The following is a 55,797-nucleotide window of genomic DNA, read 5'->3' on the forward strand; positions in this document are numbered from 1 at the left end:
GATCACCCGCGGCTGGAGTTTTTCGGCCGCGTAGGCGCGGGCGCCGTCGCGGAGCATCCGCTCTTCCTCGGTCAGCTGGTCTTCCATGCGGAAGGCGTCTTCCCAGTCGAAGCGCGACAGGTCGGGGGCGTCTTTCGGTTTCAGAGCCATTTGGGTCCTCACTTCAGAGTCGCGCAGAACCGCGCGATGCGGGTGGCGGCCTCGGTCAGCGAGGCCCGGGAATAGGCGTAGGAGAGCCGCACATAGCCGGGCGTGCCGAAGGCACGGCCGGGGACGAGGGCGACGCCCTCTTCCTCCAGAAGTGCGGTGCAAAAATCGGCGTCGCTCTCGATGCGGCGGCCCCCGGCCGTGACCTTTCCGAAGGCGCGGGCGCAGCCGGGGAAGAGGTAGAAGGCGCCGTCGGCCGAAGGGCAGTCGAGCACGCCGGTCGCATTCAGTGCGGCGGCCAGCATGTCACGGCGCTCGCGGAAATCGTCGCTGCGTTCGGCCAGAAGCTGCTGGTCGCCGTCCAGCGCGGCGACGGCCGCCGCTTGGGCGACCGAGGACGCGCCCGAGGTGATCTGGCTCTGGACGGCCAGCATTGCCGCGGTCAGCCGTTTCGGTCCGATCCCCCAGCCGATGCGCCAGCCGGTCATCGCGTAGCTCTTCGACACGCCGTTCACGATCAGTGTGCGGTCGGCGAGGTCGGAGGCGATGGCGCGGAAAGAGTGGAACGGGACGTAGGAGATGTGCTGGTAGATTTCGTCGACCATGATGCCGACATGGGGCGCGTCGCGCAGCACTTCGGCCAGGGCTTCGAGATCGGCCGCCGAATAGACCGCGCCCGAGGGGTTCGAGGGCGAGTTGAGGAGGAGCCAGCGGGTGTTCGGCCCGATCGCGTCGCGCAATTGCTCGGGCGTGATTCGGAACCCGGTCTCGGCACTGGTCGGCATGACCACCGGTTTGCCGTCGCAGACGGTGACGATGTCGGGGTAGCTCGTCCAATAGGGCGCGACGATCAGCACCTCATCACCGGGGTCGAGCGTCGCGGCGAAGGCGTTGTAGAGAACCTGTTTCGCGCCGGTGCAGACTATGATTTCCGCCGTTTCCGGCGTGTAGCCGTTCTCGCGCTGGCAGGCCGCGGCGATGGCGCGGCGCAACTCGAGCGTGCCGGCGGTAAGGGTGTAGGTGGTCTCGCCCGCCAGCGCGGCCTGGTGCGCGGCGTGGATCACATGCGGCGGCGTCGAGAAGTCCGGCTCGCCGGTGCCGAGCGTGATGACGTCGCGCCCCTCGCGCTTCAGCGCGTCGGCGAGCTCGGAAATCTTCAGGATCTCGGAGAGTTCGACCGCGTCGATGCGGGCGGAGCGGCGGAACGGATCGGACATGGCGGCCTCATGCGCGGTTTTATGCCTTATGGGCCATTGTATGCCGCATGGATACCGATATTGTGGCCTTGATATATGCATGGAGCGAATACAATGGCGATGCCCCGTCGACTCCTCCCGTCGATTTCCCTGCTCACCGCCTTCGAATCGGTCGTCCGGACCGGCTCGACGCTCGCCGCCGCCCGCGACCTCGACCTGACCCAGGGTGCGGTGAGCCGGCTGATCCAGAACCTCGAGGCGCAGTTGGGCGTGACGCTCTTTCTGCGCGAGCGGCGGCGGCTCATTCCGACCGACCATGCGCTGGCCTATGCCCGCGATGTGGTGAAGGCGCTGGACCTCATCTCGCGCGGTTCGATGCGGGTCAGGTCCGATACCGGGGGCGGTACGCTCTCGCTCGCGATCCTGCCGACCTTCGGCACGCGGTGGCTGGCGCCGCGCCTGCCGCGCTTTCTTGGCGATCATCCAGGGATCACGATCAACCTCGGAACGCGGCTGAAGCCCTTCGATTTCGAGGAGGAGGGATTCGATGCCGCGATCCATTTCGGGGCCGAAGACTGGGCCGGCACCGGCGCGGTGAAGCTCTTCGACGAGCGGCTCGTGGCCTGTTCCGCGCCGCGCTTTATTGCCGATCACCCGGTCGAGGCGCCATCGGACCTGATCGGTCTGCCGCTTTTGCAGCTCGAGACCCGGCCGAATGCCTGGGCCGCCTGGTTCGCCCATCACGGGCTCGAGCGGCGGATCGGGCAGGGCATGCTCTTCGACCAGTTCGCGCCGATGATCCAGGCGGTGATCCACGGGCTCGGCGTGGCACTTCTGCCGGAGTTCCTCGCCAAGACCGAACTGGCGGACGGGAGGCTCGTCGAGGTCTTTGGCGGGCCGGTCCGGGGCGAGGGCAGCTATTACCTCGTCTGGCCCTCGGTCGGCGCCTGGTATCCGCCCCTGCAGGCCTTCCGCGACTGGCTGGTGGCGGAGGCCGCCGACCCCGACGGCGAGGCGATGCTGCCCCGTTGACCTTTCCGCGCGCCGGGACCACCTTTGCCGCATGAACACGCGCGCCAACATCCATGACCGCCTTGCCGCCTCGCTGAAGGAGGCGCGGAAGTCGAAGGGGCTCAGCCTCGATGCCGTGGCCAAGCTCTCGGGGGTGTCGCGCTCGATGGTGAGCCAGATCGAGCGGGGAGAGAGCAGCCCGACGGTGGCGACGCTGTGGAACCTGACGCAGGCGTTGCAGGTCGATTTCGCGGGGCTTCTCGAGGGCCGGACCGCGCCCGGGATCGAGGTGATCCGGGCCGAAGCGGCGCCGGTGATCGCGGGCCGCGGGCAGGGGGTGCGGATCCGGATCCTCTCGCCTGCCGAGGCGGCCGGCGAGCACGAGGTTTACGATCTGCGATTCGATGCCGGGGGGCGGCTCGTCAGCGATCCGCACGGGCCGGGCTGCCGCGAGCATCTGACGGTTCTGGAAGGTGCGGTGACCGTGGTGTCTGGTGATGATGTGCAGGGATTGGGCGTCGGTGACACGGCGCGCTACTTCGCCGACCGGCCGCACCGGATCGAGGCCGATGCCGGGCCGGCGCGGGCGATCCTGATCGTGCAGAACAGCTGACCTCGCGGGGGGGGGCGCCTGTCCCCCGCACCCCCCGGGGATAGTTGGGGCAAGATGAAAGGAGTTCCGGGATAGCGGATTTTATTCCGTCATATTGACAAAGGCGTTTTGGCGGATATTGTTCCGCCATATGGGAGGAGATTCTGTCATGTCGGACAAGGCGACCTTTCTCGACCATCTGGGCGAGACCCTGCGCGGGATCGAGGCCGAGGGGCTTTACAAGCGCGAGCGGCTGATCACCTCGGCTCAAGGGGCCCATGTGAAGGTCGCGGGGCGCGACGTGCTCAATCTCTGCGCCAACAACTACCTCGGGCTGGCCGATCATCCGGCGCTGATCGCGGCGGCGAAGGCGGCGATGGAGGATCACGGTTACGGCATGGCCTCGGTCCGGTTCATCTGCGGCACGCAGGACCTGCACCGGGAGCTCGAGGCGCGGATCGCGCGGTTCCTCGGCAAGGACGATTCCATACTCTTCGCCGCCTGTTTCGACGCCAATGGCGGTTTGTTCGAGCCGCTGCTGGGGCCGGAGGATGCGATCATCTCGGATGCGCTGAACCATGCCTCGATCATCGACGGCATCAGGCTCTGCAAGGCGAAACGCTACCGTTACGCCAATTCCGACATGGCCGATCTCGAGGCGCAGCTCAAGGCGGCGCGGGCGGATGGCGCGCGCTTCGTGATGATCGCGACCGATGGCGTCTTCTCGATGGATGGCTATCTCGCGAAGCTGCCGGAGATCGTGGCCCTGGCGGAGAAATACGGCGCGCTCACCATGGTCGACGATTGCCACGCGACCGGGTTCATGGGACCGCAGGGGCGCGGCACGCCGGCCCATGCCGGGGTCGAGGTCGATATCCTGACCGGCACGCTCGGCAAGGCGCTGGGCGGCGCGCTCGGCGGCTATATCGCCGGGCCGCAGGCGGCCATCGACCTCTTGCGTCAGCGGGCGCGGCCCTATCTCTTCTCGAACGCGCTGCCGCCGGCCGTGGTCGCGGCGGGCATCGCCGCGCTCGATCTCGTCGAGGCGGCGGACGATCTCAGAGCGTCCTTGTTCGACAATGCCCGCTACTGGCGCGCGGGGCTGGAGGAGGCGGGCTTCACCCTCCTGCCGGGTGAGCACCCGATCGTGCCGGTGATGCTCGGCGACGCGGCCCTCTCTCAGAAGATGGCGGCGGCGCTCTACGAGCGCGGCGTCTATGTCGCGGGCTTCTTCTTCCCGGTCGTGCCGAAGGGGCAGGCGCGAATCCGGACCCAGATGAACGCGCGGCTGACGCGCGCTGACCTCGATTTCGCGCTCGACGCCTTCAGGGCGGCGGGCAAGGCGGTGGGAGCGATCTGATGCGCAATGACATGAAGGCACTGGCGAAGGCGAAGCCCGAGGTCGGGCTCTGGATGGAGCACCGCCCGGTGCCGGAGATCGGCGCGGACGACGTGCTGATCCGGATCCGCAAGACCGGGATCTGCGGCACCGATATCCATATCTGGAACTGGGACGAATGGGCGGCGAAGACGGTGCCCGTGGGTCTTGTCACGGGGCATGAATTCGCCGGCGAGATCGTCGAGATCGGCAAGAACGTCGAGGGGCTGACCATCGGCCAACGCTGTTCGGGCGAGGGCCATCTGATCGGCAAGCAGTCGCGGCAGAGTCGTGCCGGCAAGTTCCACCTCGACCCCGCGACGCGGGGGATCGGCGTGAACGAGCAAGGGGCATTTGCCGAGTACCTGAGGCTTCCCGCCTTCAACGTGGTGCCGCTGCCCGACGAGATCGACGACGAGATCGGGGCGATCCTCGATCCATTGGGCAACGCCGTCCATACTGCGCTGTCGTTCGATCTCGTCGGCGAGGACGTGCTGATCACCGGCGCGGGCCCGATCGGCATCATGGCCGCCGCCGTTGCCCGCCATGTCGGCGCGCGGCATGTGGTGATCACCGATATCAATCAGGACCGGCTCGACCTTGCCGCGCAGGTCACCGACGTGATCCCGGTGAACGTCGCGAAACAGGATCTGAAGGACGTCGAGGGCGCCCTGAAGATGAAGGAGGGCTTCGACGTCGGCATGGAGATGTCAGGCAGCCAGGCCGCGCTCGACCAGATGGTCGAGAACATGGTGATGGGTGGGCGGATCGCGATGCTCGGCATCCCGCCGGGCAAGAGCCCGGTGGACTGGTCCCGCATCGTCTTCAAGGCGATCACCATCAAGGGCGTCTATGGCCGCGAGATCTTCGAGACCTGGTACAAGATGATCGCGATGCTGGAGAACGGCCTCGATATCCGCCGCGTCATCACCCACCGCTTCAAGGTCGATGATTTCCGCGACGGGTTCGAGATCATGCGCTCGGGCAAAAGCGGCAAGGTCGTGCTCGACTGGACCTGAGCGCAGGCGCCCGGCCCCGCGGGGCCGGGCCGGTGCGATCAGACCGTGTGCAGGTAGAGGTCGTAATCGACTTCCGAGATCGTGCGGGCAACGCGGGCATACTCCGCGGCCTTCACCTCGACGAAGGTGCGGTGCATGTCCTCGCCGAGCGCCTGCTTAAGGAACTCCGAGTTCCGCGCCGCCTCGATCGCCGCGCGCCATTCGCGCGGGATCTCCGGCCCTTCCGGATCCTCGGCATAGGCATTGCCGGTGGTCTCCGGGCCGGGGTCGAGCTTCTTGTCGAAGCCGTGGAGAATGCCCGCGAGCACGGTCGCGGCGACGAGATAGGGATTGGCGTCGACGCCCGAGGGCCGATGCTCGATCCGCCGCGCCTTCACGTCGCCGGCGGGCACGCGAAGTGCCACAGAGCGGTTGTTCACCCCCCAGGCGGTCGAGATCGGCGCGTAGCTCTGGTTGGCGAAGCGGCGCCAGGAATTGAGATGCGGCGCGAAGACCAGCATCGATTCCGCCATCGTCGCCCGGAGCCCGCCGAGCGCGTGAAGGAGCATGGTCTCCCACTTGCCAGGCTTCTTCTCGGCAAAGACGTTCTCGCCCTTCTCGTTCATCAGGGAGACGTGGAAATGCATGCCCGAGCCGGCGTAGTCGGCGATGGGCTTGGCCATGAAACAGGCGACGACCCCGTGCGCGCGCGCCTGCGCTCGAACGATCCGCTTCAGCCGCATCAGGTCGTCGGCCGCCTGCATCACGTCCTCGCGGTAGTGCAGCGTCAGTTCGTACTGGCCCGGTGCATATTCCGAGATCATCGTCTCCGCCGTGATCCCGGCCTTGGCCGCGCCAGCGTAGATGTCAGAGAAGAGGGGCAGCATCCCGTGCAGGTGATCGACCGAATAGACCTCGGTCTTGTGGCTGTCGCGCCCGTCGAGCACGTCGGCGGCGGGGCGGACCCTGCCGTCGGGGCCGCGCTCCTTGGCGAGCAGGAAGAATTCCAGCTCGAAGGCCCCCGCGGGTTTCAGACCGCGCTTGGCGAATTCATCGACTTGGCGCTGGAGCGCGTGGCGGGGATCCGAGGTCATCGGCCGCCCGTCGAGCTCGTAGAGCGACATCAGCACCTCGGCGCGCGGCGGGGTGGTGTTGTGCAGTACCTTCAGCGTGCCGGGAATCGGCCAGGCGCGGAGGTCGCCGTCGCCCTTGTCCCAGATCAGGCCGGTCTCGTGCACGTCCTCGCCGCAGATGTCGAGGCCGAGGATCGAGATCGGCATGTGCCGGCCGGACTTGTAGAGCGAGGGCAGCTCGTGGCGGCGGATGATCTTGCCGCGGCCGATGCCGTTCGAATCGTGGAGCACGATGTCCACGGCCTCGATTTCGGGATGTTCGGCGAGGAAGTCCTCGGCCTCGGCGAGGGTCGCGCCCGAGGGGCAGGGATTGGTCATGGTGTCCTCAGGCAAAGAGTTCGGAAAGGATGGCGTCGAAGGCGGCGATGAGCCGGTCGATCTGGCGCTTTTTCGTCGCGGGGCTGACCAGCATCATGTTGTGGAAGGGCGCGATCAGGCAGCCGCGATTGAGAAGCGCGGTGTGCAAGGTCGCCTCGACCTCAGGCATATGGGCGGCGCCCGCCTCGGTCCCGTTTTTCAAGGGGCCGGGGGCGCAGATGAACTCGACCCGCGCGCCGACGCGGACGACATGCCAGGGGGCGCCATGCGCCTCGATAACCCGTTTCAGGCCGGAATAGAGCCTTTCCGCGCCCTTCTCCATGTGGTCGTAAGTGGCCTTGGTCATCACCTCGGCGAGGGTCGCGCGAAGGCAGGCGAACTGCATCGGGTTCGCAGACAGCGTCGTGCCCATGCCGGAATGACCCGAGGCGCGGCCGGCATTGTAGCGGATATAGGCCTTGGCCAGTTTCGGCCGCAGCCCCCAGACCGCGGTGGGCATGCCACCGGCCACGCATTTTCCGACGACGAAAATGTCGGGGTCGAGGCCGTGGACGCCGGTGTAACCGCCGAGGCCCGAGGAAATCGTGTGGGTCTCGTCGATGATCAGCAGCGCGCCGTACTTGGTGGCGAGCTTGCGCAAGCCGTCATGGAAGCCCGGTTCGGGCAGGACCATGCAGGAATTGGTCATCACCGGTTCGGTCAGGATCGCCGCGATCTCGCCGGTCTTGAGGGCCGCCTCGACGCTGTCGAGATCGTTGAACTCCGCGCAGGCGGCGACCTTGGTGAGGTCGGCGACCTGGCCGGTGAGGCCGGGCCGCGTGACGGTCTTGCCGTTCGCGAGTTCCACCATCGCGTCATCGACGGTGCCGTGATAGCAGCCGTGGAACACGAGGACCTTGGGCTTGCCGGTGACCGCCCGGGCCACGCGAATGGCGAAGCGGTTTGCATCCGTCGCGGTCGTCGCGATCTGCCAATGGAATTCGCCGAAACGCTCGGTCAGGAGCCGCCCCGCCTCCAAAGCGGCCTCGGTCGGCAGCATGTAGGTCAGCCCGTTTCGCGCCTGCTTGCGAATCGCCTTCGCGACCGGTTCCGGCGAATGGCCGAACATCGAGCCGGTGTCGCCAAGGCAGAAATCGTCGACCTCGTTGCCGTCAATATCGGTGAGCCGCGCACCCCGCGCGGTCTCCACCAGCATCGGGAAGGGCATCGGCCAGTCCTTCATCCAGTGCATAGGCACCGCGTCGAGATAGGCGTCGGCACCTCCCGCAAGCGCCGCTCGCGTCTTCGGCTGCGCCTTGGCGAAGCGTTCGGCCTCGCGTTTCGCGATGGTCTTGAGGCGGGTCCGGGCGATTCCGGCGATCAGATCGGGATGCTGGTTCATGGCGCCACTCCTTGCGTCGCGCCCTTATCCTCCAAATTTGATCAAATTGGAAGATGGCAAATTATGGTACCGATAGCCTGATGCTATGCCCATGACCAGTGTTTGATCAAACCGATGCGGAAAGGACTGCCCAGCCGGCGACCTCGGCCACCTGCTGCATCGCGCCCATGACATCGCCGGTCTGGCCGCCGATCTGCCGCAGGGCGAGGCCGGCAAGGAGCGTCGCGGCCAGCGCCATCGCGCCCCCCGCCACGACCGCGGTTCCGAAGCCCAGGGGCAGGAGGCAGAGAAAGCCGATCCCCGCCGCGATGAGCGCCGGCTTCGGATCGGCTCCGGCGGCAGAGTGACCAAGCCCGTCGCCGCGCGCTGCCGGCATCATGACCAGCGCGGCCGGCAGCACCGCCCGGCTCGCCGCCGCGATGCCGACGAGCGCGGCGGTGGCCGATCCGGCCTCGGCCAGGGTCGAGATGCCGATCGCGCGGAAGGCCAGGGCAAGGACCAGCGCCACGACCCCGTAGGAGCCGATCCGGCTGTCGCGCATGATCTCGAGCTTGCGCGCCCGGTCGCGGCCGCCGCCGAAGCCGTCGGCGAGGTCGGCAAGCCCGTCCTCATGCATCGCCCCGGTGGCCAGCGCCCCGGCGGCGAGCGCCAGAAGTGCCGCCATCAGGGGCGGCAGGCCAAGCCACAGCGCGGACCCGCAGACGAGCGCCATGATCGCGCCGACCGCGACACCGACGAGCGGCCAGGCCCAGGACGACGCCGCCATCGCGGGCGCCTCGCCCTCGATGCGCCCGGCCGGCAGGCGGCTCAGGAGCATGAAGGCCAGCCGGATCTCGCCCGCGCGCGAAGGCCTCATGCCTCCGACACCCCCGCCTCGCCGAAGGTGGCCATGCCGTTGTGGCAGGCCAGCGCCGCCCGCACGATTCCGAGCGCCAGCGCCGCGCCCGAGCCCTCGCCGAGCCGCATGTCGAATTCGAGGACCGGGCGCTTGTGGATCGCGGCCAGGAGTTTGCGGTGACCGGGCTCGGCCGAGACATGGCCGACGAGGCAATGGTCGAGAAGCCGCTTGTCGGCGGCATAGAGAACCGCCGCCGCGGCGGTGCAGATGAAGCCGTCGAGGATCACCGGGATCCGCGCCGCCCGCGCCGCCAGCACCGCGCCGCAGATCGCCGCCTGTTCGCGCCCGCCAAGGGCGGCAAGGATCGCCGGCGCGTTGCCGATCACGCCCTCGTGGCGCTTCAGCCCGCGCTCGATCGCGTCGATCTTGCGCGTGATTCCGGCCTTGTCAGAGCCTGTTCCGGGCCCCGTCCACTCCGCCACGTCGCCGCCGAAACAGGCCGCCGCCAGCGCCGCCGCGACGGTCGAGTTGCCGATCCCCATTTCGCCGAGGACAAGAATGTCCGCACCTTCGTCCACCGCCGAGGCGCCCTGCCAGAGCGCGTCGAGGCAGTCGGTCTCCGACATCGCCGGGCCTTCGGTGAAGTCCCCCGTCGGCCGGTCGAGGTCGAGCGCCACGACCGACAGCTCGGCGCCGTTCACCGCACAGAGCTGGTTGATCGCCGCGCCGCCGGTCTCGAAATTCGCCACCATCTGCGCGGTGACTTCCTGCGGATAGGGGTTCACTCCTTGCGCGCAGATGCCGTGGTTGCCGGCGAAGACGAGCGCCTGCGCCCGCCAGATCTCCGGCCGCGCCGTGCCGCGCCAGGTCGCCATGAACTCGGCCAGCGCCTCGAGCCGGCCAAGCGATCCCGGCGGCTTCGTGAGAGAGTTCTGCCGCGCGCGGGCCGCTTCGGCGGCGGCGGCGTCGGCATCGGGCAGCCGGTCGGCAAGCAGCGGGATCTGGTCGAGGGAGGAGATGCGCGGAAGGCTCATGTCATTTCACTTTCAGGGGCAGGCCGCAGACGGCGAGATGGACTTCGTCCACCGCCGCCGCGACCCGTTGGTTAAGCAGCCCGGCCGCGTCGCGGAACTCGCGGGCGAGCGCGTTGTCGGGGACGATGCCGCCGCCGACTTCGTTGGTGACGAAGATCACCGGGTCGCGCTGGGCGGGCAGGGCGGCGATCATCGCGCGCGCCTCCTCCTGCCAGTCGCGGCCCGAGAACATCAGGTTCGAGAGCCAGAGCGTCAGGCAGTCGACGAGCCGGGGCCCCTGGCCGTCGGTTGCCTGAAGTGCTTCCGTCAGGTCGAGCGGTTCGGCATGGGTGGTCCACTCCGCGCCGCGTCGCGCCTGATGGGTGGCGATGCGCTTTTCCATCTCGGCGTCATGCGCCTCGGCGGTGGCGATATAGACCGCGCGCGGGCCAAGGCCGAGCGTCATCGTCTCGGCAATGCCGCTTTTGCCGGATCTCGCGCCGCCGGTGATGAGTATCGTCTTGCCCATGGCTCGCTGACAAAGCAGAAACGGGCCGCGTGTGAAAGGGAGAATGCGACGGTGAAGGGCGGGGCTGCGACAGAGCTGATTCTGATCCGCCATGCGCCGGCCTTGAGCCAGGGCAAGCTCTGCGGCCGCACCGACGTGCCGGCCGATTGCGGCGATGTGGAACGGATCGAGGCAACGCGCGCCGCGCTGGGTACGCCCGACCGCATCGTGGTCAGCCCGGCGCTGCGGTGCCGCCAGACCGCCGCGGCGCTCTGGCCCGATCTCGCGGAGCCGGAACTGGATGCCGCCCTCTGGGAACAGGATTTCGGCGACTGGGAAGGCCGGCCCTATGCCGAACTGCCCGATCTCGGGCCACTGCCGCCTGCGGAACTCGCCGATCACCGCCCGCCGCGCGGCGAAAGCTTCGCCGATCTCTGCGCGCGCGTGGCACCGGCGCTTCGCCGCGCGGCCAGCGGCGGGCGGGTCGCCGTGGTGGCCCATGCCGGCACCGCGCGGGCGGCGCTGGCGCTGGCGCTCGGCAATCCGGCGCAAGGGCTCGCCTTCGAGATCGCGCCCCTGTCGGTCACCCGGCTGCGGCTTCTGGAGGGCGGCGGCTGGTCGGTGATCGGCGTGAACTGGGTGCCAGGATGAGCGCGGCCGCCGTTCGGGTCGCCGGGCATTTCGGAGAATTCCTGCAAGGCCGGATCGGGCCCGGCGGACCGGTCGCGCTGGTTACGCTGCCCTGTCCGGTGCTCGCGGTGACCGCGCGCCATGTGCCGGGGCCGGGCCTCGCGGTGCATGGGGCGGGGCAGATGCTGCTCGGCCCGGCGCGGGCGCGGCGGCTCCTGACCGCGCTGCGCTGTCGGCTCAACGGCCGGGTGATGCTGCGCGCGACGATGCCGGCCGGCGGTGGCGCCGGAGCTTCGACCGCGGCACTGGTGGCGCTCGCCCGCCTTGCGGGGGCCAGATCGGGACCGCACGATCTCGCGCGCGCCTGTGTCGCGACCGAGGGTGCGAGCGATCCCCTCATGTTCGACGTGCCCGAGCGGCTTCTCTGGGCCTCGCGCCGGGCGGTGGTGCTCGACCGGTTGCCGCCGCTGCCCGCGCTCGACGTGGTCGGCGGCTTCTACGGTCCGCACCGGCGGACCGAGGCGCGCGACATGGACTTTCCCGACATCGCCGACCTGATCGCGCCGTGGCGCGCGGCGGCGGAAGCCGGCGACGGCGCGGCGGTGGCGGCGCTCGCCGCGGAATCGGCGCGGCGCACGCTCGCGATGCGCGGGCCGGAGGGCGATCCGACCGAGGCGCTGGCCCGCGCGACCGGCGCCGCGGGCTTTGCGATTGCCCATACCGGATCGGCGCGGGCGCTGCTATTCCGGCGCGGCGACATGCCCGAGGATATCGCCGCGACGCTCAGGCGCGCGGGCCTACGCGGTAACGTCCGGTTCGAGGTGGGAGGCAAGGGATGAGCGGCGCGGCAATCGTGCTTGTGGCGCTGGTGCTCGATTTGGCGCTGGGCTGGCCGAAATGGCTCTATGCGGCGATCGGGCATCCGGTGACCTGGATCGGCACGCTGATTGCGCGGCTCGACGCATGGCTGAACCTCGAAGCGTCAGACGAGCACGGGCGCCGCATAGCCGGGATCGTTGCGGCGCTCGTGGTTATCATGGTCGCAGCGAATCTCGCCTGGATCCTGACCTGGTTCCTGCCCTCCGGCTGGTTCGGGGTCCTCCTCGGCGGTATCCTCGCCTGGCCCTTCGTCGCGCTCCGCTCGATGCACGAGCACGTCGCTGCGGTGGCCGCACCGCTGGAGGCCGGCAATCTCGACGGCGCGCGCCATGCCGTGTCGATGATCGTCGGGCGTGACCCTTCGCGGCTCGACGAGGCCGGCGTCGCGCGCGCCGCGATCGAGAGCCTGGCCGAGAACACCTCCGACGGCATCGTCGCGCCGGTCTTCTGGGGCGTGATCTTCGGCCTGCCCGGCCTCGCGGCCTACAAGGCGATCAACACGCTCGATTCGATGATCGGCCATCGGACCCCGCGCCACGAGGCCTTCGGCTGGGCCTCGGCGCGGATCGACGACGTGGTGAACCTGATCCCGGCGCGGCTCACCGGGCTTCTATTCGCCGCGGTCTCGACGCGGCCGAAAGAGGCGCTCGCGACGATGCGGCGCGATGCGGGCCATCACCGCTCGCCCAATGCCGGCTGGCCGGAAGCGGCGATGGCCGGCGCGCTCGGCATCCGCCTCTCCGGCCCGCGGGTCTATGCCGACCGGGTCGCGGACGAACCCTGGGTCAATGCGGGCGGAGCCGATCCAGGTGCCACGGACATCGGCCGGGCGCTCGGCCTCTACCGCTTCGCGATGCTTGCCCTCGCAGCCGTCGTCGCGCTATGCGCGCTGATCTGAGGCGGAGGGCGCATGCGCGATCACGGCGGCAATATCGACTGGGCAATCGCGCATTACGGCGGTGACGCGGCGGACTGGATCGATCTCTCGACCGGCATCAACCGGGTGCCCTATCCCTTGCCCGCGATCTCGCCTGAGGCCTGGACGACGCTGCCGACCCGTGCGGCGACGGCGTCGCTCGTCGAGGCCGCCCGCGCCGCCTATCGCTGTCCCGCCGCGATCCTGCCGGTCGCCGGCGCGCAGGCGGCGATCCAGATGATCCCGCGAACCGCGGCGCCCGGCCGGGCGCGCATCCTCGCGCCGACCTACAACGAGCACGCCGCCGCCCTGCGCGCCGCGGGCTGGCAGGTCGCCGAGGTCGGCGATCTCGCCGCGCTTGAGGGCGCCGACCTTGCGATCGTTGTGAACCCAAACAACCCCGATGGTCGCCGCCATAGCGCCGAAGAGTTGCTGCGGCTGGCCGGCGGCGTCACACGCCTCGTCGTGGACGAGAGCTTCGCCGATCCCGACCCCGGCCTGTCGCTCGCAGCGGCGGCCGGTCGGCCCGGACTGTTCATCTTGCGGTCTTTCGGAAAGTTCTACGGCCTCGCGGGGCTCAGGCTCGGCTTCGTGCTCGGCGCGGAGGAGGAAATCGCCGCCCTCGCCGAGACGGCCGGCCCCTGGCCGGTCTCCGGCGCCGCGATCGAGGTCGGCCGCGCCGCGCTTATGGACCGCGACTGGGCGGTCGCGACCAGCGCGCGGCTCGCGGCCGAGACGGAGCGGCTCGACGCGATGGCCGAGGCTGCGGGTTGGCGCAGCATCGGCGGCAGCGCGCTGTTCCGGCTTTACGACTGCGGCGACGCGGCGGCGGCGCAGGAGCGCCTGGCGCGGGCGCGGATCTGGTCGCGGATCTTTCCCTATGCGTCGGGCTGGATCCGGCTCGGCCTGCCGGGGAATGCGGCGGAATGGGCGCGGCTCGCCGCCGCGCCGGCCTGAGAGCGGGGGGCGGAATGGAATTCGATCGCGAGGAACGGCGGGCACTGGAGCGGATCCTGCGCTGGCGACGCGACGTGCGGCATTTCCGGACAGATCCGGTTTCCGAAGCGGTGCTGGAGCGGCTCAGGGAGGCGATGGGCTGGGCGCCCTCGGTCGGCAACGCCCGGCCGTGGCGGGTGTTGCGGGTGCGCGACGCCGGCTTGCGCGCCGGCGTGCGGGCCGAGTTCGAACGCTGCAACGCCGAAGCCGCGGCGGCCTATGACAGCGCGGCCCGCGCGGAATACGTCAAGCTCAAGCTCGCGGGTCTCGACGCCGCGCCGGAGCATCTCGCGGTCTTCACCGTGACCGATCCGGCCGCGGGGCGCGGTCTTGGCCGCCGCACGATGCCCGAGACGCTGCACCAGTCGACCGCGATGGCGATCCTGACGCTGTGGCTCGCGGCGCGGGCGGAGAATCTCGGCCTCGGTATGGTGTCGATCGTCGATCCAGCGGTGATCGAACGGCTCTTCGACGTGCCGGATGATTGGCATTTCAGTGCCTATCTCTGCTTGGGCTGGCCGGAATTCGACGATGACACGCCGCTCCTGCACCGGGTCGGCTGGCAGGAAAACCAGCCGACGGAGTGGGAGGAGAGGTAGGCGGGGGCGCTGCCCCCGTCGCCGCTTCCGCGGCGACTCCCCCGGGATACTTTCGAAAAGAAGAAGGGCTCAGCGCGCGAGGGAGAGCAGGCCCTCCACGTCGAGATGCGCCTCCATGTGGTCGGCCAGCGCGTCGAGCGTGGTCTCGATACTGGTGCCGTAGGTGGCGGTCGAGGGGGCGCCGAGCCGGGCGAGGAAGGCGGCGCGGAAGGCGTCCGTTGTGAACATGCCGTGCAGGTAGCTGCCGGTGACACGGCCATCGGCGGAACAGGCGCCTTCGGGCGCGCCCTCGACATGAGCGAAGGGACGAGTGCGATCGGGACCATCGGTCCGGCCGATATGGATCTCGTAGCCCTCCATCAAGGTGCCGGTGGCCGCATGGACGGCGGCGGTACGGGTGAGCCGCTTGTCGGGGGTCATCACCGTTGTGACGTCGAGAAGGCCGAGGCCGGGGGTCTCGCCCGGTTCGCCCTCGATCCCGTCGGGATCGGCGATGCATTGTCCAAGCATCTGGTAGCCGCCGCAGATGCCGAGCACATGACCGCCGCGCCGGACATGGGCGGCAAGGTCGATGTCCCAGCCCTGCTGGCGCAGAAAGGCCAGATCGCCGCGGGTCGACTTGGAGCCGGGGAGTATGACGAGGCTCGCGTCGCCGGGGATGGCGTCACCGGAGCGCACCATCGTGAGGCTGACGGCGGGTTCCAGCTTCAGCGGGTCGAGATCGTCGAAATTGGCGATGCGCGACAGCGCGAGGCAGGCGATCTTCAGCGGCCCGCCCGCCGTGGCGCCGCCGAGGTCGAGCGCATCCTCGGCGGGCAGCTTCGCGGCGCCCAGAAAATAGGGCATCACGCCGAAGCCGCGCCAGCCGGTGCGCGCCTCGATCAGCCGGTAGCCGTCGTCGAAGAGCGCGGGGTCGCCACGGAACTTGTTGATGAGGAACCCCGCGACCATGGCGGCGTCCTCGGGGTCGAGCACCGCCTGGGTGCCGACGATCTGGGCGATCACGCCGCCGCGGTCGATGTCGCCGGCAAGCACCACCGGCACGTCGGCCGCACGCGCGAACCCCATGTTCGCGATGTCGCCTCTGCGCAGATTGATCTCTGCCGGGCTGCCCGCACCCTCGACGATGACGAGGTCATGGGCGGCTTTCAGACGCGTGAAGCTCTCGAGAACCGAAGCCAGAAGTTGCGGTTTCAGGGCGGAATAGTCTCTTGCCCGTACCGTCGTCAGTCTCTTTCCCTGCACAATGACCTGCGCCCCGGTATCGGTTTCGGGCTTGAGAAGGACCGGATTCATGTCGGTATGCGGCGCGAGCCCCGAGGCCAGCGCCTGAAGTGCCTGCGCCCGCCCGATCTCGCCTCCGTCCACGGTGACGGCGGCGTTGTTCGACATGTTCTGCGGCTTGAACGGCGCCACCGACAGCCCCCGCCGTTTGGCTGCGCGGCAGAGCCCGGCCACGAGGAGCGACTTGCCGACATTGGAGCCGCAGCCCTGGATCATCAGCGCCTTCACAGTGTACCCGCCTTCTTCATTGTCCAAATACGCCGGGGGTCCGGGGGCAGCGCCCCCGGCCACCGCCCCCGGCAAGGTCCCGGCGCAGATCCGAAGGCGCGCACCTGCATGGCTTGCGAAGACGCGGCGGCATCACTCAGCCCCGAAATGGCAGGAACGCCTCGACAGCCGCCGTGGCGATGACGATCACGTTGCCGCTGTCGGGGTTGATGACATCGAGCCCGCCTTCGACCGTTGTGACTGAAATCCGGCCGCGAGGCAGGCCAGCGGCGAGCGCGGCGCAATCCACAGCCTCCGGCTTCTGCACTCCCACCGTCACCACGACCCGCATCTCGGCGTGGTCGAGATCGAGCGCGTCGAACATCGGGATCGACGAATGGCGGATCGCGTCCTCGATCGCGCGCCGGGCGGCCTTCTGGTAGTCCCGCCCGTACTGGTCGTTGCCCATACCCATTTCGATGATGAAGCGCTGATCGCTCATGGGCCAACCTCCAGCGAGACCGAAACCGCCGCATTGGCGATCACCGTCGGGTTGCCGCCATCGGCGCGCGGCACGTCAAGGCCGCCCTTAACAAGCGTCACTTTCGGCTGGCCGTAGGGGAAGACCGCAAGGACAGCGGCGGAATCGACCCTGTCGGGCGCCTGCACGCCGATCTCCACATCGATCAGCATGTCGCCCTTCGGTCGCCCGAACAACTCCGCGAGGTTTATCGAATTGTGCCAGAGCGCATCCTTCACCGCGCGGATCGCTGCCTCGGTATAGTCCTGCCGGCGCAGGCTGGTGCCCATGCCGAACTCGGTCAGGAGACGCCGCACCGCCATCAGAACTCGACCCCCTTCTGACCCTTGATCCCCGACCGGAACGGATGCTTGATCAGCGTCATCTCGGTCACCAGATCGGCGATCTCGATCAGCTCCTCCTTGGCGTTGCGGCCTGTCAGCACGACATGGGTCATCGCCGGCTTCTCGTCCTTCAGGAAGGCCACGACCTCGGCAATGTCGAGATAGTCGTAGCGAAGCGCGATGTTGATCTCGTCGAGGAGCACCATCCTGATGCGCTCGTCGCGGATCAGCTCCTTGGCCTTCTCCCAGCCCTTCCGTGCCGCCGCGATGTCGCGCTCCTTGTCCTGCGTTTCCCAGGTGAAGCCCTCGCCCATCGCGTGAAACTGGCAGAGATCGCCGAAATGCGCCTCGATCAGTGTGCGCTCGCCGGTTGACCAGGCGCCCTTGATGAACTGCACGACGGCCGAGGGCATCCCATGCGCGATGCAGCGCAGGATCATGCCGAAGCCGGAGGAGGACTTGCCCTTGCCCGCGCCGGTATGAACGATGATCAGGCCCTTCTCGCCTTCCTTCGTCGCCATGATCTTGTCGCGGGCGGCCTTCTTCTTGGCCATCTTCTGGGCGTGGCGCTCGGCGTCACTCGGGGGCGTGGGCGTGGTCATGGCGGTCCCTCTTGTCGTCGGGTCGGTGTTCAATAGGCGATTGCGGGGCGGATGGCGAGGGGCGGCTCATGCGCGCGGCCCGCTGAAGACCGGGCGTTGCGGCGCGCCACGCAAGGTCGGGGCGAGGGCAATCAGAAAGAGCGTCCAGCCGGCGATCCAGAGGAGCGCCGCGAGCTGGCTCAGTTCAGGAACCGCGCTCTGGGCGATCCGCAACCAGGCCGAGAGCCAGACGAGGGCGAAGCCTGCGATGTTCGGCCAGCCGGCGACGAGCCGGTCGGGCGCGCGCCGCGCCACCGAACGGGCGGCCACCGCGTAGATCAGGCAGGACACCGCGCCCGCCGTAAGCGCGTGCAGCGCATCCGGTTCGGCAAGGAGCGACACACCCAGCCGCGCGAGGCCGGTGAGGCAAAGCCCGACCGGCAGCCAGAGAAAGCCGAGATGCAGCATCAGGAGCAGCGCATCATGCCGCACCGCCGCCCGCTGCCAGAGCGCGAGCCGGAGCGCCTCGGCCCCGGCCCCGGCGAGGAGGGCCACGCCAGCAAGCGTTTCGGCCCCGGCAAGCGTGGCGAGAAGTGCCGCGAGGATCGCGGCGGCGCCGATGTGGGCCACTCGCTCGGCTGCGGGCACCGGCGGGGCATGTTCCGCTGCGACGCGGTTCTCGGTGAAGGCGCGGACCATGCGGCCGCCGATGACCGAGAGGATCAGCGCGAAGACGAGGATCGCGGCGCGGGGATCGGCCCCGGCACCGAGCACGGCGAGATCGGCAAGGCCGAGGAGTGCCGCAAAACCCGCCTGCAGACCGCCCTTGACTGAGCGCCCGGCGACGGCCTCGCGCCCGAGCAGCAGCGCGAGCCAGGCGAAGAACCCCGCGCTCGTGGCCGCGACGAGCGGCAGTGGCAGCGCAGGCAGCCCGGCGAGCGCGAGCCGGGCGGCGATCCAGATGAGCGTCAGGACCAGGATCCGCGCGCCGGAGGCGGGCGGGCGGTGGCTCCAGCTCGGCGCGGCGGTGAGCGTGTAGCCCGCGAAGGCGGCGCCTGCGAAGCCGAAGAGCATCTCGTGCGCATGCCAGAGCGTGGCCGAGCCGAGCGCATCCGCAGCCGGCCCGCCCGATTCGCCGAAGACCCGCCAGCCGATCACCACGACCGCCCAGAGCCCGGCGGCAAGGAACATCGGCCGGTGCGCGGTGGCGAGAATGCCGCCCGCGGCACCCGCCGGGTCGTTCCTGTGCGTCGGGGCTTCGTAACCGTTCATGCCGGGCCGTGCTTGCTTGACAAGATGCGCGTCAATGCCTCAGGAGAGGCGCGCTGGTTCCTGCCTAAGGCAGGCGAAGAGGGAATGCGACAGGCTTTGCGACCACAAGTGGTCCGGCGCCGAAGCGCAGCCGCCCCCGCGACCGTGACCGGAGAGGCCCCCCGAGGCCCACTGGCGAGATGCCGGGAAGGGGGAGGGGCCGTCGGGGCGAAAGCCCCGGCATCCGCAAGCCGGGAGACCTGCCAGCGAGGACGTTGTGACGGCGGACGGGGGGTTCCGCGACCGGCTCGGGGCAGGATCGCCCCCCGCAGGCCGCCCCTTTCCGTAAGGGAGAAGGATGAGCCGCGCGTGACCGTGACGCTTCATGTCTGCACAACCTGCCGGATGGGCCAGCCCATCCCGGAGGACGAGGTGCGCCCGGGCACCCGTCTCCTTGAGGCGCTTCAGGCCGCCGGTGCGCCCGAGGGCGTCCAAATCGTGCCGGTCGAGTGCCTGTCCGCCTGCGACCACGGCTGCAACATCGCTTTGAGCGGCCCCGGCCGCTGGTCCTACGTCTATCGCGGGCTCAACCCGGATGAGCATGTCGAAGACATCCTCGCCGGTGCGGCCGCCTATGCCGCGACCGGGGACGGGATCGTCCCCTGGCGCGAGCGCCCCCAGATCTTCCGCAAGCAATCGCTTGCCCGCATCCCCCCGATGGAGAGCTGAATGTCTGACCTGAACAAGATCCCCGTCACCGTCATCACCGGCTTCCTCGGTGCGGGCAAGACGACGCTGATCCGGCATCTCATGCAGAACCCGCAAGGCAAGCGCCTCGCGGTTCTGGTCAACGAGTTCGGCACCGTCGGCGTCGACGGCGACATCCTCAAGTCCTGCGCCGACGACAACTGCCCGGCCGAGAACATCGTCGAGCTGGCCAATGGCTGCATCTGCTGCACCGTCGCCGACGACTTCATCCCGACGATCGAGGCGCTGATGGCGCTGCCGCAGCGCCCCGACCATATCCTGATCGAGACCTCGGGCCTTGCCCTGCCGAAGCCGCTCCTGAAGGCCTTCGACTGGCCCGCGATCCGTTCGCGCATCACCGTCGACGGTGTCATCGCGCTCGCCGATGCCGAGGCGGTCGCCGCCGGCCGCTTCGCCCCCGATGTCGACGCGGTCCAGGCCCAGCGCGAGGCCGATGACTCGATCGACCACGAGACGCCGCTGTCGGAGGTATTCGAGGACCAGATCTCCTGCGCCGACATCGTGCTCCTGTCGAAGGCCGATCTCGCCGGTGAGGCTGGTCTTGCCAGCGCCCGCGCGGTGATCGAGGCCGAAGCGCCGCGCAAGCTGCCGATCCTCGCAATGGAGGAAGGCCGCATCGACCCCGCCGTCATCCTCGGGCTGAATGCCGCCGCCGAGGACGACCTCGACGCCCGGCCTTCGCATCATGACGGCCATGACGACCACGAGCACGACGATTTCGACACGGTTGTGATCGACCTGCCGGAAGTCGCCGACCCCGAGGCGCTGAGGGCGGCGATCACCCGGCTGGCCGAGGAGCAGAACATCCTCCGCGTGAAGGGCTATGTCGCGGTCGCGGGCAAGCCGATGCGAATGCTGGTGCAGGCCGTCGGCACGCGGATCCGGGCGCAATACGACAAGCCCTGGGGCGATGCGCCCCGCGCCTCGAAGCTCGTGGTGATCGGCGAGCACCATGACGTCGACCTCGACGCGATTCGCAGCGTCCTCGTCCCGGTCGCCGTGGAGGCCTGATCCCCCATGCATGTCGTCTTCCGCGAAAGCCACGGGTTGGAAGAGACCGACACGCCCCGCGATCTCGGCCAGGACCCGGCCGAGCTCGTGGTGCTGTCCTTCTCCGATAGCGACCTCGGCGCTTTCGCGGCGGGCTGGCATCGCGCTGACGGCGGGCTGCCGACGCTGCGGCTGGCGAACCTCGTGGCCCTGCGCCATCCGCTGTCCGTCGACACCTATGCCGAGCAGACGCTTGGCGAGGCGAAAGGCATCCTCATCCGCCTGATCGGCGGCGAGAGCTACTGGCCCTATGGTCTCGCGCAGGTGCAGGATCTCGCCCGGCGCAGGGGCATCGCGCTGGCGATCCTGCCCGCCGACGGGCGCGAAGATGCGCGGCTCGACGAGCTCTCGACCCTGCCGAAATCGACCCTGCGCCGGCTGCAATCGCTTTGCGACGCGGGCGGTGCGGTAGCCGCGCAGGCCGCGCTGCAACAGATGGCGCTGGCCGCCGGCCTCTATGCCGGGCCGGTGATCGGTGACAAGACCGTGCCGACCTTCGGCTGGTACCGTCCGGCCAAGGGCGTGGTGACGGCGCCCGACGCCTCCGACCGCCCGTTCGCCGTCGTCACCTTCTACCGCTCCTACCTCACCTCGGCCGATACCGACCCGGTCGACGCGCTGATCGCGGCGCTGGAAGAGCGTGGCTTCGCCGCCATCGGCGCCTATGCCGCCTCGCTGAAGGATCCGGCCGCCGCCGCCTGGCTCCGCGCCGAGCTGACCCGGCTGAAGCCCGCCGCCATCGTCAATGCCACCGCCTTCTCGGCGAAAGGTGCCGACGGTTCCGCCTCGCCCCTCGACGCCACCGGCTGCCCGGTCTTCCAGGTGGCGCTTTCGACCGCGCGAAAGAAGGACTGGGCCGAGGCCGAACGCGGTCTCTCGCCCGCCGATCTCGCCATGCATGTGGTGCTGCCCGAGGTCGACGGCCGCATCTTCGCGGGTGTCGCGAGCTTCAAGAGCCCCGGCCGCCGCGACCCCGACCTGCAGTATTCCCGCTTCGCCCACCGCGCCGACCCGGACCGGATCGCCGCTGTCGCCGACCGCATCGCGGGCTGGCACCGCCTCGCGAAGACCCCGGCGGCGGAGCGCAACACCGCCCTCATCCTTTCCACCTATCCCGGCAAGGCGCACCAGCTCGCCCATGCCGTCGGCCTCGACGCGCTGGCCTCGGCCGACGGCATCCTTGCGGCGCTCGCCACCGAGGGCCACGCTGTCGAGAGCGGCGCGGGGCTCGGATCGGCGCTGATCACCGAGACGCTGGAATGGCCGGTTTCGGCCTATCTAGACACTGTTTCAAGCCTTCCAGTCTCCTTGCACGACGCGCTCTTCGCCGCCTGGGGCGCACCCGAGACCGATCCCTCCGTCACGGATGGCCAGTTCCGCTTCCACGCCCTTCGCCGAGGCAAGGCCATCGTTGCCCTGCAACCTGAACGCGGCGAGGTGGCGACGCGCGCGGACGATTACCACGACCTCTCCCGCACCCCGCGCCACGCCTATGTCGCCTTCTACCTCTGGCTCCGGGCGCAGGGGCTTCACGCGCTGATCCATATCGGCGCGCATGGCACGCTCGAATGGCTGCCGGGCAAGTCGGTCGCCCTTTCCGCCGACTGCTGGCCCGAGGCGCTGACCGGTCCCCTGCCGGTCATCTATCCCTTCATCGTCAACGACCCCGGCGAGGCCGCCCAGGCCAAGCGCCGGATCGGCGCCGTGACCATCGGCCACCTGCCGCCGCCTCTGGTGGAAAGCGCGGTGCCCGAGGACCTGACCCGGCTCGAACGCCTCCTTGATGAATACTCGACCGCCGACGGGCTCGACCCCGCCCGCCGCGACCGGCTGATCCAGTCGATCCGCGACGAGGCCAAGGGGCGCGGGGTGGAGGACGATCTCGGCATCCCCGAGGACGCCTCGCCCGCCGAGGCGATCACGCGCATCGACCGCTTCGTCTGCGACATCAAGGAAAGCCAGTACGGCGACGGCTTGCACATCTTCGGCGCCGGCCAGTGCGGGCCTGAGGAACGCGCAGGGCTCCTCGCCGCGCTGAACGGCCAAAGGGTCGAGGCCGGCCCCTCCGGCTCGCCCTTCCGTGGCCGGTCGGACGTTCTGCCGACGGGCCGCAACCTCTTCACCACCGACCCCCGCGCCGTGCCCTCGCGCGCCGCTCATGCGCAGGGCGTGAAGCTCGCCGAGGAACTCCTCCGCCGCCACCTTCAGGACCACGGCGACTGGCCGAAATCTCTGGTCGTCGACCTCTGGGGCTCGGCGACGATGCGCACGGCGGGCGAGGAATTCGCGATGGCGCTGCATCTCGCGGGCCTCACCCCGAAATGGGACGAGGGATCGGAGCGGGTCGCGGGCTTCGAGGTGATCCCGCTCGCGCTTTTGCGTCGCCCCCGGATCGACGTGACCTTGCGCGTTTCCGGCCTGTTCAGAGACGTTTTTCCGGGCCTCGCCCAGCTTTTCGAAACCGCCGCCAAGACCCTTGCCGAGCGCGAGGAAGCGCCCGAGGACAACCCCTATCTGCGCGCCAGCCCCCGTGTCTTCGGGCCGAAGCCGGGCCTCTACGGCCTCGCGATGGGCGAGGCGATCGAGGACTACGGCCCCGAGGGCCAGCATGCCGCCGGCGAGGCCTGGCTGTCGGGCTCCGAATGGGCCATCGACGCCTCGGGCGCGGCCCATCCCGCCCGCGCAGCGCTTGAAGAGCAGGTGAAGGGCGCCGACGGTTTCGTCCATATCCAGGACCTCGCCGAGACCGACCTGCTGCTCGCCTCCGACTACGCCGCGCATGAGGGCGGGTTTGCCGCCGCCGTCGCACGGCTCGGCGGCGTGGCACCCGCGCTCTACCATCTCGACGCGACCCGCCCCGACGCGCCACGCGCAAGAACGCTCTCCGAGGAGATCGGCCGCGTCGTCCGCGCCCGTGCCTCGAACCCCAACTGGGCCGATGGCATGATGCGCCACGGCTTCCGGGGTGCCGCCGAGATCGCCGCGACGCTCGACCACATGGCGGCCTTCGCCCATCTCGCCCGCGCGGTTCCGGCGCATCTCTTCGATCTCTACCATGAGGCGACGCTCGGCCGGGACGACGTCGTGGCCTTCCTCGAACGCGAGAACCCCGCCGCCCTGCAGGCGATGCGCGACCGCTTCGCCGCGCTCCGCGATGCCGGGCTCTGGATCACCCGGCGCAACTCCATCGCGATGGAGACGGGGCAATGAACGAGCCGATCGTCAAGGGCTGGTGCCCCGGCGCGCTTCGTCCGATGATGTCGGGCGACGGCCTCGTCGTCCGCGTCCGTCCGCGCGGCGGACGGCTGACGCCTACGCAGGCGAAGGGCATCGCCGAACTGGCGGCGCGCCACGGCAACGGGCTCATCGACCTTTCCGCCCGCGCCAATGTCCAGCTTCGCGGCGTCACCGAGGCGGCGCATGGGCCGCTGATTGAGGGTCTTTCCGCCCTTGGCCTCATCGACGAGACGACCGAGGCCGAGAGCCGCCGCAACATCACCGTGACACCCTACTGGCAGGACGGCGACGGGGTGCAGGAGGTGGTGCGGTCGCTCACCGAGGCGCTGGGCCATCCGGGCGCGCCGCAGACGCCGGGCAAGTTCGGCTATGCCGTCGATTGCGGCGCCGAGCCGGTCCTCTCCGAGACCTCCGCCGATATCCGGATCGAGCGCGGCCCCGGCGGCGTCCTTCTGGTCCGCCCCGATGGCATGGGCTCCGGCGCCGAGGCGACGGAAGAGAGCGCGGCGCGGCTGGCGCTCAGGCTCGCCGAATGGTTTCTCGAGAGCGGCGGCGCGCCCGAGGGCCGCGGCCGGATGGCGGCGCATCTCGCGCGCGGCGCGCGCCTGCCCGAGCTGTTCACCGAGATCCCGGCGCTGCCGCGCGCGAGCGCCCCTGCCCCCGCGCCGGGGCCTCTGCCGCTGGGGTTCCTCGTCGGGTTCGAATTCGGCCAGATGGCGGCCGAAACCTTGTCTATTCTTGCCGAAAACGGCGCTTTGCGGATCACGCCCTGGCGCATGATCCTGATCGAGGGCGCCACGCAGGCGCCCGCCATTCCCGGCCTCATCACCGATCCCGCCGACCCGATGCTGCGGGTGACCGCCTGCACCGGCGCCCCCGGCTGCCCGCAGGCGCTGATCGAGACGCGGCCACTGGCGCGCGCGCTCTGCGCGTCCCTTGCCCCCGCAGACCGGCTCCATGTCTCCGGCTGCGCCAAGGGCTGCGCCCATCCCGCACCCTCGGCCCTGACGCTCGTCGGCCGCGCCGGTGGCGCCATCGACCTGATCCGGAACGGCACCGCCGCCGACACGCCTTCGCGGACCGGGCTCTCGCCCGCGACGCTCACCGCCACCCCCGCCCTTCTCACCGAGACCGAAGATGCCCCATAGCTACCAGACCGACGGCGCCGCGATTTACCTCGAGAGCTTCGCCACCATCCGCGCCGAGGCCGACCTCGCGCGCTTCACCCCCGAGGAGGAGGTCGTCGTCGTCCGCATGATCCATGCCGCCGGGATGGTGGGGCTTGAGGAACACGTCCGCTTCTCCCCCGGCATGGCGATCGCCGCCCGAGCAGCGCTCGAAGCCGGCGCGCCGATCCTCTGCGACGCGCGCATGGTCAGCGAGGGGATCACGAGGCCCCGCCTGCCCGCCAACAACGAGGTCATCTGCACGCTGCAAGACCCGCGCGTGCCCGAATTGGCGAAGAAGATGGGCAACACCCGCTCCGCCGCCGCGCTGGAGCTGTGGCGGCCGCATCTGGAAGGGGCCGTCGTCGCCATCGGCAACGCGCCGACCGCGCTCTTTCATCTCCTGAACATGCTCGAGGACCCGGCCTGCCCGCGCCCCGCGGCGATCATCGGCTGCCCGGTGGGCTTCGTGGGTGCGGCCGAATCGAAGGACGCGCTGATGGAGGACCTGCCGGTGCCCTCGGTCATCGTGAAGGGCCGCCTCGGCGGTTCCGCGATTACCGTCGCCGCTGTCAACGCGCTCGCGAGCCGGAAGGAATGAACATGGGCAAGGTTGTCTGCGTCGGCCTCGGCCCCGGCGATCCCGATCTGATGAGCGTCAAGTCCGACCGGCTGGTGCGCTCCTCGACCCACATCGCCTATTTCCGCAAGGCGGGCTACGAGGGCCAGGCGCGGCGCATCGTCGAGGGGATGCTGCGCCCTGACGCCATCGAGTACCCGATGGAATACCCCGTGACGACCGAGATCCATTTCTCCGATCCCGAGTACAACCGGGTGATGGCGGAATTCTACGAGGCCTGGGCAGAGACACTGGCCAAACTGGCTGAAACAGAGACTGTTCTGGTTCTCTGCGAGGGCGATCCGTTCTTCTACGGCAGCTTCATGCATCTCTACACGCGGCTTCGGACCCGCCGCGCGGTCGAGGTCATTCCCGGCATCACCGGCATGTCCGGCTGCTGGACCGCGACGGGCGAGCCGATCACGTGGGGCGATGACGTGCTGACCGTGGTCACCGCGACGATGGGCGAGGAGGAACTGACCCGCCGCATCCGCGACACCGACGCGCTCGTGGTGATGAAGATCGGACGCAACCTCGAGAAGCTGAAGCGCTGCCTGACCGCCGCCGGTCGGCTCGACACCGCCTGGCTGGTGGAACGCGGCACGATGACGGACCAGAAGGTGCACCGGCTTTGCGAAGCGCCCGCCAAGGTGCCCTATTTCTCGATCGCCGTCGTGCACGGGCAAGGGCGGCGGCCATGAGCGGCTGGATCGCGGTAGCCGGCCTCGGGCCGGGCGACGAGCGGCTGGTGACCGATGAGGTGCGCGCCGCTCTGGCCGAGGCGACCGATGTCGTCGGCTACATTCCCTACGTCGCTCGGGTCGCGCCGCGCGACGGGCTGACCCTGCACCCCTCCGACAACCGGGTGGAGCTCGACCGCGCGGGCCACGCGCTCGACATGGCGGGCGAGGGCAAGCGCGTCGTCATCGTCTCCTCCGGCGATCCCGGCGTCTTCGCCATGGCCTCGGCCTTGTTCGAGGCGCTGGAGGAACGGCCGGACGCGCAGGCCTACGACATCCGCATCCTGCCCGGCATCACCGCGATGCTGGCCGCCGCCTCGCGGCTCGGCGCGCCGCTGGGCCACGATTTCTGCGCGATCAACCTGTCGGACAACCTCAAGCCCTGGGAACTGGTGGAGCATCGCCTGCGCCTCGCCGCGCAGGCCGGTTTCGCGATGGCCTTCTATAACCCGCGTTCCAAGAGCCGCCCGCACCAGTTCGCCCGCGCACTGGAGATCCTGCGAGAGGAGGCGGGGCCGGAGACGCTGATCTCCTTCGCCCGCGCGGTGACGACGCCTGAGGAGGCACTGAACACCGTGACGCTCGGCGAAGCGACGCCCGAGATGGCCGACATGCGCACCGTCGTCATCGTCGGCAACCGCGACACCCGCCGCGTCGGCCGCTTCGTCTACACCCCGAGGTCGGCGCGGTGAGCGAGGAAGGCCATCACCTCATCCAGGTCCCGCGCGATGCGGCGCGGCGGCAGGCTTGGCCGGTCAATCAGGATCACCGGGATCCCGAGCCGGCGCGCGGCGTCGAGCTTCGCCCGCGCGCCCGAGCCGCCAGCGTTCTTGGCGACGATATGGGTGATGCGGTGGTCCCTCAGAAGCGCGCGGTCGCCCGCCTCGGTGAAGGGGCCGCGCGCGATCACGGCTTCCGCGTCGGGCAGCGGCAGCGCGCCCTCGGGCGGATCGACGAGGCGCAGCAGGTAATGGTGCTGCGGCTTCGCCGCGAAACCCGCAAGGGTCTGCTTGCCGATGGCGAGGAAGATGCGGGCCGGGGTCACGGGCAGGGCGGCGACGGCGGCCTGAAGGTCCGGAACATGGGTCCAGTCATCGCCATCGCCCGCTTGCCAAGGCGCACGTTCGTAGGCGCAGAGCGGCGTGCCCGTCTCCGCGCAGGCCGCGATCGCGTTGCGGCTCATCTCGGCGGCGAAGGGATGCGTCGCGTCGACGACATGGGTTATGCTCTCGGCCCGCAGGTAGCGGGCGAGCCCCTCGGCGCCGCCGAAGCCGCCGATCCGGGTCGGCAGCGGCTGCGCCACCGGCGCTTCGGTGCGTCCGGCATAGGAGAAGACCGCCGTCACGCCCGTCGCCGCGAAGTGGCGGGCGAGGCCGGAGGCCTCCGTGGTGCCGCCGAGAAGAAGGACGCGCGTCATGGCTGATCCCTGGCTGACGATCATCGGTCTTGGCGAGGATGGCCTGTCGGGTCTGACCGAGGCAAGCCGCGCCGCTCTGGGTGGCGCCGATATCATCTTCGGCGGGCCGCGTCATCTGGCTTTGGTGGAGGCTGGGGCGCGCGGGCGGGAATGGCCGGTGCCGTTCAAAATAGACCCTGTTCTGGCGGAAAAGGGCCGGAACGTGGTGGTCCTCGCGTCCGGCGATCCGTTCTGGCACGGCGCCGGCGGATCGCTTTCCGCGCATCTTCAGCCCGGCGACTGGGTCTCGCATCCCGCACCCTCGACCTTCGCGCTCGCCGCCTCGCGGCTTGGCTGGCGGCTGGAGGAAACGGTCTGCCTCGGCCTTCATGCCGCGCCGTTCGAGCGGCTGGTTCCGGTTCTGGCGCGCGGGGTGCGGGTGATCTGCCTCGTCCGCGACGGGTCGGCGGTGTCCTCCCTGGCGGAATGGCTCACGGCAAAGGGGTTCGGCCCGTCGCGCCTGACGGTGCTCGAATCGCTCGGCGGGCCGTCCGAACGCATCCGCGCCGCCACGGCGGAGAGGTTCGACATCGCGGACGCGGCCTATCCGGTCGCGGTCGCCATCGCGGCTGAGGGTGCCTCGGGCCTGCCGCACGCCTCGGGCCTGCCGGATGAGCTTTTCGCCTCAGACGGGGTGATGACCAAGCGGCCGGTCCGGGCACTGACGCTCTCGGCGCTGGCGCCGCGCCCCGGCGATGTGCTCTGGGATCTCGGCGCGGGCTCGGGCTCGATCTCGGTCGAATGGTGCCTCGCGGCGCCAGGGGCCACTGCGCAGGCGGTCGAGAGCCGGGCCGACCGGGCGGCGAACATCAGGACCAATTCCGGGGCCTTCGGTCTCGGCCACCGGCTGACGGTGACCGAGACGGACTGGCCCGAGGCGCTGGAAGGGCTGCCGAGGCCGGATGCGGTCTTCATCGGCGGCGGCGCGAATTCGGCTGGAATAGACATGGTTTGGGCGGCGATTCCGCCGGGAGCGCGGCTCGTCGTCAACGCGGTGACGATCGAATCGGAGGCGCTCCTGGCGGAATGCCATGCCGCGAAGGGCGGCAGCCTGATGCGGGTCGAGATCGCGGTGGCGGAGCCCCTCGGGCGGATGCGCGGCTGGATGCCGGCGCGTCCGGTGACGCAGTGGAGCGTGGTCAGATGAGGGTCGCGGGGATCGGATTCCGGCGCACCGCGACGCTCGCCTCGCTGAGGGATGCAGTCGAGCGCGCCGGGGGCGGGGCGGAGCTTCTTGCGACTGCCGCGTCAAAGGCCGAGGCGCCGGCGGCGCGGGAACTGGCGGCGGAACTTGGGCTCAGGCTCTGCGGGTTCGACCGGGCGGTGCTCGAGGTCGAGGAGACGCTGACCCATTCGGCGCGGGTCGCCGAGAGGTTCGGCGCAGGATCGGTGGCTGAGGCGGCGGCTCTGGCCGCGGCCGGGCCGGGAGCGCGGCTTCTCGGGCCGCGGGTTGTATCGGGCGACGGGCTGGCCACGGCCGCCATCGCGATTGGGAGAGACGAATGACTGTGCATTTCATCGGCGCCGGACCGGGCGCCCCCGACCTTCTGACGCTGCGCGGCCGCGACCTGATCGCCGCCTCGCCGGTCTGTCTTTATGCCGGCTCGCTGGTGCCCGAGGCGGTGCTTGGCCACTGCCCGGAAGGCGCGAGGATCGTCAACACCGCCCCCCTGTCGCTCGACGAGATCATCGCCGAGATCCAGGCGGCGCACGAGGCGGGGCAGGACGTGGCGCGGCTCCATTCCGGCGATCTCTCGGTCTGGTCGGCGATGGGCGAGCAGCTTCGGCGGCTGCGCGAGCTGGGCATTCCCTATGACGTGACGCCGGGCGTGCCCTCCTTCGCCGCAGGCGCCGCGGCTCTGGGGGCGGAACTGACCCTGCCGGGCGTGGTGCAGTCGGTGGTGCTGACCCGGACCTCGGGCCGGGCGACCTCCATGCCGCCGGGCGAGACGCTGGAGAACTTCGCCCGGACCGGTGCGGTCCTGGCGATCCATCTCTCGGTCCATGTGCTCGAGAAGGTGGTGGCGGAACTCACGCCGCATTACGGCGCCGACTGCCCGGTCGCGGTGATCTGGCGCGCGAGCTGGCCCGACCAGCGCATCGTGCGGGCGACGCTCGAGACGCTGGAGACGGCGGTGGGGGCGGAGATGGAGCGCACGGCACTGATCTTCGTCGGCCGTTCGATCGGGGCGGAGGAGTTTGACGAGAGCCGGCTCTATGCCGGCGATTACGACCGCCGCTACCGGCCCGTCGGGACCCATCCGCGCTTCCCGGAGACCGAGGCGTGACCGGAGCCGACCGGGTATCGGCCCGCCCGGGGCGGGCCGACCGAAGCGGGGGGCCGTCTGCCCCCCGCACCCCCCGAGGGTATTTCGGCAATGAAGAAGGGGCGCGCGGTGGTTCCTGACGGGCTGATCATCTCGGCGCCGGCCTCGGGCACGGGCAAGACCACGCTGATGCTGGGGCTTCTGGGCGCGTTCCGGGCGTCCGGGCTTCAGGTGCAGCCCTTCAAGTCGGGGCCGGACTACATCGACCCGGCATTTCACCGCGCGGCGTCGGGGCGGTTTTCCGTCAATCTCGACACCTGGGCGATGGCGGAGGACCGGATTGGCGGGCTCATCGGGGCGGCGAACGGGGCCGATCTCGTGCTGGCCGAGGGCTCGATGGGGCTCTTTGACGGCGTGGCCGTGGCTGGCGAGGCCGGGACCGGGGCCTCGGCGGATCTCTCGGCGCTGACCGGGTGGCCGGTCGTGCTGGTGCTGGACGTGTCCGGCCAGGCGCAGTCGGCGGCGGCGGTGGCGCTCGGCTTCGCGCGGATGCGGCCGGATGTGACGGTGGCGGGCGTGGTCCTGAACCGGGTCGCCTCGCCCCGGCACGAGGCGTTGGTGCGCGCCGGGATGGCGGCGGCGGGGATCCGGGTCTTCGGCGCCCTGCCGCGGCGGGCGACGATCGAGGTGCCGGAGCGACACCTCGGGCTCGTTCAGGCCGAGGAGACGCCGGAGCTTGACCGGATCATCGCCGATGCGGCGGAGTTCGTGGCCGCGCATCTCGATCTCGACGGCTTGCGCGCGGCGGCGCGGGCGACCCGGCTTTCGCCGGGCGCGCCGGTTGCGGTGGCGGCGCCGGGGCAGCGTATCGCTCTCGCGCAGGACCAGGCGTTCTCCTTCGTCTATCCGCACCTTCTCGATGGCTGGCGCGCGGCGGGGGCGGAGATCCTGCCGTTCTCGCCGCTCGCCGACGAGGCCCCGGAGCCGAGCGCCGATTGCTGCTGGCTGCCGGGTGGATACCCGGAACTCCACGGGGCGCGGCTCGCGGCAGCGGGGCATTTCCGGCAGGGATTGAGACGGTTTGCCGACACCCGCCCCGTGCACGGCGAATGCGGTGGCTACATGGCGATGGGGGCGGCGATCATCGACCGCGACGGCGTGGGTCACGAGATGGCGGGGCTTCTCGGCCTCGTGACCTCGTTCGAGAAGCGCAGGATGCATCTCGGCTACCGGCTCGCCACACTTTCGGCGCCGGTGCCGGGGCACGGGACGGGGGCGCGGCTCAGGGGCCACGAATTTCACTACTCGACGATCCTTGAGCAGCCGGATATGGCGCTCGCGAGCGTCGTCGACGCCAATGGCGATCCGGTGCCCGAGACCGGGTCGCGCCGGGGCCAGGCCACCGGCACGTTCTTCCACCTGATCGCGGAGGCGACATGAAGGGTTTCGTCAGTTTCGTTTCCTCCGGCCCCGGTGATCCGGAGCTGTTGACGCTGAAGGCGGTGGACCGGCTCCAGAAGGCCGATGCGGTGCTCTTCGACGATCTCTCTTCGGGTCCGATTCTCGCCAAGGCGCGCGAGGGCGCTGACATGGTCGGGGTCGGCAAGCGGGCGGGGCGAGCCTCGCCGAAGCAGGACCATGTGAGCCGGCTTCTGGTCGATTACGCGAAATCCGGCGCGAAGGTGGTGCGGCTGAAGTCGGGCGATTCGGGGCTCTTCGGGCGGCTCGAGGAGGAGATCACCGCCTGCCGCGAGGCAGGGATCGACTACGAGATCATTCCGGGCGTGACCTCGGCGATGGCGGCGGCGGCGGCGGCGGGCATCCCGCTCACCCGGCGTCTAACCGCGCGGCGGGTCCAGTTCGTCACCGGCCATGACGTCACCGGCGCGCTGCCCGAGGACCTGAACATCGCGGCACTCGCCGATCCGACGGCGACGACGGTTGTCTTCATGGGCAAGCGCACCTTCGCCGAGCTGGCGCGGCGTCTGCAGGGGGCGGGCATGTCGGCCGAGACGCCGGCGCTTCTGGCCGAAAGCGTCTCTACGCCGGCGGAAAAGATCGTTCGCGGCACGCTGGGGTCGATGGAACGCCTGATCGAGGCCGAGGCCTCCGACGGGCCGGCGCTGATCCTGCTCGGCCCCCTGGCCGAGGGGAAATGAGCGCCGTCACCATCACCGTCTGCCGGTCCTGTCCGGCGGGGCAGGCCGGGCTTGCGGCGCGACTCGCCGAGGCGGTCGGCGATGCAGCGGCCGTGCGCGAGATCGACTGCATGTCGGGCTGCACCCGGCCCTCGACGGTGGCCTTCCGGGCTGAGGGCAAGACCGCCTATCTCTTCGGCGAGATCACCGAGGCCGAGATCCCGAATCTCGTGACCTTTCTTGCGCTCTATGCCGCCGCGCCCGACGGCACCCTTGCCGATGCGCGCCCGCTCGGCACGCTGAGGGAAAAGGCGATCGCCCGGATTCCGGGCTGACAGGTCGCAATCGGCGCGGCGATTGGCGCTAATCCGCCTTGACCGGATGGTCCGCTTGCTGGCAGATGGAAGGGCATGGTGTCCATCAGGCGCAAAGCGTCCGGACCGAAACGGGAATGGGGAAGGGTGGACCAAAGGCGGCACCCGAAGCCCCAACCGCCCCCGCGACTGTGAGCGGCGAGCGGCTTTCCAACGGCCACTGGGGTTCGCCCCCGGGAAGGCGGAAGGCCGCAGCGACCCGCAAGTCAGGAGACCGGCCATGTGGGAAGGCAACAAAAGCCGTCGGGTGTGACGGCAAGGAGAACGACATGAACGCTACGACCCATTCCGCCGCCAAGACCTCCACCGGGCTCCTGTCCATCGTCTTCGTTGCGCTGATCGGTGCGACGATGCTGTTTGTCGCGGGCCACGCCCAGTCGGCGACGCTGCACGATGCCGCGCACGACATGCGCCACGCGACCGGCTTCCCCTGCCACTGAGCAGGACCTGACGGTCTGAACCAATGATCCAACGTTTGCTGGCCGGCGGGCTGATCGCCGGCTTTGCAGCGGGGCTGTTCGCGGCTCTGCTGCATTTCGCGTTCATCCAGGAGCTGATCCTCCTGGGTGAGGAATACGAAACCGGGGCGCTGGTGCATTTCGGCGGTACGGGGGAGGCGGCTGAGGCTGCCGGCCACGACCATGCCGAGGGGGAACCCGCGCATGATGACGGCGCCGCCGCGGAAGAGGGCGAGACTTCCGCCGTCACCCGCAATGCGCTCACCGTGCTCTTCACCGGGCTCATCTACGCGAGCTACGGGCTGATCCTCGTCGCGGGCTTCGCGCTGGCCGAGCATTTCGGCCGCAGGGTCGAGGCGCGGGACGGCATCTTCTGGGGCCTCGCGGGCTTTGCCGCGCTGATGCTGGCCCCGGCGATGGGGCTGGCGCCGGAATTGCCGGGATCGGTCGCTGCCGAGCTTGGCGCGCGTCAGGCCTGGTGGCTCGGCACGGTCGTCGCGACGGCGGGCGGGCTCGCGCTGCTCGCCTTCGGCCGCGGTTTCGTGCCGGCGCTGATAGGCGGGGCGCTTCTGGCCGGGCCGCATCTGATCGGCGCGCCGCATCCGGAGGGCTTTTTCGGTGTCGCACCGCCGGAAGTGGCGGGCGAGTACTCGGCCCGCGTCCTCGGCGTCGGCTTCTTCGCCTGGGCGGCGCTTGGCTGGCTCGCGGCGCGGCTCTGGACCCGGGACGCCTGACGGGCTTGACAGAAAGCACCGGCCCCGCGCGAGGTGTTGCGCGGGGCCTTTTGTTATCCAGCGCGGAAGGGCGCACATGATCGAGCTTCTTCTCATCGGCATCGGCACCGGCAATCCGGATCACCTGACGCGGCAGGCCGAGAAGGCGCTGCGCTCGGCCGACCTCGTGCTGATCCCGAGGAAGGGCGCGAACAAGGCCGATCTCGCGGAACTCAGGCAGGCGATCTGCGATGAGTTGCTGCAAGGCAGCGCGGCGCGGGTGGTTGCGTTCGACCTGCCGAAGCGCGACGCGGAAAACCCCGACTACCGCGCCGGGGTCGACGACTGGCACGACGCCATCGCCAGGGTCTGGACAGACACTATTCAGGCCGAAATCGGCGATACGGGCCGGGTGGCGCTGCTGGTCTGGGGCGATCCCTCGCTTTACGACAGCACGCTCCGGATCGCCGGACGGGTGGACCGGGCGGTGCCGCTCAAGGTCACGGTCATTCCCGGCATCACCTCGCTGCAGGCGCTGACCGCGTCCCACGCGATCCCGATCAACGAGATCGGCGCGCCGTTCCTCGTCACCACCGGCCGGAAATTGCGCGAGGAGGGCTGGCCCGCTGGCGCCGACACGCTGGCGATCATGCTCGACGGCGAGTGCTCGTTCCAAGCGGTCGACCCGGAAGGCGTCACGATCTGGTGGGGCGCCTATGTCGGCATGGCCGAGGAGATCATCCTCTCCGGTCCGCTCGCCGAACTGGCGCCGCGGATCGTCGAAACCCGCGCCGAGGCGCGGGCGCGGCATGGCTGGATCATGGACATCTACATCCTGCGAAGGGCCTGAACTGGGGGTCGCGAACTTTCGGCGAAAATTCGGGTTTCCGTCAGCCCTGCCGGATCGTGTCGCCCGGTTCGAGCACCGGCGTCAGTTCGACATGCTCGCCGCCGATCAGCCCGGCGTCGCTGTGGCCCGAGATGATCTGGGCCGCGCGCCGCCCGATCTCGCGCCGGCAGGCATCCATCGTGGCGAGCTTGCGCGGCAGCCCGTCGAGGAGATCGACCCCGTTGAACCCGGCCAGCCCGAGCTTGCCCGGCACGTCGATCCCCTTGTCGAGGCAGTAGAGCAGCCCGCCCGCCCCGATCATGTCGTTCGAATAGTAGAGGAAATCGAGATCCGGGCTGCGCTTCAGGATCGCCTCGGTCATCTCGCGCCCCTTGAGGAGCGCCGAGCCGCCCGAGTAGAACTCGCTGTCCGCAAGCTCGATCCCGGCCTCGGCCAGCCCCGCCTCGAACCCTTCGAGCCGTTTCCGCGCCCGGTGGTCATGCGGCATCTTGGTACCGAGAAAGCCGATCCGGCGGTAGCCCGCGCCAATGATCGCGCGCGCCATTTCGAGCCCGGCGCGCTTGTGCGAGATGCCGACGACCGAGTCGACCGGCGTGCCGTCGACATCCATGATCTCGACGATCGGGATGCCGGCGTTCTGCAGCATCGCCCGCGCCGCGTCGCTGTGTTCGAGCCCGGCGATGATCACCCCGGTCGGCCGCCAGGACAGCATCTCGTAGAGCACCGCCTCCTCGCGCTCGGCCGAGTAGTTGGTGACGCCGAAGACCGGCTGCAGGCCGCTTTCCTCCAGTTCCTCGGATATCCCGCTCAAGACCTCCGGAAAGACGAGGTTCGACAACGAGGGGATGATCACCGCGACGAGGTTCACACGTTGCGAGGCAAGCGCGCCGGCAATCTTGTTGGGCACGTAGCCGAGCCTCTTGGCCGCCTCGAGCACCCTTTCGCGCGTGGAGTCCGAGACATCGCCGCGATTGCGCAGCACCCGGCTGACGGTCATTTCGGAGACACCCGAGGCTTCGGAAACGTCGCGCAAGGTCAGGGTCCGGCGCGGCTCGGCGGGTCCGTTGCTGCTCACGGGGCGGTCTCCAGCTTGGTTGGCGTCACTTCTGATTAGCGCCAAATTTCGGGCTTGTCCAAGCAATCGGTTGCAAAAAATTAGCGCTAACGGCGACCGCGCCGCCGGTGGCGGGTGCCACGATCCGCGCGGCGGGGCGCCGACTTTTCTTGAAGCCCGCCGACACTCGGACTAAAGACAAGGGGGCGGATCACTTGACCGGCGTTGACGGGGTGAACCGACCGCGGTGCAGCGCGCTGTATCGGTGCGGCCTCGTAGCTCAGGGGATAGAGCGACCGCCTCCTAAGCGGTAGGTCATAGGTTCGAATCCTATCGGGGCCGCCAAACATGTGCCAGCCAATGGCGAAGAGGTATGCCGGTGGTCGAAAGCCGGTCCCGCAGTCCCGGACAGGTTCGCGGATGGCAGTGCCAGATTCTGCCGGAACGCGAGAGATTGGAGCCGCGACGGCAGTCTGCCGCTGGAGTTCAAGACCGGTTTCGGAACGCGTTCCGTCATTTTCGCGGCGCGGCAGGCGCCGGTCGTCCCCGCATCAAGCAAGGTTCTGGTTGCGTGGCGGATCCCTGCCGACGAGGCGGAGCTGGTTCGCCGGGTCCGGTTTGCAAGCCTTGGTCGGATTGACAACGAAACTTGATAGTGTAGTGCCATGCCCGACGAAGTGAGCGAAAATGGCATCACGAGGGCGCGATGGGTTTGGCGATTGGAGGGTTTCACCGAAGCGGAACGTCTTCCGTCACACAACACCTGGCCCAGTCGGGGCTTAACCCCGGGACCAATCTGATCGGCGCGAACGAGTACAACCGCTATGGCCATTTCGAGGATTGGCCTCCGGTAACGTTTCACGACGAGGTGCTGGCGGCGGCCGGACTGGACTGGGCCTCGGTCACCTACAACGACATTCCTCTCGTGGAAAGGGACCGCGAATTCATAAGAGGCTACTGCGCCGAGCGGGAGGCGAATGCCCCGGTATGGGGGTTCAAGGATCCGCGTGTCTGCCAGTTCCTGGGCCACTGGATGGACGTCGTCCCATCGCTCAAGGCGTTGATCGTCTATCGTTCGCCTGCGGAATGCAGCTGGTCGCTCTACCGCCGCTCGGTCCGTGAGGTCGTTCAGGGAACCGACAGAAATCAGACGAGCGCGCGGTTTCTGACGGAGCCGGACCACGCACTGGCGCTCTGGGTCACTCACAACGAGAAGCTGCTCGAAGTGGCCCGGCGGTTTCCGGAGCGTACGATCGTTGTCGGTCATGCCAGTTTCGCCGCGGGACGAAATCTCGCATCCGAAGTGCGGGATCGCCTCGGACTCGATCTTGAGCCGGCCGATGTGGCGGATACATTCGATGCCAAGGCTGTAACGCGCGCCGTCGCGCCCCTGCCGGTGATGAGCCGGGAACTCACCTCCGCCGCAGGCGACATCTGGGACGAGTTCGAAAGCCTGGACACCGCGGGCAAGGGGAACTTCGGGCATGCCGCCGCGCAGTTCAGCGACGATCCGACCGGATTGATCCTGACAAATGCCCTGTTGACGCTTCAGATCGGGGAAACCCGCAAACTGGTCGATCGTGAATTCAATCACAATAAAGAAAAAGCCGCGATCAAGGTTGCACGGAAGCTGAAACGCTGGCCGTTCTCGCTCTTTTTTTCACGGAGCGACAAGTACCGCTCTCTCATCGACGAGATTCTCAAGTGATTTATGTCTTTACCACCTGCGCTCTGAACTATTATCCGAACGCCGTCCTTCTGGCGCGTTCTCTGGAAAAGTTCCTGCCGGAGGCGCGGCGTGTCGTGTGCATCGTCGATCGCGATCTGGGCGACACAGATCCGCAGGCGGACGGCTTCCACGAAATCTACCCGCTCTCGGCCATAGCCGATCATGTTCCCAATCTGGACCAGTGGCTCTTTCAGCATACCGTCATGGAGCTGGCGACCGCGGCAAAGGGATTCGTGCTGGCCGACCTTCTTGATCGGCCGGACTGCGATGCGGTCCTGTTCTTCGATCCCGATTGCGAGATCCACTCCACCTGCCAGACGATCCTGGACGCCGTTTCGCGGCACTCGATCGTTCTCACGCCGCATGCGAACATTCCGCACGTCAAGGATCCGTGGGTCTTCTTCGAACTCAACACGCATCGCGTGGGCGTGTTCAACGGCGGCTTTCTTGGCGTCCGGGCCGATCAGGAAGGCAAGGCCTTTGGGAAATGGTGGCGCCATCGCCTCACCGACTACTGCCTGATCGATGACAAGAGGCGGCTGTTCACGGACCAGAAATGGCTCGACCTCGTGCCGTGCTATTTCGACAACGTTAAGGTGTTGCGCCAGCCGACCATGAACCTGGCGCGCTGGAACACATTCCAGCGCAAGGTCGAGCAGACGGCGGACGGCACCGTCCTCATCGACGATGCGCCCGCCGATTTCATCCACTTCTCCGGCTTCCTGAAGAAGGGCGGATATGTGCGCGGGCTCTACGATGCCACTTCCGAGAAGTGGTGCGATGATGTCGGTACGCTCGATGCCCTGTCGGAAGCCTACGCGGAGCGCCTGGCTCCGTTTCAGGCGCGGGAGGACTGCTCGCGCGACTGGGGTTACGGCACATATCGCGACGGCGTCACCATCCCGGACGACCATCGCCGCATGTACCACCAGGACCGGCGCCTGAGAAAGGCTTTCCCCAACCCGTTCGATGGGGGCGAGAAACTGCGCAAGGAGCTGAATCGTGTGGAAAGGGCGCCCGGTCCTCAGACGCCGGAACCACGCCATGCACGCAGGCGCTCGCTTCTGTCAAAGCTGTGGAAGCGCATCCGGTCTTGAGAAAGGTCTCCGAGACAGTACTCGGACCAGCTAATAATCACTGTGAGCGAACTCCGCGCATACCGCCATCGCACCGCAGCGATTGCCGATTAGGGAACATCCTTGGCATGACGCAAGTACTTCCAGTTTCATTCAGTTGCATCGTCGATAGGCCACAGTCGATCCAGTCCGCGGCAGTCCGCTGGGCGAACGCCCTGATCCGCATCGAAGGGGTTGATCCGTCGCGCATCTTCATCCAGTCGGTCGACAAGGATCTGCCGGTTCTCGATCATTTCCGGGCGCTCGGGACCAATGTCATTCCGGTGGACCGCTTCGGCGACGGCAAGCACTGCAACAAGCTGGTGCAATTCGACTGCCACGAGCGTTTCGAAGACGGCGCCATCGCGCTGTTCGACTGCGATACCGTATGTAGCGGGACGTTCAGCGAGACGGTCTCACGTCGCTTCCGGAAACGGGCGGGCGTATCGGGACATCGTTTCGCAATGGGAAAGACGGTCGACGCCCCTAACCCTCCGGCAGATCTGTTCCTTCGGCTCCGCGACCATTTCAAGATCAACGCCGAGTTCCGCATGATCGCAGGAACGCTCGAACGCGACCTGACGCCCGAAGGTTACTTCAACGGAGGCCTCTACTGCCTGCCGACGGCGCTCGCCGGCGAATTCGGCGGCCGCTGGAAGGAATGGGCCGGGCGGCTCCTCGGCAGCTCGCAGGCCAAGATCATCCTCGACAGCTATTTCTGGCATGTGGATCAGATCTCGTTCTATTTCGCAGCTCTCGACGCCGGGCTGGATTTCGAGATCCTGGACAACACTTTCAACTGCGCGACACATTATGTCTGGCCGCAAGTGAACGAGAACAGCGATCCGCCCCGGGTCATCCACTATCATCACAACCTGAGGTCCGATGGTCGCATTGGGACGATTGGCTCGCGAACACTCGACCGGGCGACAAATCGCGTTAACGATGTCCTGGCGCCGCTGCAGGCCGAAGTCGAAGCGCGCTTCGGCCTGACCGAGCAGCGGCCGTTCAAGAACTGGATTGAAATCGAACCCACCATGTCCATCACGTCACAGAACCTCAGCCATCTGCATGCCTTGCTCAGGCTGGCCGGCATAGAGACGGCCCGGTCGGTCGCCGAGCATCGCTGCGCCTCGGCGCGCCATATCGAAGGGCTCGACGTCAAGGAGTATGCCGGTTTCGAGGAACGCGCGGCCTATGCCGAAAGCGCCCGGCAACGATTGCCTGGGCACCACGTCGAAAGCCGCGGGCTCACGCGTTCGGACAGGGCCGAAATGGTCATCTGCCTTGACCTGGCCGGCGCCCTCGAGACGTTCAAGAGTATCGAGGCCCTCGTTGACGAGCTCGCCCTGGCCGCGTCGCACAGCGTTCTCCTGGCCGGCGAATGCGTCTCGACCGCTCTTCTCGGCGACGATCCGGAAATCACGCTCGATGTCGCCGGCAGTCTCAGGCGGTCCGGTCAGTTTCAGCATGTCATGTCTCTCGCCCGGCATGGCGGGCGTGACGTGTTCCTTGCGCTCAAGCCGGCAGCCGTGTCGGCCCTGGTAGCCGACGGACCGGCGGGCACGGGGCGTCTGCTCGACGCCTCCGCAGACTCCGCGGCGGTACTGCGCACGCTCCTCGCCGCACGCGCGGCCCGGAGCGGCGCGGCCGGCGAGGCGGCGATCGACGCCGCGTCGCTGATCGAGCTTCCGTGGATCGTCCGGACGCTGGAGGACAACCTGGAGGCGCGGCGTATCGGTCTGGTCGGCCCGGAGCTCACACCCGTGTCGGCGGGTCTTTCCGGCTGCGGGGCATCGCTCGTCACGATGACCGCCGACGCGGTCAGGCTGTCGTTCACCAAGACGGGGAACGCTTCGGGGAATGCTCAGAAGACGGGTGGCACGAACGACATGGCGCAGGCGAAGTGCGACGCCTGGGTCATCGACCGCTCGATCTGGCGGACGTTGGCGAATGATCGTGCGGCCGCACTGAGCCGTGTCACGCATTTGCTCAATCCCGGCGGCATGCTCCTGTTCACGTTCGATCTCGAAAAGCGCACCAACAACCTGACGTCTGCGGACGGGTCGCTCCTGACGCTCGAGCGGGTGCTCGCCGAGATCGAGGCGATGGGCTACCATGTTCAGTCCAAGCGCATCGTCCCGATGCCCTTCAGCATTCCGAACGATCTTGCGCTTGTGCAGGCGATCTACGTTGGCGCAGGCGTGCCGCATATCGTCAGCAGCAAGGCCCTGAAACGCTCGCGGACACCGGAATCGCTTCGAAATTTCGAACGCAGGATCCGGCATATGATTCGCGGGACAAAGGCCAATGGCTGATCCGGCGCCGATCTCGATCGCCCTACGCATCGACGACGGACTCCGGCAGTCTTATCTCGCGCTGCTCTTTCTCGCGAGTTGCGGCGAATTCCTGCGCAATCCGATACGGCAGGTGCTGATCCACGGGCGCAGGGAAGAGGATCTGTCGGTCCTGAGGGAAGAGATGGGCTTGTTTGGTGACCTCGCCGTCAGCTTTTCCGTCGGTCCCGAGCTGCCGGATGCCCCGACGGACGAGCTGTGGCTGGTCGGAGAGCCTGCATTCTTCTTCTCGCGGGACCTGACGCTTTCAGACGGTTTCGCGATCTCGGCTGCATCCGGATCGCTCGCGCTCCTTCACGGGCCGGGAGCGCCGACCTCCGCGGTGCCGGAGGGCATCGTTGCCTTCGACGACGGCCTCGCCGCGAATGGACTCGTCACCGGAAAGAGCCTGCTCGATCACTCGCCCCAGGAGGTGGCGCGCGTCCAGCAAGCCTTCCGGACGGTCTTCAGCAACCGCGCCTTCTGGAACCGCCGCTATGCGCTCTGTCCGCAGCTGGGCAGCGGCCTCGGCTCGCGCGGGCGCTTCCAGGAACTTAAACGCCGGATTCTTACGGATTTCGTCGTCGATCCGGGTCATTCGGTTCTGGACGTGGGGTGCGGCGACCTCGAGGTCGTCAAGGATCTTCGGTTCGCGTCCTATACCGGAATGGACGTATCGGAGACCTCGATCCATCACGCCCGCGACATCCGCCCCGAATGGACCTTCCACCTCGGTTCCACCGAGCAGATCGATCCGCCCGGCGCGGACGCCGTGATCTGCTTTGACGTGCTGATCCACCAGCCGACGGTGGAAAAGGCGCGCGCCCTGATCGACTTCCTGTCCGCGCATGCGCGCCGGCGTCTGATCGTGTCCGGCTACGACCGACCGGTTGAGAGCCGGCACATCGTCTATTCCCATCGTCCCCTCCACGCGCTCCTTCGGGAGCTCGACGGCTGGAAGGAGCCGGTGAAGATTGCGGCCTACCATGACATGTCGGTGTACATGATGGACCGCATCGACACGGACGACGACTCTGCAATGCCGATGCCCGCGGCCGTGGCGCCGAAGAAGTGCAGCCCGCTGGTGACGGTGACGGTGAATACGTACAACAACCAGGATCAGATCCTGCGTTGCCTGAACTCGCTCGCCCGGCAGAGCGAGGGCAATGTCGCGGTCAATGTCATCGACGACGGCTCGGAGGACGGAACCCGGACGTTGGTCACCGAATTCGCAAACGCCGATCCAAGGTTTCGCGTGGTCGGCGGGCCGAACAAGGGCATTTCGGCGCGAAGGAATGAAGGGCTCCGGCTGGCGCACGGTACATATCACCTGTTCGTCGACGGAGACGACTGGCTCCCGGATGACGCGATCGCGACGCTTCTGGACCTAGCAACCGAGAGCGGCGCGGAAATCGTTCGCGGCAGTCATCTCTTTTACAACCTCAACGGCAAGTCGGGCTTTGAGGTCAATCCTTTGGAACAGATGCACCAGCCCGAGATTCGCGCGGCCCGATTCGATGCGGTTCCGAGCCTGACGATGCTGTGGACGACCTGGAACACGCTGATCCACCGCAGAGTCATTGCTGACAACTACCTTCGTTTCCACGAAGACCTGATGCTCGGAGAGGACCGGATATTCCTTCTTGAGGCGTTCATGGCATGCCGTTCCATAACGATGACCAAGGAGGTCACCTACTACTGGGACCGCAGCGACAAATGGCACGGCAGCCTGTCGCGGTCGCAAGACCCGGCACAAAGGCTTCGGGCCATCCGTCTCTGGCTCGCGCTCGCCCGGCGGGACGCATCATGCTCTCGGCGGCATCGGGATATGGTGGAGGTCTCCGCGTTCCATGAGGCCGTGAAGATCCTTCTGGAACAGCCAAAAATGCCGGCCGCGCTCGCGATCGGGTATCACCGCCTGCTGGAGACGATGGACTTCCCGCCCCGCCTGCTCCGCGATCGCACGATCAAGGGCTGGCAGGGATCGGTCGAAGAACGGTCGTGCCAGATCTACGACGATCTTCGGCGCATCGGACGGATCGACTGCGACAACCTGATCTAGGAGCTGGATCCTGTGATCTGGCGCCTCTCAGCGCGCCAGGTTCCGCGTGTGAGCGCCGGGCATGGCGGCTTGGCTTGTCTGTTGCCCTCATGAGTCTTCGCACCCGGACATGGCGGATGTACGTTCCCGGCCGGAGCCGCCCGGGAACGCTTTCCTAATCCGCGGCCAGTTCCCGGCCCAGCTGGAGAAGGCCCGGATCTTCGGGTGCGGCCGAGAGCGCCTCGTCCAGCACCTCGCGCGCCGCTTCGGCCCCATCCGTCGCCGCCGCGAGGCGGACGAGCATGATCCAGGCGTCGCTCCGCTGCGGGTCCATCCGCACCGCCTCGCGGAACGCCGCCGTGGCGCCGGCAACGGAGCGCATCGTCAGCGCCATCCCGGCGAGCTGCAGATGCGTCTCCGGGAAGTCGAGCCGGCTCGCGAGCGACGCTTGCCATTCCGACATCGCCGCCTCGAGCGCCGCCTGTGCCTGGCCGGGCAGTCGAACGATCGGGCTGCCGAGCATCGCGCGCGCCGCCGCGATCCGCACCGGCCGGACCGGGTCGCCCAGGAGCCCGATGACCCGCATCACCCGCTCCTGCGGCGGCGCCTTGATCTGGAGCCCCAGGGCGGCGGCCCGCACGAGCGGATCGTCGTCCTCGAGCAGCGTCGCGAGGCGGTTCACGGGCTCGGGCGCGTCGGCATTTTCCAGAAGCCAGAGCGCGGTGGCGCGGACGATGCCGGGCTGGCTTTCGTCGGCGGCGAGGTCGGCGAGATCCCCGGCGGCGGCGGTGGGATTCTCGCGGCCGTGGGCGAGTACAGTGCCGAAATGTGGGCCGCGGTTGTTGCTCATCGGATACCAGGCCGCGATCCGCTCGGCGGCCCAGCCGGCGGTCTGGTCCTGATGGCAGGTCGTGCAGGCGTCGGGCGCAGCGGTCTCGGCCGCGAGGTCCGGCCGCGGGACACGGAAGGAATGATCGGCGCGCCAGTCATTGCCCATGTAGACGCGCTCGACCATGTGGCAGCTCTTGCATTCGGCGGCCGTCGTGCCCGGCGCGTGGAAGTGGTGCGCGGCGCTGTCGTAGTCCGCCGGCTCAAGGCTCGGGAAGTCCGGGTTGCCCGAGGGGTTGTGGCAGCGGGTGCAGACCGCGTTGCCCTCCGCCACCAGCTCCGCCGTATGCGGGTCGTGGCAGTCTCCGCAGCCGACGCCCTTCGCGTACATCTTCGACTGCAGGAACGAGCCGTAGACATAGACCTCGTCCTGCGACTGGCCGTCCGCGTAGTAAAGTCCGGGCCGCAGCAGCGAGAGGTTGTAGGACTGGTGATAGGGCGTGCCGGGATAGGGCGAGCGGTCGTCAAGGGCCTCGCGACGCGAATGGCAGGTGGCGCATTGCTGGATCATCGAACCGGTCGTCGCGAAGGATTTCGAGAAGCCGACCGCGTCGAGGTCGAGGCTGTACCCCTTGATCTCCTTTCCCGCGGCCCAGGCCAGATGCGCCTCGCCCGGCCCGTGACAGGCCTCGCAGCCGACCCCGATCTCGGCCTCGAACGAGGCATAGCTCCGCTTTGCCGGATCGTAGTTCTTGCGGTACCCCGTGGCGTGGCACTCCGCGCAGCGGGCATTCCAGTTCTTGTAGGGCCCGGTCCAGTGCAGGCCGTCGCCCGGTGGCAGGTCCTGATCGGGATAGAGATGGAACCAGCGGTGCGCCTCGCTGTCCCAGACGACATCGAAGCTCTGCAGGCGGCCCGGCTCGGTCTCGAGGAGATATTGCTGCAGGGGCTCGATCCCCGCGACGGAATGGACCCTGTATTCGGTCGTGCTGCCTTCCTTCTCCGTCACCTCGACGAAGTAGCCGCCGTCTGCCCCCAGCCGGAACCGCGCCGTCATGCCGTCATGCGCGAAACTGGTGCCGTCGAAATCCGCGATCACCGTCTCGGGCGAGGGCTCGGTCCAGGCCAGCGCGTGGTGCGAGCCCGACCAGCGCGCGGTTTCGTCGGCATGGCACCCGGCGCAGGTGTCCGACCCGACATAGGCCGGCGGCACCTGCGCCGCGGCGGGCAGGCCGAGCAAAGTGAGAACGATGGCAACAAATCTCAATCGCATGGAACTGCCTGTCACGAGCGGCCGGGAGCCGGGTTGAGAGGGGGAAGGAGAACCTTCCTTCGATGCCGGAGCGCATCGTGCCGCAGCGACGGCAGGATGCCGGCAAGCCCGCGCCAGCCGTCCTGCGCCCCCGCGCCCGCCGGTCCGTAGCGCGCCGCCCCGAGGGCTGCGAGCGCGGCCCCGACACGCGGGTCGCGTCTCGGGTCGGCGCCGGGAAGGCGCGATGCCCACTCGTCCAGCGCGGGCCGCAGCGCGGCGTCGTCGCGGCGGCGGACGGTCCGGGTCAGCATTCGCCAGGCCCTTTGTTCCGACACCAGCCATCGGGCGCGGTGTTCTGCCACCCGGTGGCGCACGACCGGCGTGAGCCAGCGCAGCACCACCCCGAGGAGCGCGAGCCCGACCGCGCCGGCAAGGGCCGCGCCCGCGATCCTGCGCCAGTCGCGTGGAGCCTCCACGGGAGCGAGCGACACCGGCGGGCCTTCGACGGACAGCGGAACAGGATCGGCGCGGGCGGTCTCGACCTCTCCGGTCGCGAGGTTGAACCAGTCGAGCATGATCGCCGGCGCCTCTCCGGTCCCGCCGCCTTCCGCGATCAGCGTCACGCTTTCCTTTCGCGTGCCCGAGAGGACGCCGCGCTCCTCCCGTTCCTCGACGACCGGCTCTTTGGCATAGGCGCGGAAGCCGGGTATGTCGTGCGCTGGCAGCAGCACGGGCAGGAACATCGGCGAGGCGCCCCCAACCATCACCGTCACGTTGCGGATCACGCTGTCACCCGGTGCCAAACCCTCGGTCTCACCCTCGATGCTCTGCTCGATCGTCAGCGTATCGGCGGCGATGAAGGGGTCAAGCCCCTCCGCCCCCGCGGGCACGACGCCCGAGAAGGCAATCGGCTCGGTCGCGAGCAGGGTCTCGCGCGCGGCGTTCGTTTCGGGATCGGCCCAGCTCACGGCCACTTCCTGCGCCGGCAGCGCGAAATTGCCGGCGATCATCGGCGTGAGCAGGTAGCGCCGGCTCACGCCCGCCCAGGTCGCGCCGTCGATCCGGCGGCTCGTCGGCCCGCTCGATGCCACCCGGACCCGGACGCTCGGGATTTCCATCGCGGGCCAGGCCGGCGGATCGGGCAGGAAGGTCGGCACCAGAACCGTCAGCCGAAGCGACAGCGGCTGGCCCGGGATCGCCGCCGTCTCGTCGAATTCCATCTCAAGGACCGGGCTTTCCTGCGCCGAGGCGGGAAGGACCAAAGCAAACAGCAGAAGGAGTACACGCATCATTCCGGCGCCTCCCCTTGGGCCTCGCCAGTAGCGGCGAGCGACTCCAGCAGGAACCGGCTCCTGAGAAAGTCGCCCGTGCGGGTGTCCACCGTGTTCATCCAGGCTTCCGCCGTCAGCATGCCCTCGCCGGGTCCCTCCTCGGTGGCTTCGATCTCCGTCTCCGCGCCGCGTCCCGATTCATTGTCGAACACCACCTCGTCGGCGCCGATCCCCTGTTCCTCTCCGGTGTCGGACTGTTCGCGCACGCGCTCGACGTAGTCGACGATCTCCTTCGCCACGGCGAGGTTCTCCGCGGCGGCGGCATGGTCGGGGTCGCGCGCCAGCGCGGTTTCGAAGGCACGCACGCCGTCCCGGTAGCCGCGCGACTTCATGTGCGCCATGCCCTTGATGAAGGCCGCGTCGGCGGTCTCGACCCGCGCTAGCACCTCGACCGCCGCCTCGTACTGGCCCGAGCGGTAAAGCGCATAGCCGCGCCAGAGCGGGTCGATGAAGGCCTCCGCCGCGGCAGAGAAGTCGTTGCGCTCGAAGGCGAGGCGGCCCTGCTGGTCGGGCGTGAAGAACCAGTTGGCGATGCCGTCCGCCTGCGCCCGGTGCGCAGGCAGGCACAGCGCGAGCGCGGCAAGCACGACCCAGCGCATCGTCCATCCGCGCCGGAACCAGAGCAGCGTCAGCAGCGCCGCCGGCCAGGCGAGCCAGGCGCCCCGGTCCCGCCACGGCAGCTCGCTGTTCTCCAGCGCGGCCCGCGCCTGCGCCGCGTCGAGCATCCGGTCGATCCGCACGACATCCGCCTGATCGGGGGTGACCGGCAGGACCGGCACGGCGGACAGCCGGTCGAAACCGGCATCGCCCTGACCGGCCGGGAGCATGGCAAGCATGATCGCAGAGCCGGCCGCCTCAAGGCTCGCCGCGTCGGCGGGATCGAGCGCGTCCGCGACGAAAAGGACCGCGCCCGGCCCCTCCTCGCCCGCGAGAAGGCCTTGGGCCAGCGTCAGCGCCGAGGCTGCGCGGTTGCCCTCCTCGGGCATCACCTCCGGCGCGAGCCCCTCGAGATAGGGCAGCATCACGCCGGGATCCTCCGTCATCGGCACGACGCCGTGGGCGCTGCCCGCATAGGCTACCAGAGCCGTGCGCGCCCCGGACCTGAGGTCGAGCAGGTCGCGGATCTTCTGCTTGGCGCGTTCCAGCCGCGAGGGCGCGATGTCCGCCGCCTCCATCGACGGCGTCACCTTCAGGGCGACGACGAGGGCGGCCGATTGCGCCACGAACGGGTCCGGCTGGCGCGACCAGGTCGGCCCGGCCGCCCCGAGGCACAAGAGCGCCATCGCGAGCGCGGCGCCGTCGATCGGCAGGATCCGCAGCCGGCTGTCGCCGCCGACGGTGAGCGCCGCGCCGAGATGCGGGGCGATCCCGGTCCGCACCGGCGGCCGCCGCGTCGCGCCGCGCCGCACCGACCACCAGAGCGCCGCGATCGGCAGGAGCGCCAGCAGCCACAGCGGCCGCAGGAAGTGGAACGCCTCGAGCGCGAGGTCGAAGCCCGTCATGCTGACCTCCTCTCCGTCGCGGGCCCGGCGCCAAGGCGCGGTCGCAGGTGCAGCACCGCAACCGCCCCGAGCGCGATCAGCGCGGCCAGGCCCAGCGGCCAATGGGCGAGGGACTGGCGCGGGCGGTAGGACAGCGTCTCGGTCTCGCGCGGGGCGAGCGTGTCGATCCGGTCGTAGACCGTGCCCAGAGCCGCGACGTCGTCGGCGAAGAAATAGGCGCCGCCGGTGCGCGCGGCGATGTCGCGCAGCGCGCCGAGATCCACCCGCGCCTCGCCCCGCGCCGCCGGATCGCCGACGCCGATGGAATAGATCTCCACGCCCCGGCTCGCGGCGATCTCGGCGGCGTTGACCGGAGACATCGCCGAGGCCGTGTCCGATCCGTCGGACAGGAGGATCAGCAGCCGCTGCTCGATCTCGGAGGCCTCGAAGGTCCGGATCGCGAGGCCGATGGCATCGCCGAGCGCCGTGTGCGGCCCCGCCATGCCAACACTGGTCTGGGCCAGGAGGCCGGAAACCGTGTCGAGATCCTCGGTGAGCGGCGCCTGGACATAGGCCTTGGAGCCGAAGACGATGAGCGCGGCCCGGTCGCCCTCGCGCCCGGCGAGGAACTCCGCCACCACCTGCTTCACCGCGGCAAGCCGCTGCAGCCGCTCGCCGTCGGGCGCCTGGAAGTCCTGTATGTCCATCGAGCCCGAAATGTCGATCGCGAGCACCACGTCGCGCGCCGCCTTCACCCGCTCGACCGGCGCGCCGACCCGTTCCGGCCGCGCGAGCGCGAGGACGACCAGCGCCCAGACGATGACCGCCGCCGCCATCTGCAACCGTGAGCGCGCAAGCACCACCGCGCCCGGTTTCGGCTCCGCCCCGGCGGCCTCGGCGATGCGGCGGAAGAAGGGAAAGCGCAGCGCCTCGACGTGCCGCCGGTAGGGCGGCGCGAAGCGCCAGACGAGGTAGGGCAGGGGCAGGAGGATCAGGGCCCAGGGCAATGCGAGCTGGATCACGGTGTCCTCCGGTGCCCGCGGATCCAGCGCATCGCGGCGCCGCGAAGATCCGCCGCCCCGGCCTCTCGCGCGTAGGGTGCGCGGATCAGCGCCGACCCGAGGGCTTCGGGAAAGCCGCCGGTCGCGTTCAGGAACCCGACCCACTCCAGCCCCGCCAGCCCCGCCACCTCGCGCCGCGGATAGGCGGCAAGCGCGGTCCGGCGCAGGATCGCCGCAATCGCGGCGGGATCGTTCCCGGCCTTGTCGAGCGCGGCGAGCGCGGCCCGCCGGTAGGCGTTCGCGCGCCAGTGGAGCCATCCCCGCCAGAGCCCGTAAGCCAGCGCCGTGAGAACAAGCGCGCCCAGCACCCACCATCCCGCCGTCTGCGGCGCCAGCGAGACGGGGGCCGGGACCTCGGGCTCGATCAGCCGGCCCATCAGTTCCACGAGGTTCACGTTCTCGTCTTCGCCGTTCATCGCGGCCCGAGCCCCATGAGCCGGCGCATCTGCGGCAAGGTCTCCTCGCCCGTCGAAAGCGGCAGGACCGGGGGGCCGTACTTCCTCTGCCAGTCGAGCACCGTCGCGAGCCGCCCCTCGGCCATCTCCGAAAGCGCGCGGTGCCGCGCCTTGTCGCCGGTGTCGATCTCGGCCTGGAGCGTGCCATCCGAGACGACGAGCCGCAGCCCCTCGGGCAGGTCATGTGCCATCGGATCGGTCACGAGCCCGAGGATCAGGTCATTGCGCCGGGCAAGGCCGGAGACGAGGCGCTCGGCCTCATCGTCGACGCCGTCGAAGTCCGAGAGCACGATCACGAGGTGGTTCTTCGGTGCGATCCGCGCGGTCGCGCGCAGGATCCTCGACAGCGGCATCGCCTCCACCGCCGGCGCGTCGGCGCTGAGAAGCCCGTTCGCATCCGCGATCGCGGTCAGGAACCGCCTGAGCGCGGCGCGGCTGCGCTGCGGCCGGATCTCGGCGAGGGTCGCGTCGCCGAAGACGATCCCGCCGACCCGGTCGCCCTGGTCGAGGATGCGAAACGCCGTCAGCGCGGCGGCCTCCGCCGCCGTCACCGACTTCATGTTGAGCCGGGAGCCGAAGAACATCGACATCCGCTGGTCGACGACGATCAGCGCCGGGCGGTCGCGCTCCTCGGTCATCACGCGCACATAGGGCTCGCCGGTCCGCGCCGTCACCTTCCAGTCGATGGAGCGGACATCGTCTCCAGGCAGGTAGCCGCGCAGTTCCTCGAAACTGAGCCCGCGCCCTCGGAGCCGCGAGGCGTGGCGGCCGTTCAGCACCGAGCGGGCGGGCTGGCGCGGCAGGAAACTGAGCGCCCGCGACCGGGCTTCGAGCGACAGGAGATGCGGCAGGTTCGTCCGGATCCGCGTATCGCCTTCGGGTGCCGGATGGCCCGGCAGGGTGGCGGTTCGGCTCCGGGCGGCGAGGTCGCGCATCAGGGCAGCGCCACCTGCGCGATCAGCTCCTCGACGACGCGGTTGGCGCTCACGCCTTCGCCTTGGGCCTCGTAGGTCAGCGTCATCCGGTGGCGCAGCACCTCGCGCGCGATCGCGCGCACGTCCTCGGGGTCGACATAGTCGCGGCCGTTCAGCCAGGCATGGGTGCGCCCGCAGCGGTCGAGCGCCAGCGAGGCGCGCGGGCTCGCGCCGACCTCGATCCAGCGTTTCAGATCGTCGCCGTAGCCCTCCCGGTGGCGGGTCGCGTTGACCAGATCGGCCATGTAGCGTTCCATCGCCGGGGCGACATGGATCGCGCCGATCTCGCGGCGGGCTTCGAAGATCACCTCCTGCGAGATCGGCGCCGGCTTTTCCTTCGCCTGGGTCGCGATCTCCTCACCGCGCACCAGCCGGATCACCTCCACCTCGTCCTCCACCGGCGGATACTCGATGAGGACATGCATCAGGAACCGGTCCATCTGCGCTTCGGGCAACGGATAGGTGCCCTCCTGCTCCACCGGGTTCTGGGTGGCCATGACCATGAACAGGGGCGGCATCCGGTGGGTGGTGCCGGCCACGGTCACCTGTCGCTCCTCCATCGCCTCGAGAAGCGCGGCCTGCACCTTGGCGGGCGCCCGGTTGATCTCGTCCGCAAGGACGAGATTGGCGAAGATCGGTCCCGGCTCGAAGCGGAACTCGGCCGCGCCCTCGGCCTGATGGTAGACCTCGGTGCCGGTCACGTCCGATGGCAAGAGGTCGGGCGTGAACTGGATGCGCGAGAAATCGCAGTCGAGGTTCTTCGCGAGCGATTTGATCGCGCGCGTCTTGGCGAGACCGGGCAGGCCCTCGACCAGAAGGTTGCCGTTCGCCAGAAGCCCGATCAGCAGCCGCTCGATGACGTCGCGCTGGCCGATGATGGCCTGACCCATCCGGGCGCGGAGCTCTTCGATTGCGTCGCGCGCCGTCATTCTGCCGTCGCCTTCGCGGCTCCGTCGCCGGGTGCCGGCAGCGCCTCCGTCAGCGGCAGGCCCAATGCGCCCGAGGGCGGCTTGGCGCCGAGATAGACGGCGATCGTCGGGGCGACATCGACGGTCTCGACCCTGCGCGAGACCCGCGCCGGCGCGATGCCGGGGCCGGCGATGAGGATCGGCACATGGCTGTCGTAGGTCCAGGGCGAGCCATGCGCCGAGGCGACCGTGAGCCCGTCGAAATCGGCGATGAACCAGTGCGGATCGAAGACGACGTAGATATCGCCCGACCGGTCCGGGTTGAAGTTCGCGAGCACCGCGTCCTGGATCTTGCCGCGCGCGACCGCGCCCTCGCGCAACGCCGAGCTTGGGATCGCGTAGGCGATGCCCGGCAGCTTCTCCAGCTCGTCGGCCACGACCCGCTCGACCTCGGCCTTGTCGAGTCCCCGCGCCGCGATCGCCGCCGTGTTGAGGTAAAGGTAGGGGTTCGAGTAGTTGAGGATCAGATCCCGGCTTTCCCCGAATTCCGCCCGCAGCCGCACGAAGCCGGGCTCCGTGTCCACCCGCTCGAAATCGAAGGTTCCCGCCTCGATCCCCAGCGTCGCGAGATAGCCCGGATGCTCGGGCGCGCCGTGATCGGCCGACAGCACGATCAGCGTCCGGTCGAGCCCGACGCGTTCGTCCACATGGGCGAGGAGGTTGGCGAGCGTCCGGTCCAGACGCGCGAAGTTGTCCTCGGCTTCGAGGCTGGACGGGCCGAAGAGGTGCCCGACATAGTCCGTCGAGGACAGGCTCACCGCGAGGAAGTCCGGCACCGCGTCCTGCCCGAGCCCCTCGGCGTCGATCAGCGACTTGGCAAAGTCCACCGTGATCTCGTCGCCCGCCGGGCTGAGCGTCAGGAGCGTCGTGAAATAGCGGTTGTCCGCCTCGCCCCAGGCATGCGGAAAGGTGCGCCCGAAGCCGGGGAAGTCGGTCTCCCAGGGCTGGTCGTCGCTCGTGCCGAACATGTAGGTCTCGGGCGCGGCCGAAAGCTCCCAGCTCTGCCCGGCATAGCCCGCGACGGTGCCCTTCGCCTCCCATTCTGCGATCCATTCGGGGTAGGCGTCGAGGTAGAAGGTGCTGCTGACGAACCTGCCCTCGGACTTGGAGAACCAGTAGGCGGTGCCGGCATGGCCGGCCATCGAAATCGCGCCGCGATCCTTGACCGAGACGCCGAAGACCTTCGACGCAGGCCCGAAATGAAGCGCGATCTCGTCCGCGACCGTGGAGGTCAGGATGTTGCGCGGCGAGCGGCCGTCGGTCGTGGCGGCGCGTTGCGTCGGGTCGATCTCGGCCGAGGCGTCCACACCGGCGGCGCCGACGAGCGGGAAATCAGGGTCCTGCACGTTGTAGAACTGCGTGCCGGCGACGCGGTCGAACCACAGGTTCGCCACCATGCCGTGGATCGCGGGATCGGTGCCGGTCGCCAGCGTCGTGTGGCCGACGATCGTCTCGGTATTTGCGTGCCGGTGATGCGCGTTGGCGAAATGGACGCCGTGATCCAGCAGGTAGCGGAAACCGCCGTCGCCGAGGTGGCGTCCGTAGCGATCGATCAGGTCGCCCCGGAACTGGTCGACGGTGATCTGGAGCACCAAGGGCGGCGCTTCCTGCGCCTGTGCCGCAACGGCGATCTGAAGCGTGCCCAGAAGGGCCGCGCAATAGCTCGTCCTCATGATTGTCTGCCCTCTCCTGAGAGGGCGGGGCCGCGCCCAGACGCGGCCCCGCACTATTCCCGTCAGTTGGACGCGGTGCCGCCGTCCTGAAGCTTCCGCATCACCTGGTCGATCGAGAAGCTGCCCGGCGTCTGCCGCGGCGGATATTCGACGAAGGTCTGCAGGAACGCCCCGACGAAGGCCTGTGCCGGAGCGAGCACATAGGCGCGCCGCAGCCGCCAGTCCGAATAGTAGATCGATTCCTCGATCGCGCGCTCGAACGGGTCGGACAGGAGGTTGATCAGCTTAGGCAGGCGCAGGAAGATGAAGGGCTCCTCCCAGACCTCGAAGCCTTCGGCGCGCTGCTCGGCGAAGACGACCTTGTACTGGTCGTAGCGCATGGCGAGCAGGTCGCCGGTGTCCGAGAAGTAGAAGAACTCGCGCCGCGGGCCCTTGTCGGTCTCGCCCGCGAAGTAGGGCAGGAAGTTGTAGCCGTCGAGATGGACCTTGGTGTTTTCCTCGCCGAACGGCGTTTCCTGGAGCATCTTCTCCTTCATGTCCGGATCGCCGAGCGCAGCCATGATGGTCGGGAACCAGTCGAGATGGCTGATCGTCGCGTTCGAGCGCCGGCCCGGTTCGATCACGCCCGGCCACTTGACCAGAAGCGGAATCCGGAATCCGCCATCCCAGTTGTCGTTCTTCTCACCCTTGAACGGTGTCGTTCCGCCGTCGGGCCAGGAGAAGACCTCGGCGCCGTTGTCGGTCGAGTACATGACGACCGTGTTGTCGGCGATCCCCAGCGCGTCGAGCTTGTCGAGCATCTGGCCGACCATGCCATCGTGTTCGACCATGCCGTCGGGATAGATGCCGAGCCCGGTCACGCCCCGGCTTTCCTCCTTCAGATGCGTGAAGATGTGCATGCGCGTGGTGTTGTACCACAGGAAGAAGGGCTTGTTCTGCGCGACCGCACGGTCGATGAAGTCGAGCGCGCCGGTCGTGACTTCCTCGTCGATCGTTTCCATGCGCTTGCGCGTGAGCGGTCCGGTGTCTTCCTCCTGGCCGTCGGCAGTCGCCCGGATGACTCCGCGCGGACCGAAGTTCTGGCGGAACTCGTCGCTTTGCGGATAGTCCTCGTTCTCCGGCTCCTCTTCGGCGTTCAGATGGTAGAGATTGCCGAAGAACTCGTCGAAGCCGTGGTTCGTCGGCATGTGCTCGGCAAGATCGCCGAGGTGGTTCTTGCCGAACTGGCCGGTCATGTAGCCCTTGGACTTGACGTATTCCGCGATCGTGGGATCGCGCGGGTCCATGCCCTCCTTCGCGCCCGGCAAGCCGACTTTCAGAAGCCCGGTGCGGAAACCGGATTGCCCGGTGATGAAAGCCGCCCGGCCGGCGGTGCAGGACTGTTCGCCATAGGCATGCGTGAAGAGCATGCCTTCGTTTGCGATCCGGTCGATGTTCGGGGTCTCATAACCCATCATGCCCTGGTTGTAGGCCGAGATGTTCCAGTACCCGACATCATCTCCCCAGATCATGAGAAAATTCAGAGGCTTCGCGTCCTGAGACAAGGCCGGCCCGGCCGCCATCATCGCCGCCACCGCAAAAACAAATCTCTTCAATTCCTTTCCTCCCTGTTCTTTTGTCTCCGTTGATTTTCGTAATTGTGCGCGAAGCGTAATAGTGGAGGGCCGAGTCGCACAACCCCGTTTGCCGCCTTTCGGACACCTTCCTGCCGCAACGGAAGGTGCTGCCATGCCCCTGAATCTGGACAATTTTGCAGACATCGCTGCCCTCGGCAGGGTCATCGCATGAGATCAAGGATCAGGATTGCCAGCCGGGCACCGGCGGGCCGGTCGTTGAGGCCGCTCACGCGGGCCGGTCGAACTCCGGCACCCGCGCGCGCCTGAGCGCCTGCGCCTCCGCGAGGATTTCCGCCCCGGCCTCTCCCGGCAGGTTCGCCGCGAGGCGCAGCGTGATGTCGGACGACTCGCGGCTCAGCCAGACCGGCGACTTCTTGAGGAACGGAAAGCCGCATTCGTTGATGGTGAAGTCGGCCAGTGCATAGCTCGATCCCTGCCGCGCGACGCCGGTCAGGATCAGCCGGATCAGGTCCTGCCGGCCGGGCCTTCCCTTCAGCGCCGCGTGCTTGACCGCGAGCATGCGCCGGTCCTCGGGCACGATCAGGTTGTCCGCGATCTCGCGCAGCCGGGCATCGTCGAGGGCTGCCAGTTCCGCATCGAGGCGTGTCAGGTCGCAGGTGACGCCGTGGCTGAAGTCGCGCGACAGGATCCACTTGCTGAGCCCGATCTCGCCGCGCCGCACGGTCCGGTTCTTGCGGTTGGTCAGCGGGAAGTTCCGCCAGAACCGCAGAAAGTCGGGATCGGCGAGAACCCGGTTGCCGAAGAGGAGCGCGAAGGAGCAGAAATGGAAGTTCCGGTGGCTGGTGCGGTAATTCCACTCGATGCTCTGGAACTCTGCCGGATTGACACGCGGAATGCCGAAGTTCGACGCGGCGGCCGCGAGATCGACGTTCAGCCCCTCCGCCTCGTCGAGCCAGTCGTTGCGGCCGGGCAGGGCGAACCAGGTGGAATCGTTGATCAGGAGCAGCCGGTCGAGCGTCGCGATCCCGGCCGCGACCGCGAGGACCCCGTCGCGATAGCCGCCGAAGTCGTAGCCGAAGTTCGGCCGTTCGATGCAGAGATGGCAGAGCGGCAGGACCCGGTCGCGGTCGGCGGCCTCGAGCGCGAGGTTCGACACGACGACCGGCGCATAGCCCTTCGACGCAAGGTATTCGAGACTGCGCAGATGCGAGGTCTGGAGCCCGTGATTGGGATAGATCAGATAGATCGCGACTTTCGCAGTGGCCGGCACCGCGCCTGCGGTCCTGCGGATCTGGCCCGCCAGCGCGAGGTCGTAATATTTCGCCGCGAAGAGATAGGTCGCCAGAGCGCCGGGTGCCGCGCGCGA

52 protein-coding genes, 1 tRNA gene, 1 pseudogene and 2 riboswitches (1 of these 56 only partly in view) are annotated in these 55,797 nt (G+C 68.7%); of the genes and pseudogenes, 30 read left to right on the forward strand and 24 right to left on the reverse strand.

Annotated elements, in window-relative coordinates:
* Together OEZ60_RS15460 and OEZ60_RS15465 are read right to left on the reverse strand one after the other, a co-directional pair.
* Positions 1-150: pseudogene (locus tag OEZ60_RS15460) on the reverse strand (acyl-CoA dehydrogenase); the annotation flags it as partial.
* A gap of 8 nt (positions 151-158) precedes the next feature.
* Positions 159-1,364 carry a pyridoxal phosphate-dependent aminotransferase gene (locus tag OEZ60_RS15465; protein WP_263338064.1) on the reverse strand — a complete coding sequence of 402 codons (1,206 nt, stop codon included), beginning with the start codon at positions 1,362-1,364 and terminating at the stop codon, positions 159-161.
* Positions 1,365-1,457: 93 nt separating this feature from the next.
* On the opposite strand from OEZ60_RS15465, the gene OEZ60_RS15470 reads away from it, so the two are divergent.
* The 4 genes from OEZ60_RS15470 (at position 1,458) to tdh (ending at position 5,343) form a co-directional block, all read left to right on the forward strand.
* Positions 1,458-2,375, forward strand: coding sequence for a LysR family transcriptional regulator (locus tag OEZ60_RS15470; protein WP_263338066.1), 918 nt, complete (start codon positions 1,458-1,460; stop codon positions 2,373-2,375).
* Positions 2,376-2,406: 31 nt separating this feature from the next.
* Entirely contained in the window at positions 2,407-2,967 is a 561-nt protein-coding gene (locus OEZ60_RS15475; protein ID WP_263338070.1) for a helix-turn-helix domain-containing protein, read from the forward strand.
* Positions 2,968-3,115: 148 nt separating this feature from the next.
* A complete protein-coding gene (locus tag OEZ60_RS15480; protein ID WP_263338071.1) occupies positions 3,116-4,306 on the forward strand; it encodes a glycine C-acetyltransferase in 1,191 nt (396 codons plus the stop codon).
* An 11-nt stretch (positions 4,307-4,317) separates the two neighbouring features.
* Positions 4,318-5,343 (forward strand): L-threonine 3-dehydrogenase, encoded by a 1,026-nt coding sequence (gene tdh, locus OEZ60_RS15485; protein WP_263338352.1) that lies wholly within the window; start codon positions 4,318-4,320, stop codon positions 5,341-5,343.
* A gap of 38 nt (positions 5,344-5,381) precedes the next feature.
* Here the strand turns inward: tdh and OEZ60_RS15490 are convergent, their stop codons facing one another.
* From OEZ60_RS15490 to cobU, 5 genes are all read right to left on the reverse strand, one after another.
* Complete coding sequence (locus tag OEZ60_RS15490) at positions 5,382-6,773, reverse strand: glutamine synthetase family protein (protein ID WP_263338073.1); 1,392 nt, start codon at positions 6,771-6,773, stop codon at positions 5,382-5,384.
* A 7-nt stretch (positions 6,774-6,780) separates the two neighbouring features.
* Positions 6,781-8,154, reverse strand: a complete 1,374-nt coding sequence (locus OEZ60_RS15495; protein WP_263338075.1) for an aspartate aminotransferase family protein — start codon at positions 8,152-8,154, stop codon at positions 6,781-6,783.
* A gap of 106 nt (positions 8,155-8,260) precedes the next feature.
* A complete protein-coding gene (cobS, locus tag OEZ60_RS15500; RefSeq protein WP_263338078.1) occupies positions 8,261-9,010 on the reverse strand; it encodes an adenosylcobinamide-GDP ribazoletransferase in 750 nt (249 codons plus the stop codon).
* Entirely contained in the window at positions 9,007-10,026 is a 1,020-nt protein-coding gene (gene cobT, locus OEZ60_RS15505; RefSeq protein WP_263338081.1) for a nicotinate-nucleotide--dimethylbenzimidazole phosphoribosyltransferase, read from the reverse strand. The genes cobS and cobT overlap by 4 nt, the downstream gene beginning before the upstream one ends.
* A gap of 1 nt (position 10,027) precedes the next feature.
* Positions 10,028-10,534, reverse strand: coding sequence for a bifunctional adenosylcobinamide kinase/adenosylcobinamide-phosphate guanylyltransferase (gene cobU / locus OEZ60_RS15510; RefSeq protein ID WP_263338083.1), 507 nt, complete (start codon positions 10,532-10,534; stop codon positions 10,028-10,030).
* Positions 10,535-10,585: 51 nt separating this feature from the next.
* Here cobU and OEZ60_RS15515 point away from each other — a divergent pair, with 51 nt between their 5' ends.
* The 5 genes from OEZ60_RS15515 to bluB are packed head-to-tail and all read left to right on the forward strand — an operon-like array spanning position 10,586 to position 14,533.
* Positions 10,586-11,164 carry a histidine phosphatase family protein gene (locus OEZ60_RS15515; RefSeq protein WP_263338085.1) on the forward strand — a complete coding sequence of 193 codons (579 nt, stop codon included), beginning with the start codon at positions 10,586-10,588 and terminating at the stop codon, positions 11,162-11,164.
* On the forward strand, positions 11,161-11,982 hold the full coding sequence (locus tag OEZ60_RS15520) for a propanediol utilization protein (protein ID WP_263338088.1): 822 nt from the start codon (positions 11,161-11,163) through the stop codon (positions 11,980-11,982). Before OEZ60_RS15515 ends, OEZ60_RS15520 begins: the two co-directional genes overlap by 4 nt.
* Positions 11,979-12,920 (forward strand): adenosylcobinamide-phosphate synthase CbiB, encoded by a 942-nt coding sequence (cbiB, locus tag OEZ60_RS15525; RefSeq protein ID WP_263338090.1) that lies wholly within the window; start codon positions 11,979-11,981, stop codon positions 12,918-12,920. The genes OEZ60_RS15520 and cbiB overlap by 4 nt, the downstream gene beginning before the upstream one ends.
* Before the next feature lie 12 nt (positions 12,921-12,932).
* Positions 12,933-13,895 carry a threonine-phosphate decarboxylase CobD gene (gene cobD, locus OEZ60_RS15530; RefSeq protein WP_263338094.1) on the forward strand — a complete coding sequence of 321 codons (963 nt, stop codon included), beginning with the start codon at positions 12,933-12,935 and terminating at the stop codon, positions 13,893-13,895.
* Between the two features lie 14 nt (positions 13,896-13,909).
* Complete coding sequence (gene bluB, locus OEZ60_RS15535) at positions 13,910-14,533, forward strand: 5,6-dimethylbenzimidazole synthase (RefSeq protein ID WP_263338096.1); 624 nt, start codon at positions 13,910-13,912, stop codon at positions 14,531-14,533.
* A gap of 69 nt (positions 14,534-14,602) precedes the next feature.
* Here the strand turns inward: bluB and OEZ60_RS15540 are convergent, their stop codons facing one another.
* The 5 genes from OEZ60_RS15540 to OEZ60_RS15560 all read right to left on the reverse strand — a co-directional run bounded on the left by OEZ60_RS15540 (position 14,603) and on the right by OEZ60_RS15560 (position 18,741).
* Positions 14,603-16,045 carry a cobyric acid synthase gene (locus tag OEZ60_RS15540; protein WP_263338099.1) on the reverse strand — a complete coding sequence of 481 codons (1,443 nt, stop codon included), beginning with the start codon at positions 16,043-16,045 and terminating at the stop codon, positions 14,603-14,605.
* Positions 16,046-16,181: 136 nt separating this feature from the next.
* Positions 16,182-16,526, reverse strand: coding sequence for a Lin0512 family protein (locus tag OEZ60_RS15545; protein ID WP_263338104.1), 345 nt, complete (start codon positions 16,524-16,526; stop codon positions 16,182-16,184).
* On the reverse strand, positions 16,523-16,867 hold the full coding sequence (locus OEZ60_RS15550) for a Lin0512 family protein (RefSeq protein WP_263338106.1): 345 nt from the start codon (positions 16,865-16,867) through the stop codon (positions 16,523-16,525). The genes OEZ60_RS15545 and OEZ60_RS15550 overlap by 4 nt, the downstream gene beginning before the upstream one ends.
* On the reverse strand, positions 16,867-17,490 hold the full coding sequence (cobO, locus tag OEZ60_RS15555) for a cob(I)yrinic acid a,c-diamide adenosyltransferase (protein ID WP_263338109.1): 624 nt from the start codon (positions 17,488-17,490) through the stop codon (positions 16,867-16,869). The genes OEZ60_RS15550 and cobO overlap by 1 nt, the downstream gene beginning before the upstream one ends.
* A 66-nt stretch (positions 17,491-17,556) precedes the next feature.
* Positions 17,557-18,741, reverse strand: a complete 1,185-nt coding sequence (locus OEZ60_RS15560) for an NnrS family protein (protein ID WP_263338111.1) — start codon at positions 18,739-18,741, stop codon at positions 17,557-17,559.
* Between the two features lie 38 nt (positions 18,742-18,779).
* Positions 18,780-19,002, forward strand: a riboswitch (cobalamin riboswitch).
* Between the two features lie 87 nt (positions 19,003-19,089).
* Between OEZ60_RS15560 and OEZ60_RS15565 the strand changes: the two genes are divergently transcribed.
* The 7 genes from OEZ60_RS15565 to cobJ are packed head-to-tail and all read left to right on the forward strand — an operon-like array spanning position 19,090 to position 26,992.
* Positions 19,090-19,449, forward strand: coding sequence for a DUF1636 domain-containing protein (locus tag OEZ60_RS15565; protein ID WP_263338113.1), 360 nt, complete (start codon positions 19,090-19,092; stop codon positions 19,447-19,449).
* Positions 19,450-20,499 (forward strand): cobalamin biosynthesis protein CobW, encoded by a 1,050-nt coding sequence (cobW, locus tag OEZ60_RS15570; RefSeq protein ID WP_263338115.1) that lies wholly within the window; start codon positions 19,450-19,452, stop codon positions 20,497-20,499.
* A gap of 6 nt (positions 20,500-20,505) precedes the next feature.
* The gene (gene cobN / locus OEZ60_RS15575; protein ID WP_263338118.1) at positions 20,506-23,748 is read left to right on the forward strand and encodes a cobaltochelatase subunit CobN; all 3,243 of its coding nucleotides are present in this window, start codon (positions 20,506-20,508) and stop codon (positions 23,746-23,748) included.
* Positions 23,745-24,923, forward strand: coding sequence for a precorrin-3B synthase (cobG, locus tag OEZ60_RS15580; RefSeq protein ID WP_263338120.1), 1,179 nt, complete (start codon positions 23,745-23,747; stop codon positions 24,921-24,923). Before cobN ends, cobG begins: the two co-directional genes overlap by 4 nt.
* Positions 24,913-25,542 carry a precorrin-8X methylmutase gene (locus OEZ60_RS15585; protein ID WP_263338122.1) on the forward strand — a complete coding sequence of 210 codons (630 nt, stop codon included), beginning with the start codon at positions 24,913-24,915 and terminating at the stop codon, positions 25,540-25,542. Before cobG ends, OEZ60_RS15585 begins: the two co-directional genes overlap by 11 nt.
* Before the next feature lie 2 nt (positions 25,543-25,544).
* Positions 25,545-26,261, forward strand: coding sequence for a precorrin-2 C(20)-methyltransferase (locus OEZ60_RS15590; RefSeq protein ID WP_263338124.1), 717 nt, complete (start codon positions 25,545-25,547; stop codon positions 26,259-26,261).
* A complete protein-coding gene (gene cobJ / locus OEZ60_RS15595) occupies positions 26,258-26,992 on the forward strand; it encodes a precorrin-3B C(17)-methyltransferase (RefSeq protein WP_263338126.1) in 735 nt (244 codons plus the stop codon). Before OEZ60_RS15590 ends, cobJ begins: the two co-directional genes overlap by 4 nt.
* Here cobJ and OEZ60_RS15600 read toward each other — a convergent pair.
* Entirely contained in the window at positions 26,968-27,717 is a 750-nt protein-coding gene (locus OEZ60_RS15600; protein ID WP_263338129.1) for a cobalt-precorrin-6A reductase, read from the reverse strand. The two genes, cobJ and OEZ60_RS15600, sit on opposite strands and share 25 nt — an antisense overlap.
* Between OEZ60_RS15600 and cbiE the strand changes: the two genes are divergently transcribed.
* The 9 genes from cbiE (at position 27,716) to cobF (ending at position 34,556) form a co-directional block, all read left to right on the forward strand.
* Positions 27,716-28,903, forward strand: coding sequence for a precorrin-6y C5,15-methyltransferase (decarboxylating) subunit CbiE (gene cbiE, locus OEZ60_RS15605; RefSeq protein WP_263338132.1), 1,188 nt, complete (start codon positions 27,716-27,718; stop codon positions 28,901-28,903). The genes OEZ60_RS15600 and cbiE overlap by 2 nt on opposite strands.
* Positions 28,900-29,262 (forward strand): cobalamin biosynthesis protein, encoded by a 363-nt coding sequence (locus OEZ60_RS15610; RefSeq protein ID WP_263338134.1) that lies wholly within the window; start codon positions 28,900-28,902, stop codon positions 29,260-29,262. Before cbiE ends, OEZ60_RS15610 begins: the two co-directional genes overlap by 4 nt.
* Positions 29,259-30,044 carry a precorrin-4 C(11)-methyltransferase gene (gene cobM / locus OEZ60_RS15615; protein ID WP_263338137.1) on the forward strand — a complete coding sequence of 262 codons (786 nt, stop codon included), beginning with the start codon at positions 29,259-29,261 and terminating at the stop codon, positions 30,042-30,044. The genes OEZ60_RS15610 and cobM overlap by 4 nt, the downstream gene beginning before the upstream one ends.
* 90 nt (positions 30,045-30,134) lie before the next feature.
* The gene (locus tag OEZ60_RS15620) at positions 30,135-31,463 is read left to right on the forward strand and encodes a cobyrinate a,c-diamide synthase (RefSeq protein WP_263338138.1); all 1,329 of its coding nucleotides are present in this window, start codon (positions 30,135-30,137) and stop codon (positions 31,461-31,463) included.
* Positions 31,460-32,182: a uroporphyrinogen-III C-methyltransferase gene (cobA, locus tag OEZ60_RS15625; RefSeq protein WP_263338140.1), complete on the forward strand. Its 723-nt coding sequence runs from the start codon at positions 31,460-31,462 to the stop codon at positions 32,180-32,182. Before OEZ60_RS15620 ends, cobA begins: the two co-directional genes overlap by 4 nt.
* Positions 32,179-32,496, forward strand: coding sequence for a DUF1636 domain-containing protein (locus OEZ60_RS15630; RefSeq protein ID WP_263338142.1), 318 nt, complete (start codon positions 32,179-32,181; stop codon positions 32,494-32,496). The genes cobA and OEZ60_RS15630 overlap by 4 nt, the downstream gene beginning before the upstream one ends.
* 59 nt (positions 32,497-32,555) lie before the next feature.
* A riboswitch (cobalamin riboswitch) is annotated at positions 32,556-32,772 on the forward strand.
* A gap of 32 nt (positions 32,773-32,804) precedes the next feature.
* Entirely contained in the window at positions 32,805-32,975 is a 171-nt protein-coding gene (locus OEZ60_RS15635; protein ID WP_263338144.1) for a CbtB domain-containing protein, read from the forward strand.
* 23 nt (positions 32,976-32,998) lie between these two features.
* Positions 32,999-33,727: a CbtA family protein gene (locus tag OEZ60_RS15640; protein ID WP_263338146.1), complete on the forward strand. Its 729-nt coding sequence runs from the start codon at positions 32,999-33,001 to the stop codon at positions 33,725-33,727.
* 76 nt (positions 33,728-33,803) lie between these two features.
* Complete coding sequence (gene cobF / locus OEZ60_RS15645; protein ID WP_263338148.1) at positions 33,804-34,556, forward strand: precorrin-6A synthase (deacetylating); 753 nt, start codon at positions 33,804-33,806, stop codon at positions 34,554-34,556.
* Positions 34,557-34,596: 40 nt separating this feature from the next.
* Here the strand turns inward: cobF and OEZ60_RS15650 are convergent, their stop codons facing one another.
* A complete protein-coding gene (locus OEZ60_RS15650) occupies positions 34,597-35,631 on the reverse strand; it encodes a LacI family DNA-binding transcriptional regulator (RefSeq protein ID WP_263338150.1) in 1,035 nt (344 codons plus the stop codon).
* 248 nt (positions 35,632-35,879) lie between these two features.
* Between OEZ60_RS15650 and OEZ60_RS15655 the strand changes: the two genes are divergently transcribed.
* From OEZ60_RS15655 to OEZ60_RS15675, 5 genes are all read left to right on the forward strand, one after another.
* A tRNA-Arg gene (locus OEZ60_RS15655) sits at positions 35,880-35,955 on the forward strand.
* A 361-nt stretch (positions 35,956-36,316) separates the two neighbouring features.
* On the forward strand, positions 36,317-37,318 hold the full coding sequence (locus tag OEZ60_RS15660; protein WP_263338151.1) for a hypothetical protein: 1,002 nt from the start codon (positions 36,317-36,319) through the stop codon (positions 37,316-37,318).
* A complete protein-coding gene (locus tag OEZ60_RS15665; RefSeq protein WP_263338154.1) occupies positions 37,315-38,436 on the forward strand; it encodes a hypothetical protein in 1,122 nt (373 codons plus the stop codon). Before OEZ60_RS15660 ends, OEZ60_RS15665 begins: the two co-directional genes overlap by 4 nt.
* A gap of 107 nt (positions 38,437-38,543) precedes the next feature.
* Positions 38,544-40,772, forward strand: a complete 2,229-nt coding sequence (locus OEZ60_RS15670; protein ID WP_263338157.1) for a hypothetical protein — start codon at positions 38,544-38,546, stop codon at positions 40,770-40,772.
* Complete coding sequence (locus OEZ60_RS15675; RefSeq protein ID WP_263338160.1) at positions 40,765-42,852, forward strand: glycosyltransferase; 2,088 nt, start codon at positions 40,765-40,767, stop codon at positions 42,850-42,852. Before OEZ60_RS15670 ends, OEZ60_RS15675 begins: the two co-directional genes overlap by 8 nt.
* Positions 42,853-43,006: 154 nt before the next feature.
* Here the strand turns inward: OEZ60_RS15675 and OEZ60_RS15680 are convergent, their stop codons facing one another.
* The 10 genes from OEZ60_RS15680 to OEZ60_RS15725 form a co-directional block, all read right to left on the reverse strand.
* Positions 43,007-44,932: a multiheme c-type cytochrome gene (locus OEZ60_RS15680; RefSeq protein ID WP_263338162.1), complete on the reverse strand. Its 1,926-nt coding sequence runs from the start codon at positions 44,930-44,932 to the stop codon at positions 43,007-43,009.
* 11 nt (positions 44,933-44,943) lie between these two features.
* A complete protein-coding gene (locus OEZ60_RS15685; RefSeq protein WP_263338166.1) occupies positions 44,944-46,203 on the reverse strand; it encodes a hypothetical protein in 1,260 nt (419 codons plus the stop codon).
* Positions 46,200-47,744 (reverse strand): vWA domain-containing protein, encoded by a 1,545-nt coding sequence (locus OEZ60_RS15690; protein WP_263338169.1) that lies wholly within the window; start codon positions 47,742-47,744, stop codon positions 46,200-46,202. Before OEZ60_RS15690 ends, OEZ60_RS15685 begins: the two co-directional genes overlap by 4 nt.
* Complete coding sequence (locus OEZ60_RS15695) at positions 47,741-48,745, reverse strand: VWA domain-containing protein (protein ID WP_263338172.1); 1,005 nt, start codon at positions 48,743-48,745, stop codon at positions 47,741-47,743. Before OEZ60_RS15695 ends, OEZ60_RS15690 begins: the two co-directional genes overlap by 4 nt.
* A complete protein-coding gene (locus OEZ60_RS15700; RefSeq protein WP_263338174.1) occupies positions 48,742-49,200 on the reverse strand; it encodes a DUF4381 domain-containing protein in 459 nt (152 codons plus the stop codon). Before OEZ60_RS15700 ends, OEZ60_RS15695 begins: the two co-directional genes overlap by 4 nt.
* Entirely contained in the window at positions 49,197-50,174 is a 978-nt protein-coding gene (locus tag OEZ60_RS15705; protein ID WP_263338176.1) for a DUF58 domain-containing protein, read from the reverse strand. The genes OEZ60_RS15700 and OEZ60_RS15705 overlap by 4 nt, the downstream gene beginning before the upstream one ends.
* Positions 50,174-51,142: an AAA family ATPase gene (locus OEZ60_RS15710; protein ID WP_263338178.1), complete on the reverse strand. Its 969-nt coding sequence runs from the start codon at positions 51,140-51,142 to the stop codon at positions 50,174-50,176. Before OEZ60_RS15710 ends, OEZ60_RS15705 begins: the two co-directional genes overlap by 1 nt.
* Complete coding sequence (locus OEZ60_RS15715; RefSeq protein WP_263338181.1) at positions 51,139-52,854, reverse strand: alkaline phosphatase family protein; 1,716 nt, start codon at positions 52,852-52,854, stop codon at positions 51,139-51,141. Before OEZ60_RS15715 ends, OEZ60_RS15710 begins: the two co-directional genes overlap by 4 nt.
* A gap of 62 nt (positions 52,855-52,916) precedes the next feature.
* Positions 52,917-54,449, reverse strand: a complete 1,533-nt coding sequence (locus tag OEZ60_RS15720) for an arylsulfatase (RefSeq protein WP_317852843.1) — start codon at positions 54,447-54,449, stop codon at positions 52,917-52,919.
* Positions 54,450-54,696: 247 nt separating this feature from the next.
* On the reverse strand, positions 54,697-55,797 hold the 3' portion of the coding sequence (locus OEZ60_RS15725) for a rhamnan synthesis F family protein (RefSeq protein WP_263338184.1). It continues 69 nt past the right edge of the window; only the last 1,101 of its 1,170 coding nucleotides appear in the window; its start codon lies beyond the right edge, outside the window; its stop codon occupies positions 54,697-54,699.

The sequence above is a fragment of the Albidovulum salinarum genome (assembly GCF_025673475.1).
Taxonomy (GTDB): Bacteria; Pseudomonadota; Alphaproteobacteria; order Rhodobacterales; family Rhodobacteraceae; genus Albidovulum; species Albidovulum salinarum.

Coding starts and splice junctions, on each gene's coding strand:
- OEZ60_RS15465 (WP_263338064.1), bottom strand. CDS start 1,364: ATGTCCGATCCGTTCCGCCGCTCCGCCCGCATCGACGCGGTCGAACTC.
- OEZ60_RS15470 (WP_263338066.1), top strand. CDS start 1,458: ATGGCGATGCCCCGTCGACTCCTCCCGTCGATTTCCCTGCTCACCGCC.
- OEZ60_RS15475 (WP_263338070.1), top strand. CDS start 2,407: ATGAACACGCGCGCCAACATCCATGACCGCCTTGCCGCCTCGCTGAAG.
- OEZ60_RS15480 (WP_263338071.1), top strand. CDS start 3,116: ATGTCGGACAAGGCGACCTTTCTCGACCATCTGGGCGAGACCCTGCGC.
- tdh (WP_263338352.1), top strand. CDS start 4,318: ATGAAGGCACTGGCGAAGGCGAAGCCCGAGGTCGGGCTCTGGATGGAG.
- OEZ60_RS15490 (WP_263338073.1), bottom strand. CDS start 6,773: ATGACCAATCCCTGCCCCTCGGGCGCGACCCTCGCCGAGGCCGAGGAC.
- OEZ60_RS15495 (WP_263338075.1), bottom strand. CDS start 8,154: ATGAACCAGCATCCCGATCTGATCGCCGGAATCGCCCGGACCCGCCTC.
- cobS (WP_263338078.1), bottom strand. CDS start 9,010: ATGAGGCCTTCGCGCGCGGGCGAGATCCGGCTGGCCTTCATGCTCCTG.
- cobT (WP_263338081.1), bottom strand. CDS start 10,026: ATGAGCCTTCCGCGCATCTCCTCCCTCGACCAGATCCCGCTGCTTGCC.
- cobU (WP_263338083.1), bottom strand. CDS start 10,534: ATGGGCAAGACGATACTCATCACCGGCGGCGCGAGATCCGGCAAAAGC.
- OEZ60_RS15520 (WP_263338088.1), top strand. CDS start 11,161: ATGAGCGCGGCCGCCGTTCGGGTCGCCGGGCATTTCGGAGAATTCCTG.
- cbiB (WP_263338090.1), top strand. CDS start 11,979: ATGAGCGGCGCGGCAATCGTGCTTGTGGCGCTGGTGCTCGATTTGGCG.
- cobD (WP_263338094.1), top strand. CDS start 12,933: ATGCGCGATCACGGCGGCAATATCGACTGGGCAATCGCGCATTACGGC.
- bluB (WP_263338096.1), top strand. CDS start 13,910: ATGGAATTCGATCGCGAGGAACGGCGGGCACTGGAGCGGATCCTGCGC.
- OEZ60_RS15545 (WP_263338104.1), bottom strand. CDS start 16,526: ATGAGCGATCAGCGCTTCATCATCGAAATGGGTATGGGCAACGACCAG.
- OEZ60_RS15550 (WP_263338106.1), bottom strand. CDS start 16,867: ATGGCGGTGCGGCGTCTCCTGACCGAGTTCGGCATGGGCACCAGCCTG.
- cobO (WP_263338109.1), bottom strand. CDS start 17,490: ATGACCACGCCCACGCCCCCGAGTGACGCCGAGCGCCACGCCCAGAAG.
- OEZ60_RS15560 (WP_263338111.1), bottom strand. CDS start 18,741: ATGAACGGTTACGAAGCCCCGACGCACAGGAACGACCCGGCGGGTGCC.
- cobW (WP_263338115.1), top strand. CDS start 19,450: ATGTCTGACCTGAACAAGATCCCCGTCACCGTCATCACCGGCTTCCTC.
- cobN (WP_263338118.1), top strand. CDS start 20,506: ATGCATGTCGTCTTCCGCGAAAGCCACGGGTTGGAAGAGACCGACACG.
- cobG (WP_263338120.1), top strand. CDS start 23,745: ATGAACGAGCCGATCGTCAAGGGCTGGTGCCCCGGCGCGCTTCGTCCG.
- OEZ60_RS15585 (WP_263338122.1), top strand. CDS start 24,913: ATGCCCCATAGCTACCAGACCGACGGCGCCGCGATTTACCTCGAGAGC.
- OEZ60_RS15590 (WP_263338124.1), top strand. CDS start 25,545: ATGGGCAAGGTTGTCTGCGTCGGCCTCGGCCCCGGCGATCCCGATCTG.
- cobJ (WP_263338126.1), top strand. CDS start 26,258: ATGAGCGGCTGGATCGCGGTAGCCGGCCTCGGGCCGGGCGACGAGCGG.
- cbiE (WP_263338132.1), top strand. CDS start 27,716: ATGGCTGATCCCTGGCTGACGATCATCGGTCTTGGCGAGGATGGCCTG.
- OEZ60_RS15600 (WP_263338129.1), bottom strand. CDS start 27,717: ATGACGCGCGTCCTTCTTCTCGGCGGCACCACGGAGGCCTCCGGCCTC.
- OEZ60_RS15610 (WP_263338134.1), top strand. CDS start 28,900: ATGAGGGTCGCGGGGATCGGATTCCGGCGCACCGCGACGCTCGCCTCG.
- cobM (WP_263338137.1), top strand. CDS start 29,259: ATGACTGTGCATTTCATCGGCGCCGGACCGGGCGCCCCCGACCTTCTG.
- OEZ60_RS15620 (WP_263338138.1), top strand. CDS start 30,135: ATGAAGAAGGGGCGCGCGGTGGTTCCTGACGGGCTGATCATCTCGGCG.
- cobA (WP_263338140.1), top strand. CDS start 31,460: ATGAAGGGTTTCGTCAGTTTCGTTTCCTCCGGCCCCGGTGATCCGGAG.
- OEZ60_RS15630 (WP_263338142.1), top strand. CDS start 32,179: ATGAGCGCCGTCACCATCACCGTCTGCCGGTCCTGTCCGGCGGGGCAG.
- OEZ60_RS15635 (WP_263338144.1), top strand. CDS start 32,805: ATGAACGCTACGACCCATTCCGCCGCCAAGACCTCCACCGGGCTCCTG.
- OEZ60_RS15640 (WP_263338146.1), top strand. CDS start 32,999: ATGATCCAACGTTTGCTGGCCGGCGGGCTGATCGCCGGCTTTGCAGCG.
- cobF (WP_263338148.1), top strand. CDS start 33,804: ATGATCGAGCTTCTTCTCATCGGCATCGGCACCGGCAATCCGGATCAC.
- OEZ60_RS15660 (WP_263338151.1), top strand. CDS start 36,317: ATGGGTTTGGCGATTGGAGGGTTTCACCGAAGCGGAACGTCTTCCGTC.
- OEZ60_RS15670 (WP_263338157.1), top strand. CDS start 38,544: ATGACGCAAGTACTTCCAGTTTCATTCAGTTGCATCGTCGATAGGCCA.
- OEZ60_RS15675 (WP_263338160.1), top strand. CDS start 40,765: ATGGCTGATCCGGCGCCGATCTCGATCGCCCTACGCATCGACGACGGA.
- OEZ60_RS15680 (WP_263338162.1), bottom strand. CDS start 44,932: ATGCGATTGAGATTTGTTGCCATCGTTCTCACTTTGCTCGGCCTGCCC.
- OEZ60_RS15685 (WP_263338166.1), bottom strand. CDS start 46,203: ATGATGCGTGTACTCCTTCTGCTGTTTGCTTTGGTCCTTCCCGCCTCG.
- OEZ60_RS15690 (WP_263338169.1), bottom strand. CDS start 47,744: ATGACGGGCTTCGACCTCGCGCTCGAGGCGTTCCACTTCCTGCGGCCG.
- OEZ60_RS15700 (WP_263338174.1), bottom strand. CDS start 49,200: ATGAACGGCGAAGACGAGAACGTGAACCTCGTGGAACTGATGGGCCGG.
- OEZ60_RS15705 (WP_263338176.1), bottom strand. CDS start 50,174: ATGCGCGACCTCGCCGCCCGGAGCCGAACCGCCACCCTGCCGGGCCAT.
- OEZ60_RS15710 (WP_263338178.1), bottom strand. CDS start 51,142: ATGACGGCGCGCGACGCAATCGAAGAGCTCCGCGCCCGGATGGGTCAG.
- OEZ60_RS15715 (WP_263338181.1), bottom strand. CDS start 52,854: ATGAGGACGAGCTATTGCGCGGCCCTTCTGGGCACGCTTCAGATCGCC.